The organism is Mycolicibacterium tusciae, from assembly GCF_002086795.1.
GTDB lineage: Bacteria > Actinomycetota > Actinomycetes > Mycobacteriales > Mycobacteriaceae > Mycobacterium > Mycobacterium tusciae.
On the sequence record NZ_MVIM01000006.1, the window covers coordinates 1 to 56,879 of the forward strand.

Here is a 56,879-nt window from a genome sequence, read left to right on the forward strand (position 1 = left end):
CCGCCTCGTCGACAAAGACGGCGGCTGGACCACCACCATCAACGACCAGGGCGACGCCGAATGGCACCCACCACCCGGACTCGACACCGGCCAAACCCGCATCAACCACTACCACCGCCCCGAACTACTCCTGCGCCCACCAGACCAGGACGACGGCAACACCGAACGCGGACCCTAGGGGTCAATCCCGTTCGGCGATAAGGCCTTCCTGTGCCAGCGTCGCCGCGATGACACCATCGGCGCGGATCAGGCTGCCGGTCACGACGCCACGTCCCCGTGCGGCGGCGGGCGAGCGTGTCTCAAGCAGGTTCCACTCGTCGGCGCGCACCGGCCGGTGAAACCAGATCGACGAGTCGGTGGTACCGCTGCGATGCGTACGCGCTTTCATCGAATGTCCGTGCACCTGCAGAGCCGGATCGATCATGTACACGTCGGTGACGAACACCCCGACCAAGGTATGCACCGCTTGATCGTCGGGCAGCGCCGCCGTTGTCCGCCACCAGAATCGGCGTACGAAATCTTCACCGGTGCCCTCGTCGGAGATCCTGATGTCGAGTTCGTCCAACGGCATCGACGGCGCCGGCCCCGCTGGACCGCTCGGTGCGAGAGAGTCGGGGTCGTGCGGCATCGAGGACCGTGTGCCGTGTTCAGGACCGGGCAACTCGATGGCGAAAGACACCGTGGCCGTCGTCAACAGCCGGCCGTTCTGTCGGGCGTCGACACGACGCGCGGCTGCGGTCCGTCCGTCGAAAACCCTTGTCACGGCGTACTCGACGGGATCGCCGGCGTCGCCGCCGCGCAGGAACTGCAAATGCATGTTGGTCGGCGACCGGTCCGTGTCGACGGTCCGCCAGGCCGCGGCGAGGCTCTGTGCCATGAACTGGCCGCCGTAGGAACGCTTTCCCTCCGGACCGCTGGCCGGGCCGACCCAGGTGTCCTCGCTGTCACCCTGGTTCAGATCGAACAGCCCCAGCAGTGTGCTCATTCCACCGTCCCCGCATCAGTCAGGCGCGTGATGTCGTCCGCGCTCATTCCCAACCACTCCGCGAGCACCGCCGCGGTGTCGTCTCCGAGCGCAGGGGCGACGGCCGCGGCCGGGTAGACGCCGCCGATCGCCATCGGCAACCCTGGCGCCAAATACTCGCCGATGCGAGGCTGGTCGAGCGGGGTGAACATCGGATTGGCGGTCACACGCTCGCCGCGCGCCGCTTCGTCGAACGTTTGGTACCGGTCCCACAACACAGACGTCGTCGACAGGGCGTCGGTGACCTCCTGCGCGGTGTGGTGCGAAAACCATTCGTTGAAGAGCCCGAACAGCGCGCCGCGGTGTTCGTACCGCTGTCCCTCGTCGGTGAAGTCCGCCTCCAGCGATTCTGCCAGCGCGGCAACGGCTTTCGTCGTCTCGGTCAGCTCGGTCAGATCGCGGAAGTGCCTGCCGGTCAGGGCGACGATCATGAACGACGCGCCGTCGGCGCTGGTGAAGTCCTGGCCGTATTGGCCGTACACCGAGTTGCCGATCCGCTGGCGGGCGGTGCCGTTGATCATGACCTCGGTGAAGAATCCCAGGTTGCCCGCCGTCGCCAGGGCGACGTTCTCCAACGGAATGCTGATCCCCTGGCCCTGTCCGGTGGCGTCGCGGTGGCGCAGCGCGGTAACGACGGCAAGCGCGGTGTAGATACCGCAGCTGACGTCCCATGCGGGCAGGACATGGTTGACCGGAGTGGCGAGCTCGGCAGGACCGGTCACCATCGGAAATCCGATCGCGGCATTCACGGTGTAATCGACCCCCGTGCCGCCGTCCGCGCGCCCCGACACCTCGACGTGGATCAAATCAGGCCGCAGCGCCGTCAGGGTCTCGTAGGAATGCCATTGCCGCCCAGCAACATTAGTGATCAGCACCCCACTGTCCGCGATCAGCCGCTGCACCAGCTCCTGCCCGTCAGCCGAACGCATATCGGCGGCGACCGAACGCTTGCCCTTGTTGAGCCCCGCCCAGTAGATGCTCTCGCCGTCGTCGGTGAGCGGCCAGCGCCGGTAGTCCGCCGCTCCCCCGATCGGATCGACGCGGATCACCTCGGCGCCCAGTTGGGCCAGCGTCATCCCGGCCAACGGCACCGCGACGAAGCTGGAGATCTCGACGATGCGCACGCCGGCCAGCGGCCGGATGGGGTCCGAACTCACCCGGTCAAGCTATCAAGCGTCCAATCCATGCCTCAGGAGCGCGCGAGTTTGATCGCGGCTGCCTCGATGGTGTCCTCTGACAGCAGGACGTGCAGCGCCGCGTCGCCGAGGGGGATGAAGCTGTCGTTGCTGGCGACGCGATCGAGCCGGCCCGCGAAACCGTGCTTCATCAACGTGGCCAGCACACCCTCGCCGACCCCTCCGGTCTCGCGGGTTTCGTCCACGATCAGCACTCGCCCGGTGGCGTCGGCCTCGCGCAGCATGTCATCCACAGGCAGCGGCGCCAACCATCTCAGGTCGACGACGCGAGCGTCGACACCGGCCGACGCGAGCCTGTGCGCGACCCGCAGGCTCATTCGCAGTCCGTTGCCGAAGGTGAGCATCGTGAGATCCCTGCCCTCGCCGTACGTTCGTGCCCGGCCGACTGCCACGCCGGACTCCGGGTAGCACGCGAGCCAGCCGTCGTCGTTGTCCTCGTGGAGATCTCGTGCGTGATACAGCGCGATGGGCTCGAGGAACAGGCACACAGCGCCCGCTTGGGCCGCCGCCGCAGCGCACGTGTGCAACATCGCCGCGGCGTCATCCGGACGCGCGGGCGACGCGATGACGACACCCGGGATGTCACGCATCGCGGCGATCGAGTTGTCGTTGTGAAAGTGCCCGCCGAAACCCTTCTGGTAGCCGTAGGCGGCGACCCGCACGACCATCGGATTGCGGTACTGGCGGTTGGAGAAGAACTGCAAGGTCGCCGCCTCGCCACGAATTTGATCGGCGGCGTTGTGAAAGTAAGCGAGGTACTGGATTTCGGGAATCGGCAGCAGGCCCGAGACGCCGGCCCCGAGCGCGAGACCGAGGATGGCCTGCTCGTCGAGCAGCGTGTCGAATACGCGGGCCGAACTGGTCGCCGCCAGCAGTCCGCGTGTGACGCCGTACACCCCGCCCTTCCGGGCGACGTCCTCGCCGAAGATCATCGCCTCCGGGTAGCGGTCCAGAATGTCGTGCAGCGCACGGTTGATCGCCGTCGCCACCGTCATCGGCGCATCCGTCTCGCCGGACTTGACCGAGGCGACCAGCGATGCGGGCACGGCGTCGCGGATGGCCTGGCTCGCGGCACGCAGCGGCTCCATCACCGCATGCGCACTGTCGAGCTGCGCACGTTCGCTGATCTGGTCGGCGAGTTCGATGACGTTGGCGCGCTTGGCTTCGTAACGGTCTAGCGCCTCCGCAGGTGTCAGCACGCCGGTGTCGATCAACAATTTCGCGATGCACAGCACCGGATCCCGGGCATAGTCCGAGGCGATCTCCTCCGGACGCCGATATGCCGGCTCGTAATCCGAGCCGGCGTGACCCATCAACCGCACCGTACGCAGGTGCAGGAATGCCGGTCGCCGCCGAGTCCGCACCCAGTCTGCGGCCGCGGTCGCCGCATCGAAGGTCGCCGCGAGATCCGCGCCGTCCGCGGCGAAGTACGCCAAGTCGTCACGCCCGCCGTACGTCCGCTCGATCCAGCCGCGCGGCGTCTGAACGCTGATGCCGATTCCGTTGTCCTCGCAGACGAACAGCAACGGCATCGGCACACCTTGATACGCGGAGTGCAGTGCCGTGTTGATCGCCCCGACCGCGGTCGAGTGGTTCACCGACGCGTCGCCGAAGCTGCACACCGCGACCGCGTCGTCGGGCCACGCGCACGACACTCCCAGCTTCTTGGCCCGCGAGATCGAGAACGCCACGCCCACCGCGCGCGGTAGGTGCGATGCAATGGTCGACGTCTGCGGAATGATGTGCAGGTCGTGGCGGCCGAACACCTTGTGCCGCCCGCCTGCGATCGGCTCATCGGTGGCCGCGACACATCCGAGCAGCACATCGCGCAGCGCCTCGCGACCCTCGACCAGAGCGGCGCGAGCCAGATAGAAAGCGCCGGACCGATAGTGCAGCAGCGCAGGATCGGTTGGCCGAAGCGCGGCTGCCACCGCGCAATTGCTCTCATGGCCCGATGAACCGATGGTGTAGTAGCCCTTGCCCCGCGACCTCAAATAGCGCGCGGCCAAGTCGAGATGGCGGCTGCCCAACGCGACGTCGAACAGCGTCAAACAGACGCGCGCCGACAGCACCGAACCGGCCCGGATGGGTTCGTCATCCGCGGGTCGCCGCTCGGTCGCGGCCATCGCCGAGATCGTCGCCGTGAAGTAGTCATCGATGGGGTCTGCCACGAAGCTCCTGCGCTAGGGACTCAATGTCGTGCGAGCCAATGCGTTTCGAACGAACTGAACGATCTTCGCCGCGTCGGTTCGGTCGTGGTCCTGATCCGGATCGTAGATTGCCAAGCTGGCGCCCACACAGTGCGCCCGCGACCCGAACAGCGAAACGACCAGATCGGTGAGCTGATCCCAGGTGAGGCCGCCGGGTTCGTCCGCGACATCGGGTAATCCCTGCGCGGGAAAGTCGACGGGGTCGAGCACGTCCAGATCGATGTGCAGCCACCACCTGTCGACGTGAGCGGCGAGTTCGGTCATCGCGGCGCGTCCCGCACCCGCCGGATCGTCAGCCACCTCCGCGAGCGGGGCAAGCCACACGCCGCTGTCCGCGAGGGTGCCGACATTGAATCGCCGCCTCCACGCATCGTCACGGGGGCCGAGCACGATCAGGTGTTCGGGCCGCAGTGCCGGCAGTCGATCGCCCAGGCCGCCGGCGAGCAGCCGACCGGTCAAGCCGAGCAACAGGCCGATCTCGGTGTTGGCCGCCTCCCCGTCCTCCGATACGTCGAGCGGCATGGTGTCTTCGTGCCCGTCGACGAATACCAGCCCGACATCGCCGACATGATCACGCAGACCGGTCACGATGCCGAACAGTGACGAACAATCGCCGCCGTAGACGACAGGGAAACGTCCGGCCACGACTGCCTCACCGACACGGATGTTCAGCGCGTCGGTCATGGCGAGCAGCGCGGTTTCGTTGATGAATCCGGTCGATGCGCCGCGTCCTCGATCGGGCTCGGGCAACTCCAGATCATCGGTCGTGACGTAGTGATGGTCGAAGGCATCTGCCAGTCCGGCGTTGTGCAGCACCTCGGCGGCCCTCGCTTGGTTCCCGGGACGGCCGTAGCCATCGAAGGGCACCCCGATCAGTTCGATGTCGGCCATCGCCGTCACACCAGTTCGATCGCCTCGGCGATGGACGGCAAGATGCGGCTCGGGCGGAACGGATACCGCTCGATGTCTTCGACGGAGGTCGAGCCCGTCAGCACCAGGATGGTTTCCAGCCCGGCCTCGATGCCGGCGACGACGTCGGTATCCATCCGGTCGCCGACCATCACGGTGTTCTCCGAGTGCGCCTCGATCCGGTTGAGCGCGCTACGGAACATCATGGGGTTGGGCTTGCCCACGAAGTACGGTTCACGGCCGGTGGCCTTGGTGATCATCGCCGCCACCGAGCCCGTCGCGGGCAGCGGGCCTTCCGCCGACGGCCCGGTCACGTCGGGATTGGTAGCGATGAAGCGGGCGCCGCCGAGAATCAGGCGGACGGCCTTGGTGATCGCCTCGAAGGAATACGTCCGGGTCTCTCCCAGCACAACGAAGTCGGGGTCCACGTCCGTGAGTGTGTAGCCCACGGCGTGCAGCGCGGTCGTCAGGCCGGCCTCGCCAATCGTGTAGGCCGACCCGCCGGGCAACTGGTCGGCCAGAAACGTCGCGGTGGCCAGAGCGGAGGTCCAGATCGATGCCTCGGGCACGGTCAGGCCGGAGCGCAGGAGACGGGCGGACAGATCCCGCGGCGTGAAGATCGAGTTGTTGGTCAGGACCAGGAAGGGACGCTGCTTATCGACCAGCCGTTGCAGAAACTCGGCGGCGCCAGGCAGCGCGTGTTCCTCGCGGACGAGCACGCCGTCCATATCGGTGAGCCAGCATTGCGGTTCTGAGCGCACGGGTCCAGTGTGTCAGGCCGCGCGCCGTCCGTAGGGATTCCGGACTCAGCCCATCGGCAGGTCGGGCATCGGAGCGTTACAACGGTCACGGAAATCCGCCGCGGCCTGCCGCACGGCGCGCAGCTCGTTGCTCACCTGAGGGTTCGCGTCGAAGTACGCCTGGATGTCGGCGGTCATCTGATCGCGGGGCTTGCCCTTGAGACTGGTGAAGAACGCATTCACCTCCGGATGCGTGAACAGGTAAGACGACGTCCCTGCGGATACGCCCGCCATCACACCGGCAAGATCGGCGGCGGTGCAGTTGGGCGGATCGGCGGCGGCTGTTGCCGCGCTGCCGAAGAGCATTGCACCAGCCATCATGCCGGCGCCTAGAACGCTGCGAGAGAACATATGAAGCTCCTTACTCGAATGGACAATCGGATCTTGGTGCTGCTCGATCAGCGTGGGCCGACGCCAGGGCGCCCCCCACCGCCGCCGCCGCCGGGACCACCACCGGGGCGGTTTGGACGTCCGGGATCCCAGATGATGTCGACACCCCAGTCGTCGCTGCAATACCAGGGGTCGGCGCAGTAGCCCGGATAAGCCGGACCCGCTTGGGGGGCAGTCGGACCCCCGCCGCGCACGGTGCCCTGAGCGCACACGGTGGCGCCGCCGGCGTTTGTGCAATCCGCCAAGGCCTCGGGTGCCCCAGCTAGGGCGATGGGTACTGACGCAAAAGCCAACCCCACGATCAGATACCGCACAAATTGATTCACGGCTCCCCCTTTCGACAAGTGAAAGGACCCGTCTGCCCGCAGAATACGGTCAAGTTCGCATCAGACGACGGTATTCGCAATAATGACCTGCAACGAGGGCGAGACGCGGGAATCAGCGTTGGCAAACCTCGGCCGTCCGAACAATAAAGCGCCTGAGCCCAGCTAACTTTCAGCACTCCCGTACCAATATGCACGGCCGCGCAATTGCCGGGCGTCAAGCCCACTGACTCCGCGAAAAGTCATGCGGCCCAATTGCCCAGTGCTAATGTCCGACCTATCTGGTTTGAGAAATGGGGCGGAAATGTCATCATCAGACGCCGTGTGGTCGAAGCCCGCCGCAATGGCCATCCCCAAAGAGGGTTACTTCGAACTCGAGCGGGGCCGCTACGGTCCGGTCTTTCCCAGGACGCCTGCCTGCTACGGCTTCTCAATCATTGCGAAAGTGAAAGAAGGCCGCGAGGACGCGATCCGGGAACACGGTAAGACCATCCAAGCAGCCATCACCGAAACGCCGGAGTTCCTCGCTCCACTGCGACTGCACTACCTTCGCTGGGTCCTGTTTGATATCGGCGACGGCCTGACCTTCCAGTACCAGGGGATCTTCGACACCGACTTCGACAAGTACACCGAGGACGCCGTGCGGCTGTTCGGCCAGAGCGGGATCAACACGGTGTTCACCAACCTCGAGGGGTTCCCCGAGGATTGGAAGGAGAACCCGGACTCGTTCGTGAAGTTCGTCCGCGAGCATCACTACCCGAGCTTCCTGGAGTACGGGGAGTACCCCTACGTCTCAGCCGACGAAATCAAGAAGGCGCTGCGCCTGAAGTCCGCCTTCTCGGACATGCTCGACCAGATGCAATAGCCGTCGGGCGCCACAAATGCTCGAACTTGACGACATTCAGCACATCCTGCTGACGAGAACGCCGGCAATCACCGGGCGCTATGAATTCTTGACGTTCGACACCCAGGCCGGTGGCCGGGCCTGGCTGTCGGAACTGCTCGGCCTCGTGCAGTCCGCGGCGGACGCCACCGAAACCATGGACGAAAGCCGGCGGTGGATCACGTTGGCGTTCACATGGACCGGCCTGCGCGCACTCGGCGTGCCCGAGGAGTCGCTGTCCACCTTTCCCGATGAGTTCCGCGAAGGGATGGCGTCCCGCGCCGACATTCTCGGAGACACCGGACCGAATCACCCTGAGAACTGGGTGGGCGGCCTCGCTGGCGACGATGTGCACGCCATCGCGATCCTGTTCGCCCGCGACGACGAGCAGTCCCGGATATCCATCGAGAACCACGACAACCTGCTCGCCCGCACAGAAGGCGTCCGCAGCCTGTCGTTCCTCGACTTGAACGCGACGCCTCCGTTCAACTACGCCCACGACCATTTCGGTTTCCGCGACAGGCTGTCGCAACCCGTCATGGAGGGCTCGGGCGAGGAACCCACGCCGGGTTCGGGCGCACCGCTGAAACCGGGCGAATTCATCCTGGGGTATCCGGACGAGGATGGACCGGTCGCGAATCTGCCGCAGCCCGACACACTCTCTCGCAACGGAAGCTTCATGGCGTACCGGCGCCTTCGGGAACACGTGGCCGAGTTCCGCGACTACCTACGGGAGAACTCCGAGACGCCGGAAGGCGAGGAGTTGCTCGCGGCCAAGTTCATGGGTCGCTGGCGCAGCGGGGCCCCGCTGGTGCTGGCACCCGACAAGGACGACCCCGAGCTGGGCGCAGACCCGATGCGTAACAACGACTACAACTACAAGGAGATGGACCCGTTCGGCTATGCGTGTCCGTTGGGTTCCCATGCGCGACGACTCAACCCTCGTGACACCGCACACAATATGAACCGTCGCAGGATGATCCGGCGCGGGGCCACCTACGGACCCGCGCTCCCCGACGGCGCGCCCGACGACGGCGTCGACCGCGGCATCGCCGCATTCATCATCTGCGCAGACCTCGTTCGCCAGTTCGAGTTCGCACAAAACGTCTGGATCAATGACAAGGCGTTCCATGAGCTCGGCAACGAACACGACCCCATCTGCGGCACCCAGGACGGTACGCTCGATTTCACCGTTCCCAAGCGGCCAATCCGCAAGGTGCACAAAGGTATACCGGCCTTCACCACCCTCACCGGTGGTGCCTACTTCTTCCTTCCCGGCGTCAATGCCCTGCGCTACCTGACGACATTGGGCAGGCAGGACATGTCATGACCGCGGCCCGCACCTACAACCAAACTCACGTCGCGCGGAAACAGAACGGTCGCCGAAGGATCGGCATCTACTGGACGTGGAGCTATCCGTGGGAAGCGCAACGCGATCCTGGCGAGATGTACAACCGCTTCTCGACCATGACCGAAGTCCGAAACGCGTTGTGGCCCAGCTACGAAACCACCGAGTACGAGAAGTCCCACTTTCTACAGGGCATCGCCGGAACGCTGGAACTGTTCCACCGTTCGACGCTGGCCTTCCAGGAACTCGCGGGTGAGGTAACCGGCCACCCGGTCGCCGTGTTCCAACGCATCGACCAGGCCGGCTACCAGCTGCCGATCGATGAGCGGGTTCTCGCCGACACCGATACCTTGATGGTTTTCGGACTCGACCACATCCTCTCCGAGCAGGAGGCGGCACCGGAGGAGATCGCGGCCATCAAGGAGTGGTTGAAACGCGAGGGCACCTGTCTGCTGCTGGCGCCGCACCACGATGTGGGTTTCACCGACGACTTCACGCAACGGCAGATGGAGTTTCAGCACCACGGCGACCCATTGGTGCCCCGCCAACAGCGGTTCGGTCAGTACACGAGGTCACTCATGAGGGCCCTCGATGTGCCTGTTCACAACACGTGGGGGCTGCGCCCCGCAGTGGTGGAGGGCACCAAGGAGATCGCCCCCCTGACGGGCCTCCGTGATCTGGATGGCGCTCAGTTGCTCGACAACGTAACGACCTTCAACTTCCACCCGCATCTCCCCCACTACGAACTGACCGCACCCGAGAGCGACTCCCTGCGCGTGCTCGGACGCCAGCGCGTGGACCCGAACCGCCCGCATCCGTTCACCGCTGCGGGCAATACCGAGTTCAACGCGCTCATCTGGATGCCCCCGCATGGCGAGCGGGCCGGCGACATCGTGCTCATCGACTCCACGCACTTCACCACACTGTTCGGCGGCACCGACAGCCTGCGCAATCTCTGGCACAACCTGGCCACCATGAAATAGCACCCGCCGTTCAGGTACTGCATCACGCACTATCTCGGTTGGTTGGGTACTCCGGGGAACAACTGCACATCCGGGCCGGAGGTCACGTAACCCATCTGTTTGGTGATCAGATGCGGCGCGAAAACAGCGCCGTAGAGCACGTTTCCAACAACACTGACGGCGACGACGGAAACGATCGCCGACTGCACACGCGTCTTGGACAGCTTGTCCGACCACATCTCGACGACATTCCGCCCCTCCGCATCCCGCCGACCGAGCAGGTAGGTGAAGACCATCATCTGGATGCCCATCGCGATGGCGTCGTAGATCGGGTACTGATGCAGCGTGCCCTCGAACAGGCCGAGACCCGGAATCACATAGGCGTAGTAGAAGACTCCCAGCCGCGCGCCGAGGCCCGCGTTGAAGATCAGGGCCCAGCAGAAACCGACGACGAGGCCGACGATCAACAAGGTTTGCGGCTGTCGCCAGTCGAATCGTGTGGACAACCGCCGTCCGATGGCCGCGCCCGTGACCGCGGGAATGCAGAAATAGCCGATGTACCCCAGCGGCACCGACGACGGCAGCCCACCCCAGGTCATGTTCAACGGCCACCATGAGGGCATGCGTGGCAGCGCCGGCGGGAATTGGGCGTACATCGCCCAGTCATAGGGCGCCTCGATCCACGAGAACGAGATCGCCGAAATGCACAGCAGAAGCAGCGGGTGTAACCGGCCGCGCCGGACACTCAAATAGATGCCGGCGATCACGAACAGGATGCCGCTGCCCCAGCCGAAGGCGTTGGACGCGATCAGCAGCGGCGTCATCTCGGTGTTCATCGGTTGGCCTCGTCGACGGTCTGCTTTTCGCGCGAGCGCTCATCGTCGCGCGGGCGGCGCGCGTCGGGGTCGAAGTAGATCACCGCACCGAATATGAGGATGATCAGCCCGAACAGAGTGCCCAGCATGATGAGTTGGCCCACGAGCATCCCTTCACAGCGATCGATCAATAAATAATAGTGGATACTATTACTGGGCTCCGGTCAAGGACAGCTATCGTGAAGGGCCACCGACCGCGCAGTGCGGGGAGAGTGAGAAGCCGTGCCGCAGCGACGTTCATCGGGAAGGCAGACCCCCCCGACGCCACGTCGCCCACGCGGAGAGGCACGCAGGCTACTGCTCGACGCCGCCCGCGATCTGTTCGCCCGCCAGGATTATCGCGCCACGACGACGCGGGAGATCGCCGAAGCCGCCGGGGTCACCGAGTACTTGTTGTTCCGCCACTTCGGTTCGAAGGCCGGGTTGTTCCGCGAAGCACTCGTCCTGCCGTTCACGAACTTCGTCGACGACTTCGGCAAGACTTGGCAGGCCGTCGTCCCCGAGGAAACCGACGAGGAAGAATTGACTCGGCAGTTCGTCGGCCACCTCTACGACGTGCTCGTCGAACACAAAGGCCTGCTGCTGACCCTTGTCACCTCGGACGGGCTCAGCGACGAGGAGATCGAAAGCGCCGGGATCACCGATATCCGGCAAGCGCTCACCCTGCTCGGCCAGATCAGCGGCGAAGGCATGCGCCTCCGTGGGCTGCATTCAGGTCACCCGGATCTGCCCGCACACTCCACGGTGGCCATGATCGTCGGCATGGTGGCGTTGCGGTCGACGTTCTTCGGCAACCGTCCGCCGTCGCGAGAGGCGATCGTCAACGAACTCGTCCAGTCGACGCTTCACGGATTCCTCCACCGCCCGTAATTCGCGCCTATCCCCCAGGTCCGTTGGGCCACTTGAGCAATGAGCCCGCATCGACCCGGATCTGCTGACCGGTGATATAACGACTGTCATCGCTGGCCAGGAAAGCGCCCAGCTTCGCCATGTCCACGGGTTCGATATACGGGATCGGCATGGCTTGGAAGATGGTGAACAACGGCTCGGCGTCCTCGCGGGTCGCCTGCTTACCCTCCATGGTCAGGTCCGGTCGGAACATGCTGTACATGCCGTCGTTCTGCAACAGATGGGTGTTGCAGTTGGTCGGATGAATGGCATTGACGCGGATCATCTTGTCCGCCAGAGCCATCGACATCTCTTCCACATACTCGATCAACACGCGCTTGCTCCAGCCGTAGCCCCTGCCGCCGGGACCCATGTTCGGGTTGTCGGTGGTGCCGCGGATCATCCCGGCGGTGGATCCCGTGATGATCACCGAGGAACCATTGGGCAGATGCGGGAGGGTGACGGCAACGGTGTTCATCACACCGAGCAGGTCGACGTCGCTGGCGTCGACAAACGACATCGCGTCGAAGGCTCTCCCCATGGCCATCGGCAGGATGCCGGCGTTTGCGACGACGATGTCGATCTTGCCGAGGTCGGCGACCCCCGCGTCGACAGCGTCGCGCAACTCGTGACGCTCCCGGACATCGGCGACGCGGGCGACGATGCGGCGTCCGATTTCCTTGACCGACCGCTCGGTCTCCGCGAGATCGTCGGGAGTCGCCAACGGATAGGGGTTGGATGGGATGTCGCGGCAGATGTCGACTGCGATGATGTCGGCACCCTCCTTGGCCATCTCGATCGCATGTGCTCGACCCTGCCCGCGGGCCGCACCGGTGATGAAGGCGACCTTGCCGTCAAGTCTTCCGGTCATGTCGTACTCCTCGAGTGCTGTCGAAGCTAGGGGTTCGCGGTGTATTCCACGTGCAGTGCCGTCAGCCCGCGCATGATGAATGTCGGCTCGTACCCGTACTTTCGATCGTCGGCCGGCCCGTGCATCTCCTCGGAGATGCGGATGTCGGCCATCCGGTCGAGGATCCGATTGATCGCGATGCGCGCCTCTGACCGCGCCAACGGCGAGCCGGGGCACGAATGCGGACCGCGTCCGAAAGCGACGTGCTCACGCACGTTGGACCGGTCGTGCCTGAACTCGTTCGGATCTTCGAACTTGCGCGGATCGCGGTTGCTGGCGCCGGGCAGCATCATTAGGATCGTCCCGGCGGGAACGTCGTAGTCCCCGATGGTGGTCGACGTGCGCGCCAGCCGGAAGTGGCTCTTGACGGGGCTTTCCATCCGCAGGCACTCCTCGAGGAACGCCGGGATCTGCGAGCGGTCGTCGCGAAGAGACTTCTGGACGTCAGCGCGCTCGCCGAGCACCCGCATCGCCGTGCTCACGAGTTTCGTCGTCGTATCCGTACCCGCTGCGAACAGGAACGTCGCGAGCTTGACGACCTCGTCGACCGGCGGCACCGACCCGTCCGGGTATGTGGCGGCGGCGAGTTCGGTCAGCACGTCCTGTCGAGGCTCTCGACGCCGGTCGGTGATGTACTCCGTGAACTTCTCATCGAGCCACATCAGCGGGTTGTGTGCGACGGTCTCGCCTTGGTTGCCGTCGACCTCACCGAGGGGCTCGGCCCCCATCATCTGCTTGAACTCCTGATGGTCTTCCGCCGGGACGCCCAGCAGATCGGCGATCACCAACAGCGCCAACGGTTTCGCGAAGTCCTCCATGAACTCGCACGAGCCGCGGTCGATGATCTTCTCGAGCTGCTGGTCGACCAGACGCCACATGAACTCTTCGTTTTCACTGAGCCGCTTCGGTGTGATCAGCCTGCTCAGTAGCCCACGCGTCTTCTGATGTTCGTCGGCGTCCATGGTGACCACGTGCTCCGCCATCGGAATCGCGGCGCGGTGTTCTTCGATGAGGGCGCCGATGTCGTCGCCTTCCGGGGTGAACGGCAACGGCGGGAACGGACCTGCCACCGCGACACACGACGACATCGCCGGATCCTTGTAGGCGGCGAGCGCTTCTTGGTGCCCCGTCACCGCCACCACGCCGTATGGTGTCGCCCGCTGCACTGGACACTTTGAACGCAGCTGGTCGTAGTACGTGTACGGGTCGGGAATCAGCGACATGTCGGTGAAATAGTCGATCGACTCGAGATCGCTCATCGCGCGGGCTCACTTCCTGCCGGCTGCGGATCGAACAGCACCGGTACCGATGTCGGCGACCGGAACACCTGTCCCCGCACGTGCGGATCGTCACCGTCGGGATCGAGCCTCAGGTTCGGCAGCCGGTCGAGAAGCAGATTGATGGCCGTTCGCATCTCCAACCGGGCGAGGTGCATGCCAAGGCATACATGGACACCGTGGCCCCACGCCAGATTGCTCTTCTGCTGACGGAAGATGTCGAACTTGTTTGGCTCGGGAAAACGCTCGTCCTGGTGTGTGGCCGAGCCCAACATCGGCATCACGGTCGCGCCCTTGGGAATCTCCACGCCACCGAGGACCGTGTCCTTGGTCGCCACCCGTGTGATGGTCAGCAGCGGCGGTTCCCACCGCACACCCTCCTCGATGGCTTGTGGAAGCAACGAGCGGTCGGCGCGGATGGCCTCGAGTTGATCCGGATTCGACAGCAGAGCCAAGAGCAGGCTGCCGAGCGAGCGGTAGGTCGTCTCGACACCGGCGGGCAGCAGAAGCCGAAGGAACGAGAAGATCTCCTCGTCACTGAGCTTCTCCCCGTCGATCTCCGCGGCCGCCAGTGCGCTGATCAGATCAGCGCGCGGCTCGGCCCGGCGTGCTTCGAGAATCGGTGCGAAGTAATCACACAGTGCAGCCGAAGCCGCCAGTCCCCGTTCGGGATTCATGAGCCAGCTCAACAGGGATATCGACCAGCGCTGGAACTGCGGATAGTCCTCCTCCGGCAATCCGAGCAGGCCGGCGATGATCTGGCTCGGATAGTCGAAGGTGAACTCCTTGACCAGATCCGCTTTGCCGTTGGGAGCGAACTTGTCGATCAGACCGTTGGCCACTCGGCCGACGAGCTCGTCTTCCCACCGCGCCAAGGACTTCTGCGCGAATGCCTTCGACACGAGGCCGCGAAGCCGACCGTGGATCGGCTCGTCCATGCCGAGCATCACCCCTTCGCCAAGCACCGGGCCGAAGGCGGCGATGACCGCGGCCGACGAGAAGGTCTCGTTGTCGCGCAGCATCTGCTGGACGTCTTCGTGGCGATACACGATGAACATCGGTAGCGACTCTTCGTGCGGAAGCGCCCCGGATGTTTCGAGCCGCTGCACCGGCTCCTCGCGGCGGATCCGCGCCAACTCCGTGTACGGGTCACGAACGTCGCCCGAGATGGCGTCGTCGAAGGCCCCGAAGTCCTCGAGATCGTCGAATAGATCTGACAAGTCCGCTCCTCCTACTGGGCTGGGTAGGCCACCGATTTCACCTCGGTGTACTGGCTGAATCCGGCGACGCCGTTCTGACGGCCGACGCCGCTGTCCTTGTAGCCGCCGAAGGGGGTGTCCGCCCCGTATCCGGCGGTTCCGTTTAGTCCGATGAAGCCGGCCCGCAGCCGGCGCGCGACGGCAAGGGATCGATCGAGTGAACTCGACATCACGTTCCCCGCGAGCCCGTAGACGCTGTCGTTGGCGATGCGGATGGCATCCTCTTCGTCCTCGTAGGGGATGACGACGAGGACGGGGCCGAAGATCTCTTCCCGGGCGATGGTCATCGAGTTGTCGACATCGGTGAAAAGGGTTGGCGTGACCCAGAATCCCCTGTCGAATTCTTTGGGCGCCTCAGGGCTTCCGACGAGCATCGTCGCGCCCTCGTCGACGCCCTTTCGGATGTAGCCGAGGATGCGCTCCTGCTGCTTGGCGGAAATCACCGGCCCGCAGATGGTGCCGGGATCCTGCGGGTCTCCGGCCTTGATGTTTTCGTAGATGCCCCGCAGGATGGCCACGCCCTCGTCGTAGCGCGACCGCGGCAGCAGCATCCGGGTCGGTGCCGCGCACCCCTGGCCCGCGTGCATCAGGGGGCCGATTCCGATCAGACACGCCGTGTTGAAGTCCGCGTCCTCGAGCACGATGGTCGCGGACTTCCCGCCGAGTTCGAGGAACAGGCGCTTCATCGTCCCGGCGCCCTTCTCCATGATCCGCTTGCCCACCACCGTCGATCCGGTGAACGAGATCATGTCGACCTTCGGCGACAGGGTGAGTTCCTCGCCGACGAAGTGATCGGACGCGGTGACGACGCTGACGACACCCGCTGGGATATCGGTCTTCTCGGCGATGAGCCGCCCGAGCCGGGTCGCGTTGAACGGGGTGTTTGGTGCGGGTTTGAGCACGACGGTGTTGCCGGTCGCCAGGGCCTGCCCGAGCTTGTTGATCGTGACCTCGAACGGGAAGTTCCACGGCACGATGGCGCCGACCACGCCGACGGGTTCGTGCCACACCTTCCGTCGGGTGTTGACTCCGGTCACCGATACGACTTTGTCGCCGAGGTCGGCTTCCCATTCGAAGGTGTCGATCAGCCTGGCGGGATACTTCAGACCGTCCTCCAGCGGCGCATCGAGGTGCGGGCCGTGCGTCACCGCTCGCGGCGCCCCGACCTCGAGGATGAGCTCTTCTCGCACCTCCTCGAGCTCGCTCTCGATCGCGTCGTGCAACTGCAGCAGGCAACGCTTCCGAAGCTCCCGGTTGGTCGACCAATCGGTGTCGTCGAAAGCCCTTCTGGCAGCGTCGATCGCGCGGCTCATATCGGCGTTAGACGCGTCGGCGACCTCACCGAGGACGTCTTCGTTGGCGGGATTGATATTGGTGAAGGTGCCTGCTTCACCGTGGACGAGCTCGCCGTCGATCAACATCCTCGACTCGAATTTCACGGCCGTGGCTTCAGTCATTGGGCCTCACTCCTGTCGGGTGCCGGCTTTGCAGGCGAAAGCCGCATCGCCAGCGACGCTAACCGGGTCAGCACCGGCTGCGGAAGGACCTTGGCGGCGAAGACCATCGCCCGCTGCGCAGTGGTAAGCGGGTAGGCCCCTTCCCGCATCGAGCCCTGCCGGGGGATGCCCAACACCAGTCGCGACATGTGGTGCATTCCCGGGGCAGGCATCAGTCTGTTGGACGCCAACAACATTGACGCGTCGGGGCCCACGCCGTGGCGACGGAAGGCTCCGCGGTCCGCCAGCGCCTTCACCAGGCCGTCGGCGAACCGCTCGGGCGAGCGGGCGAACTTCATGGCGAACCGGCCACGACTGTTCATCGACTGGTGCAGTCGGGCGTAGGGACCATTGAAGTCGCGGTCGTCGGTGGTGCCCGCATCGGTGATGATGTCGGTGTCGTAGGTCCCTGTGACCAGAACCGTCACGCCGAGCCCGAACGGGGCGATCTCGCATGCCAACGATTCACCCCACCGTTCCATCGCGCCCTTGCTGGCCGAGTACGGTGCGGTGCCCGGCTGACCTCGCACCCCTGCCGTGCTGCCGACGAGCACGATTCGGCCCTCGCCCGCCGCGCGCATCGACGGCAGTAATGCCTGCGTCAGCGCGACCGGACCCATCACGTGAGTGGCGAACATCCGTTGCCACAGTTCGATATCCGTCTCCTCCATCATTCCGGCGGAGGAGATGCCCGCGTTGTGCACCAATGCATACGGCGTCCCGACACGCTCTTCGATTGCCTTGGCGGCGGCGCAGATCGAAGCCGAATCAAGCAAGTCGAGCTGGACGCCGATCAGCCGATCGTCGCCTTCGCTCGCTCCCGTTGCCGCAAGCAGCAGCGGCATTCCCCTGTCGGGCGTCCGCATGGCGGCGACCACCCTCCAGCCTTCCCGGTAGAGCCGCGCGGCCGAGGCGAGCCCCAGACCGCGGGCCGCGCCGGTGATGACGACAGTGCGAGGTTCAGTCATTTGCGTTCTCAGAGGCACAACGGTTGCTCTTCGACCCCAACTCGACGTCGGTGTTGCGGGATGGCCCCTGCTGCCAGGTGGCCCACTTACCGACCGAGTACGGTCCTTCGGCTCCGTTCGCCCGGTAATACCCTTGCGGGTCATAAATTTTCGCCTCGGGGTACGGCCACGGACACGCGACCGACGTGGCCAGGCCACTGGCCTTGATGGCCCAGAACCAGCCGCCGTAGGCGAAGTACGACACGTTGATGATCGCGAACATCACGATGAACATGCCGAGTACTGGTTTCTTCGGGAACAGCTTGGCCTTCGCAGCCAGCTTCTCCGCCACCGACTTCCCCGTGTCGTCGCGGTACACCAGGATGGCTGCCGGGATCATCACGAAGGTCACCGACAGCGACTCCCAGATCAGCGGGAACTGGAAAGTGCTGCCTGGAAACAACGTGCCGAATGGAATCGCCTGCGAGTAGATGTACAGCCCCGTGCGGACCAGGCTGATCTCCAGGATTGCGTCGAAGATGAAGCCGATCACCAGCACCAGCCCACCCAGGCTGATCAGTGGATGCCGGCTCACGAACGCTTCTGGTCCGTACTTGGCCTGCCACTTGCGCAGGATCCAGATCGCCGGGAAGTAGGGCCCGAAGTAGAAGGTCACGTACCCGAACACGATGAACGGTTCGACGGTCGGCGACATCATGATCAGCGGCCAGGACTCCGGCCAGTGCATCAACGCCGGGTTGTACACCGCGTACGGCGACCAGTTCATGATCGGGTCCTGCCACACGATCAGCGTGGTCACGAGGACCATCATCAGCACCGGGCTGCCGGGGTTCTTTCGCCAACCTCGGATGAAGACGATGGTCAGCACCACGACCATGATCAGGGCGCCGATCTGCGGGATGACCTGCCAGTGATCGAATCCGGTCAGAAACCCGACCGGACGGGGCCGCCCCTCGACATTCGGGTTGGCCACCCGCGGGTCGACGGCGACACGGCCGACGGCGAGAAACAACCCGAGGAAGCCGAGCCACGCGAGCAGAGCGATCACTCGGCCCCAATTCGGGCCGGTGCGTGCCGATTTCGGCGAGTCGTCCGTAGTGTCGGGCGGGATGGATTCCTGGGTGGTCATCGATCAGCCTTCCTCTCCAAAGCGGTCGACCAAGTGCGAGTTCACGCCGTCGGCGTCCAGGGTTCGGGCCACCAGGTAGCCGGCCCCCATCCACGCGCGGCGGGTCCACTTCCCGAACGACACGCGAGTGCCGGGGGCCCCGGACGCTGCGGGCATCATCTTCACGCGTTCAAGCGCTTCCTTGACTCCCCGCGGGGAGAGAGGATGAGCGTCGGTGAAGGCACGCACCAACGTCGAGGCGGCATCGTGGTTCACGACCGTCACACAGAACTCGGGGCGACTTCCGTTGTATCTCTTGGCGTAGCGATCCAAGAAATCCTGACCGACCTTGTTTCCCTCGTCGTACTGATCGACGCCGATCCAGCCCATGAACCCCTGCCACATCACCGGGTTCACCCATGCGTTCTGGAACGCCGTGGTGGTGAAGCGCGGTGGGTCCCAATTCAATTCTTCCAATGCGGGATTGACGAAGATGATTCCGAAGCCGAAGCCGAGATGCACGATCGCCTCGGCCTTTGCATCATGCAGACTGCGCACCGCATCGGTGACGTCCTGAGCGGTCTGGGCGATCGCGGCCTCGGCGACGATGCGAATACCCTTGCGGCGGCAAGCACTCCGCAGATTCGTCAGATAACTCTCGCCGATGAGGTTCTGTTCGACCAACACACCGATCTCGCTCAGTCCACGTTTCGCAATCAGGTCAGCCACGAAGATCGGTTCGTCCGTCATCGATCCCTGAGGAAACGCGAACGTCCACTCGCCCAGCCAGTCGTCGGTTCCGGTAACGCTGAGTGCCGGCACCTTGAAGCGCTCTTCGATGGCCTCGCGCACCGCCACGCAATTGTCGGTGATATTGGGTCCGAATACGACAAGGCAACCCTCGTCGACCAGTTCGCCGTAGGCGTCGATCACAGCCTTGACCGAGCCTTTCGGCAGGCCTTCGACCTCGCGGTAGATCATCTGCACCGGCCGGTCCATCAACCCCTGCTCGACCGCCTCCTCGAAGACCAGGTCGAAAGTCTGGGTGAACGAGGCGAACAAGTCCTCGGGGAAGCCCGGTGGCAGCGTGAAGTCCATGAGGTACCCGACCTTGATGGGTTCCGCGGTGCTCTCGTAGGACATTCGAACCCCCTCTGACACTCGACCTAATATTTGTTCAGACACTAGCGGGGAGGCTGAGCAGCGTCAATCACCGCTGCGGGCTGCGGCCTCGCCCAGGTACACATCGATCATCTCGTTGAGCCCCCGGGTCACAGTGGGATCGTCGGTGAGCGGTCCCGCGATCGCGGCCCTGGCCGCCTCGTTGATCGGCAGGCCCTCGGCGATCAGCCGGCCGGCCGCGATGAGCACCCGCGTCGACGCGACCTCGCGCAATCCACCAGTCTCCAGGCGGCGGATCGCCTGGCCGAACTTCACCAACTCAGCCGCGGTCGGCGCGTCGACCCCCGACTCGTGAACGACAATCCCCTCCTCCACTTCGGGAACGGGGAATCCGAACTCGATGGCCACCATGCGTTGCCTGGTCGAGTCCTTGAGATCCTTCAGAACGCTCTGGTAGCCGGGGTTGTACGACACGACGAGACCAAAGCCGGGTGCCGCGTCGAGGGTGATGCCGAGCCGCTCGATCGGCAATTGACGGCGGTAATCTCCGAGCGGGTGCAACACGACGGTCGTGTCCTGCCGCGCCTCGACCACCTCGTCGAGGTAGCAGATCGCGCCCTCCCGCACGGCACGCGTCAGCGGCCCGTCGGTCCAGACTGTTTCGTCGCCCCGCAGCAAATACCGGCCCACCAGGTCGGCCGTGGTCAGGTCGTCGTGGCAGGAGACCGTGATCAGAGGCCGGCCCAGATCGTGCGCCATCGCCTCGACGAAACGTGTCTTACCGCAGCCAGTCGGGCCCTTGAGCACCAGCGACAGGCCCTGGCGGTAGGCCGCTTTGAACACGGTCTCCTCGTTGCTGACGGCCTGGTAATACGGGCGCGTCGCACCGGTCTGCGGCATGGCGCCATTCTGAGACGCCAGCCCTGCCTCGTTTCCCATAGCGACCTTCCGTGTCACCCGCATCGTTGCGGTTACTGCAGACTAACCGGAACAGATGTTTGTTTCAAGCATGGGTCGGCTAACATCACCAGGACCCGCTGACTTATGAACTTCATTGCCGGACAACGTATCTCCGATGCCACCGACGAATTTCACGACACCCGCCTTCGCACCTCGGCGGCCCGCACCGCCGACCTGAACAGCGGACCGATGACGCCCGCGAGTTGCTCAGGCCGGCCGATGGTGGCATGTGCGGTACTGCCGAACACCTTTTTCAGAGATCGCACGTCGGTGCCCGCCCCCACCGTCAAGCAGACGCAGCCGATCCCCCTGCGGCGCGCCTCGTTGAGCGCTCGGCGAGAGTCTGCGGCGCCGTAGTCACGCTCGTAGCCGTGGTCGTACGCCAGCCCGTCGGACAGCACGACTAGCAACCGCCGTGACGTACCTCCGCGCCGCTCGAGGACTGTCGATCCGTGCCGGATCGCCGCGCCGAGTCGCGAGTACGCCCCCGGTTCGAGGCTGTTGAGACGTCTGAATATGCCCGCATCGAGGTGGTCGTCGAAACGTTTGACCGGCACCATGCTCACCGCCGCTCGGCCCTGTGAGTAGTAGGCGTACAACGACACTCGGTCGCCCAGATCGTGCAGTGCGACCGCGAGGTCGGCGACAGCGGTTCGCTGTTGCTGATGCACGGTGCGTCCGAGCGTTCCCGGCTCGGCGGTCGAACCCGAGATGTCCAGCAGGAGCAGAACCGACAGGTCGCGCCGCCTTCGAAGGCTGTCGAGGTAGACGGCCTCGTCGGGCATCGATCCCGCTTTCACCTCGACACGCGCCTCCACCGCCGCGTCGATATCGATGTCGTCACCCTGCGGCTGACGATGCCTCCGGTGCAGGCCCATGCCGAGCCGGGCGAGCGGCCGCCGCACTCCGATCGCACTCTCGATGGCCTGCGTCGCAGACGGCTTGATCTTCGCCTCGACTTCGCGCACCGTGCACCAGTCAGACCGGTACAAACCCTTTGCGGCGTCCCACTCGGGGTACTTCAATCCGTCTTGCTTGACGTCTGCGCCATCCTCTGCCGAGGCGGATGCGCTCGACGACACCGCGTAGGCACCGCGATTGGCCGAGTTCGTGCGATGCGTCGGCGTGTCCGCGCCGGGCGGACCGCCACCGTCGCTTCCTGTCTTGCGCGCCGATGACAGCATCTTCTTCAGCCATTTGCCGATGAAGCCGCCACCGCCGACGGGGCTGGAGAACAAGTCGGGGTCATCGGTGTCGTCGACCGCGTCCTCGTCGAGCTCCTCCAGCTCGCCCTTGGCCTCTTTACGCGCGACGTGACCAGCCTTGGTGTCATCGGCCTCGGCACGCTTGATGGCAGCCGCCAACTTCTTCGCGCGAATCACACCGAAACCCGCCGGAGGATCGACGAGTTCGCCCTTGGTCGCCGCGATCGACAGGGACGACGCCGCCGAGTCGCTGCGCGCCGCGACCTCGCGGTCGGTCAGCGATGTCAGTACCCCGGGCAGCAGGTCATCGTTGGCCACCAGCGCCCGGTGTCCCTCGACGGCCAGGTAGCGCTTGGCCAGCTTGGGGTGCCGTATCAGCCGGTCGACGACATCGGGCGTCAGGCTGTCGGCGGCGATAAGCGACGCGTGCACGGCCACCGACTCGAGGTTGGTGCGGGCTCGTGCCGAGGGATCAACGAACACCGTCTGCCCGTCGGTCCATGACGGTTCGCCCGCGCCGCCGGCGGCCACAGCCAGCGCGCGGCCCGCGAGTGCTGACGCCAACATACCGAGTAGCTGCAGTCGGTCACTGTCGACGTCGGCTTTCACCCGGCGACCTCCTCACACGTGGTTTCGATGTTGACCTAATAATTGTTCCACCGTAGAGTCCGCTGGAAGTGGAGTCAATCAACCGTCGAATCAGATGAGGTCGTCCGGAACGCGTGGATTTCTCGTACCCGCAAGAGGCTGAACAGTTTCGCAAGGAGTTGCAGGCATGGTTGTCGGCGCAACTCACCGACGCCGTGATCGACGCGAGCGCACGCCGCGGCCATGACGACGAGGCGTTCGAGACGCTGCGCGCTTGGAATGCGACGATCGCCGACGCCGGATGGGCAGCGGTGTCGTGGCCACAGGAGTATGGCGGGCGCGGGGCGAGCGCGATCGAACAGTTGGTGTATGCGGAGGAGGCGACACGAGCCCGAGTCCCCAACCCGCTGAACACCATCGGGATCAACAACATCGCACCGGCGATCATGCAATACGGCACAAAAGATCAGAAGGCCGCGCTGCTGCCCCGGATGCTGCGCGCCGATGACATCTGGTGTCAGGGCATGTCGGAGCCCGAAGCCGGCTCCGACCTGGCCTCGTTGCGCACCAGGGCCGTCCGCGACGGCGACGACTTCGTGGTGTCCGGACAGAAGATCTGGACATCCCTTGGCCACCGCGCCGACTGGTGCCAGTTGTACGTCCGAACTGATCCGGAAGCACCCAAGCACAAGGGCATTTCGTGCCTGATCGTCGATATGTCGCTGCCCGGGATCGAGGCGCGTCCACTGGTGACCCTGTCCGGCGATGCCGACTTCGCCGAAGTCTTCTTTAACGACGTCCGCATACCTGCCGACGCCATGCTCGGTCCGCTCAACAAGGGATGGCAGGTCGCCACCACCACCCTGAGCCATGAGCGTGCAGGTGCAGCGCGGCTCTACGCCGAAATGCAGGTTCGCCTGAGGGATCTCGTCACCGATCTGATCGCCCACGCCCGCAACGGCAGCTCGGCCGTCGACGACCCCTCGACCGTGCGTCGTCTGGGCGAACTCGATACGCGAATCAAGAATCTCGAGATCCTGTGCCAGCGCTCCATATCCTCCGGCATGCATGGCGGCGACGCATTCGCCACAGCCAGTCTCGCCAAGTCGGCGTGGGGCGAGATCGGGAAGGATCTCGCGGCGCTGGCGTTCGACACGCTCGGTCCCGGCGCTGCCGACGGTCGATGGGATGAGTTCCGCCTGACCTCACATGCGTTGACCATCGCGGGCGGTACGACACAGATCACCAAGAACATCACGGCCCAGCGCGTACTGGGACTCCCCCGCTCATGAACCTGGAGTTGACCCCCGAGCAGCTCGCGCTGCGCGATACGGTCCGCGAGTTTCTCTCCGAGAAGGCGAGTATCGGCGAGCACGTGCGCCCGATGCTCGATGACCCCGTCGGCACCGCCGACGAGGTATGGCGCGGTCTGGCCGATCTCGGAACGACCGGTCTGTTGGTTCCCGTCGAGCACGGCGGCGAGGGTATGTCGATGGTCGAGGCCGCAATCGTGAGCGAGGAACTCGGCGCGGCGCTTCATCCGGGTCCGTGGCTGTCGAGCGCGGTCGCCGCACCGCGGGCGCTCATTCGATTCGGGGCCGGCCCGCGGTCGTTCTCGGGGCTTGCCGACGGCTCGACGGTCGCGGCGGTCGCATTGCCCACCAGCAGCGGCATCACGCTCGATGATGATGCGGTGCTGCAGGGCGAACTGGAGCTGGTCCCCGACGCCGCCGCGGCACAGATACTGTTCGTCCCCGTCGGTGACGAGCAACCAGTACTCGTCGCCGTGCCGACGTCGGCCCCGGGTCTGCGTATCACCGAGATCCGGGGAATCGACCAGTCCCGCAAGCTTTTCCGTGTCTCGCTCGACACTGTTGCGGGCACAGTGGTGGCCACCGCAACCAGTGAAGCACTCGAGTCGCTGCGCGACGACATGATCGTCGCCTGGGCGGCCGACGCCGTGGGTGCCGCGCGTCAGGTGCTCCATATGACCGTCGCGTACGCCAAGGTCCGTCGCCAGTTTGGCGCGCCGATCGGCAGCTTCCAGGCCGTCGCCCACCTCTGCGCGGACATGTATCAAACGGTGGAGTTGGCCCGCAGCGGCGTGCAATACGCGGTGTGGGCCGCCGACAGTGCCGATCAGGCTGAGCGGCACCTGGCCGCATTGCGAGTCAAGGCGTTCGCCGGGCAGCTCGCCGGAGTCGGCGACAGCGCGATCCAGGTGTTCGGCGGAATCGGTTTCACCTGGGAGCACGACGCGCAGCTTTACCTCAAGCGGCTGCTCAGCTTCAGCAGGTTTCTCGGCAGCCCGGGTGACTATCTCCAGCAGGTCGGTGACCTCTTGATAAGGAGTGCAAGTTGATCGAATTTGACGGCAAGGTGGCGATTGTGACGGGCGCCGGACGCGGGCTCGGCAGGCTCTACGCGCTCGATCTGGCTCGACGAGGCGCTGCGGTCGTGGTTAACGACCTGGGTGGCACCATGCGCGGACAGGGCGCCGACACGGGCGTCGCCAACCAGGTGGTCGAGGAGATCACCAGCGCCGGCGGGCGCGCGGTCGCATCGCACGACTCGGTCGACAGCCCCGAGGGCGGGCAGGCGATCGTCGATACCGCGGTCGATAGCTTCGGGCGGCTCGATGCCGTGGTCAGCAATGCCGGCATCTTCAACAGCATTCCGTTCGAAGAGATCTCCCCCGACGACTGGCGCCAGATGTTGCAGGTCCACCTGGACGGTGGTTTCTACCTGAGCCAGCCCGCGTACAAGGTGATGGCTGAACAGAAGTATGGACGTTTTGTCTTCATCTCGTCGTCGGCGGGTAACTTCGGCCAGCCGATGGAAGCGCACTACGCGGCCGCGAAGACCGGCCTCGTCGGGCTGTCCAATGTCATCGCCATCGAGGGTGCGGCACACGGAATTCTCTCCAATACCGTTCTTCCCACCGGCTTTTCGCGGATGGTTACCGAAACCGTCGGCGACGAGAAGTTTCTGGCCGAATCGGGCTTCATGCGCGCCATCCGGCCCGAACTGGTGGTACCGCTCGTCGTCTTCCTCGCCAGCACTGAGTGCGACTTCACTCATCGCAACTACTCGGCATGTGCCGGGCGCTACGCACGTGTGTTCATGGGGCTCGCCAATGGTTGGCTGGCGGACGCGGAAAGCGAGCCCACCGCTGATGATGTCCTCTCACACATCGACGAGATATCGGCGACAGAGAAGTTCATCGTGCCCGACTCCATCGTCGACGAAGTCCTCGAGGTGTGCGATCGCCGCGGCATCAGCGCGATGCCCGAGAACGCCGACGTCTCATTCCCGGAACCCACAAAGAAGTAAGGAGCGTGCCCATGGACATGAACGATATGGTCCTCGTCTCGGTGGACGATCATATGGTCGAGCCTCCTGGCCTGTTCGACAAGCACATACCGCCCAGGTACAAGGATGACGTTCCCAAGCTGATCCGACGCGAGGATGGCACCGACGCATGGGTTTTCGAGGGCGCGGAGGCCACCAACGTCGGCCTCAATGCTGTCGCAGGGCGTCCTCCAGACGAGTACGGCGCCGAGCCGACGAAACTTTCCGAGATCCGCGAAGGCTGTTACAACATCGACGAGCGCATCCGGGACATGAACGCCAACGGGGTGGCCGCAGCACTAAACTTTCCGTCATTTCCGCAGTTCTGTGGTCAGTACTTCGCCCGCGCCAAAGACAAGGATCTCGGGCTCGCAGTGTTGCGCGCGTACAACGACTGGCATATCGACGAATGGTGCGGAGCATATCCAGGGCGAATGATTCCTCAAGCGCTGCCGCCGATCTGGGATCCGCAGCTGATGGCCGAGGAGGTGCGGCGCGCTGCGAGGAAGGGTTGCCACGCCGTTTCGTTCTCGGAGAACCCAACCAAGATCGACTACCCGTCTCTGCACGATCCGCATTGGGATCCGTTCTGGCGGGCCTGCAGCGACGAGGGCACCATCGTCAATCTGCACATCGGTTCCTCCTCCAGCGTGGTGATCACATCAATCGATGCGCCGGTGGACACCATGATCACGCTTCAACCGATGAGCATCGTGCAAGCCGCGGCGGATCTGGTCTGGTCGCCGATGCTGCGCAGGTTCCCAGATCTGCGGTTCGCGCTGTCGGAGGGCGGGATCGGCTGGGTACCGTACTTCTTGGAGCGCATCGACCGTGTCTACAAGACGCACCGCGCGTGGACGCACCAGGACTTCGGGGACAAGACACCCAGCCAGGTCTTCCTGGAGCGGGTCGCGCTCTGTTTCATCGACGACGAGTTCGGGGTCGCCAACCGCGACAAGCTGAACATGGACATGGTGACGTGGGAGTGCGACTACCCGCATTCGGACTCCACCTGGCCGCTGGCCCCGGAGACTCTCGACATCTACCTCGACGGCGTTCCCGATGACGACATCGACAAGATTACCCATGAGAATGCCTTGCGGCTGTACAACTTCGACATGTTCAATCACATTCCGAAGGAGCAGCTGACCGTGGGCGCCCTGCGCGCCCAAGCCGAGGACGTCGATCTCGGCTTCCGGTCCTCGGAGCGGCTGAAGAAGGCAGGCACCGGCACCGTGACCGTGCTCGACCTTGCCTCGAAGATCGCGACGTAGTCGAGGCGTTCGTGGACATCGACCAACTCCTCACGACGACGAGGTCCGCACGCAAGGCACTGGATCTCCAGACTCCTGTCGACCTGGACGAGATTCGCGAGTGCCTGCGGATCGCGTTGCATGCACCGAATGGTTCGAACCAGCAGGCGTGGCGGTGGATGGTTGTGACCGAACCCTCGCTTCGGGCGCGAATCGCCGAGCTGTATCGCGAGACCTACCTCGGCAAGGTTGGTGGGCAGCTGATCGCCGAGTTGATGCCCTCGGGCACCTCCGAAGCCAGATTGATGTCATCGACGGAGTTCCTGGTCGAGAATCTGCACGAGGTGCCGGTGCTGGTCATCCCGTGCTACGAGCCCAGCTACCCGCGAACCGACGGTGATGAATCCTTCTACCTGGCCACCCTTTACGGATCGATCTTCCCCGCCGTGTGGAACTTCCAGCTCGCACTGCACTCGCGTGGGTACGGCACCTGCATCACGACGATGCACCTCGAGTACGAGCGGGAAGTAGGCGAACTGCTGGGGATACCCGCGACGTTCGTCCAGGGCTGCCTGCTTCCCGTCGCGAAGTTGCACACCGGACGCACGTTCGCACCAACGCCTCGTCGCGATCTGGACGAGGTCATCTCCGTCGACGAATGGGGTAGCCAATGACGAGCGACGTCGATCTGCGGGAACGGATCACTCGTCTCGAGGACCGTGCCGCGATCCAGGACTGCATGCAGAGGTATGCCCGGGGTATGGACCGGCGCGATCGCGAGTTACTTCGATCGGCGTATCACGACGGCGCCGTCGACGACCACGTCGGATTCATCGGCGAGGTCGACGACTTCATCGATTGGGCCTTCGCGTACCACTCCACTCAAACTCGCTACCAGCACTACCTGCTCAACCACACCGTCGAACTCAACGGAGACGAAGCACATTCCGAGACCTACTACCTCTTCGTGGGGACCGACCGCGAGCCCGCCAACCATGTGACTGTCTCGGGCGGACGCTACGTGGATCGCCTCCAGCGACGCGACGGACGGTGGGCGATCGTCGACCGGGTATGTGTCGTCGAGTGGAACGCGGAGTCGACGTCGTTCATCACCGACGAGGTGATTGCCATGATGGCGGACTCCATGAAAGTGGCCACGCACGATAAGACGGACCCCTCCTATGACCGACCGTTGGTCGCGTCGCGGGCGGCCGCACCCTCGTGAGCGCCCCTTCCGAATTGCGGCATCCCCGCAGTTCGAGCGGTAGTCGGTAGGATCTCGTACCAGTTGTCGGAGCCGACGACGCCAGGAAGGGTACAGAGTTAGCGATGGCCAATGCCGACGCCGTGAAGCGGAGTTCCAAACGGAGCGGGCCCCCGGTTAAGAAGGGTCAGCGCGCCGCGAAACTCACCGCCGTCACCGACCAGCCAACAGTCGATGCGACGCGGCGTACGGAAATCCTCAAGACCGCGAATTCTGTCATCGCCACAACGGGTCTTCGGACCTCGCTGCAGCAGATCGCCGACGCTGCGGGCATCCTCGCGGGCAGCCTCTACCACCACTTCGACTCCAAGGAAGCCATCCTCGTCGAGCTGATCAGGCGCTATCACGCAGACCTGGACCGCGTCGGCGAGTCGGCATTGGCACGTCTCGATGCGCCGGACCCCCGCCCCGTCGCCGAGCAGATCACCGAGCTCGGATGTGAGATCGCCCGCTGCGCAGTCGAGCATCGGGCGGCGCTGCAGATGTCGTTCTACGAGGGTCCCAGCTCGGACCCCGAACTCATGGAATTGACGAAGCGCCCGCCGTCAACGATCCAGGCCGCGATGTTGCAGGCGCTTCGGGCCGGTCGCTGGAGCGGATACATCCGATCCGACCTTGACCTTCCCACCCTGGCCGACCGGGTGTGCCAGAGCATGTTGCATGTTGGCCTGGACGTCATCCGGCACAAGGCATCGGCAGACGAACTCGCCAGGCTGAAAAGCCACATCACTCTCGAGGGTCTGGCAGTCGACATGCCCCTCGACACGGACCTGGACAAGTCGAAGGCGTTCGCGGCCGCTGAAGAAGTGATCAAGAGTTGGGTTGACACCGAAGACGACAGCGATCTCAAGGCGGCCCACGTGCGGGCCGTTGCCCGCTCCGAGTTCGGCCGCCGCGGGTACGAGATGACGACCATTCGCGACATCGCGTCCGCCGCGGGGCTGGGGACCGGCACGGTGTACCGCGTCATCGGCTCGAAAGACGAGCTGCTGATGTCGATCATGCTGGAGTTCGGACACAAGGTCGGCGGCGCGTGGACGGAGATCGTGCGAACAGATGCCACCACGGTCGAGAAGCTTGATGCGTTGAGCTGGTTGAACATCAACGCGCTCGATCAGTTCCCTGACGAGTTTCGGATCCAGCTGGCGTGGCTGCGTCATACGCCTCCGGATACCTCCAATCCCGCGTGGTCGTTCACCACCCGGATTCGGCAGATGAAAGCCCTACTCTCCGAAGGAATTCGCGCCGGCGAGATACGTAACGGCAGTCCGGCTGCCGAAGTGCTGGCCCGGTGCATCATCGGTGAGCAGTGGATTCCGGAGAACATCCTTCAACAGATCGGTACGCGGAACGCGTTGATCCTCGCCCGTGACACCACCTTGCGGGGCATCAGCGTCCGCGAGTCGTGACGCCGACGGCGTCGGCCGCAGGCGCCCTGCAGACCGAATCGCTCGTTAGGCTGTCCGGACTGCGATGAGACGAAAACCAAACGTCGAGGCTCGCCGGCGCGAACTCTGCGACGCGGCGATAGAACTGTTGGCGCAAGACGGCGCACGCGGGCTGACCCATCTGCGGGTCGACCGACGCGCCGGGGTCGCCGACGGTACGACGTCCTTCTACTACCAAACTCGTTCGGCGCTGCTTCGTGGCGCGGTCGACCGTGTGGTGTCACAGGACGTCGCCGACTTCACCGCCGCGATGACCGCCGCCAAAGAAGCGGAAGACGATCAAGCCGAGACCCTGTTGTCGAGACTCGCATCGCAGGCGATGCGGACGGGTATCGAACCCGAAAGATCCCGAGCACGAGCGCGATTCGAACTCATGATGATCGCGGCCCGCGACCAGGAACTGGGTGCGGTGTTTGAGGGATTGATGGATACGTTCCGAGCGATCGGTGAAGAAGCGGTGGCGCAGGTGCAGCCCGCGGGTGAACCGCTCGATCGTGAACTGATCCGCGAACAGGCGGTTGCGGTCATCAACTTCCTGGGCGGCTTTCTGTTCCGGCTCGCCAGCGGCATCGCCGAAATCGAGACGGCAGATGAACTCGAGGCGTACCTCTACGCGGTGATCGCCGGTGTCGCCGCCGAACACCCGCGGCTTCGCTCGGCCGGCGCCGCCGCTAAGCGCTCCCGCCGGGGTTGACCAAGACGCGTCCATGTACGCCGGCGGCACGCACGAGGTCGAATGCGTCCCCGATCCTGTCGAGACTCAGTATCGGACCGATCATCGGTGTCGGGTCGATCGCGCCGCCGGCGAAGGCAGCGATGGTCTCCCGGAATTCATCCGGCCGGTAGCAGACCGAGAATCTGATGGTCAGCTCTTTGAGCAGTGCGGTTATGGGTTCGATCGGCATGGGTTGGTCGCACGCTCCGGTTATCACAATGCGCCCGAACGCGCGCAGCGCAGCCTGACAAACCTGCAGCAATTCGGGGCGCCCGACGCACTCGATCGCGACGTCGTAGGCGCCGGTTTCGACATCGGAGGCGGACGCTGCCACATCGGTTGCGCCCATCGCGACGGCCGAATCTCGTCGGCGCGCATCGGGATCCACGACCGTTATGCGCTGCGCTCCCGTCTCGCGCGCCCACGCCGTGGTCGTCAGGCCGACGCCTCCGGCGCCGACCACCAGCACGGACTCGCCCTCAGCCAGTTCGGCGGTGTGCACACCGTGCAAGCCGACCGCGAATGGTTCCACGAGCGCCGCATAAGTGCCGGGGAGGTCGTCGGGCAGTCTGAACGAGTGGCGCGCAGGCGCAGCGGCGAACTCGGCGAACCCACCCCGGTCGGGTCCCATCCCCAAGTACCGGGTCGCAGCGCAGTGCGCAACGGTCCCCGCAGCGCAGGCCGCACACGATCCGCATGAGATCACCGGCAGCACGGCGACGTTGGATCCCACTTGATGTCCCTTGACCCCGGCCCCGACCGCCACCACCTCGCCGCCGAGTTCGTGGCCCATCACCATGCCTGCAGGCATATAGGGCTGCGCTTTGATATCCGAGCCGCAGACACCGCAGGCGGCGACTCGAATGATCAACTCCTGCGGGCCCGGTGTCGGGTCGGGTACCTCCACGATGTCGAAGCCGTGTCGCTCATTCGTCACCGCGATCTTCACGCGTCCTCCAGTTCCACATCGAAGGTCGAGAGGTACTCGTCGAAGATGGGCTCCAGGTCGCCACGCGTCACGCCGGAGCCCTCGAGCGAGTAGGGCTGCGCACCGTGGCGGTCCTGCGGATTCCGTTGCAGCCAGCCGACGATCGCCTGCTCGGTCGACGGGGTCAGCTCGTCGCCGGCCCAGTCGTAGAGCGAGCGCATCACGCCGACCGGATCACGCATCAGTTCGGAGTAGTGCAGGTCGAAGAATCGGTGGTCGCCAATGCGCTTCCTGGTCAGCATCGGCCGTTCGACGTGCGCACGGAGCTGACGCAGCACGTTCGGCACCACATCGCAGGCGTCGGCGCCGAGCACGGCGCGCGAGAGGTAGTTCAGACGGAGGAACGACGCGGTGGACTTGAAGGGGTCACGGTGTGCCCACACCAGGCGCGCATCGGGAAACTCCTTCAACAGTGCCTCGATGTGAACCGCGTGCGACGGCATCTTGAGCGACCAACAACCGGACGCTCGCGACTGCAACAACTGCAGCACCGCCCTCTCGTATGCGTAGGCGCTGGTCATGTCGGCCTCGAGTAGCCAGTCGGCGTACACGGCGTTCGGCATGAAGGCCTCCCACAGGTAGGCTTTGAAGTCCTGCCCCTGAACGAAAATGCACTCAGTCGGGCCGTCGGCCTCGTCCCAGTGCACGAGCGGGATGTTTGCCGCCTTAAGCCCCTCGGCAAGGACCTTGAGCTCGGCCTTCTTCTTCAGGCACCGCGGATCGGTGTACAGCGTGTCCGCCGTCGAGGGTGGCACCGAATCTTCGGCCTCCCACGTCAACAACGATCGCCGCATCGGATCCTGGTCGAGCAGATAGCTGGCCAGCGAGGTACCGGTACGCGGAAGTCCCAGCACGACAAGCGGACGTTCGACACACTCGTCGGTGACCTCGGGGTGCGCCTTCAGGTAGTCGACGATGCGCAGCCGGTTCCACAAAGCGTCGACGAACTGGCCGTACACGTAGCCGCGTCCGCCCTCGGTTGCGGCAGGTGCCGACTCCACCGATGCGACAAGCACCTCCAGTCCCTCACGCCATCCGTCGGCGCCGAAGTCGTCGAGACCGGCACGCTCGCACGCCGCGGTGACGAGTCGCTCGACATCGTCGTTGTGCTGACCAATCTTCGCTGCCGTCATGCCCGCAGAGACTATACGACCATAGAGAACAAATGTTAGGTTGTTGTGAAACTCGTTCCGGAGGGGCAACTGTGGCGCAATCGCTGGACTCGCTGGTGAAGCAGGGAGAGGGCGACCAACACGCCGTCGATCTCGGCGATGGCATCTTCATGTCGCGCAATATCGCCAACAGCTATCTCGTCACCTCGCCGGAGGGCGACGTCCTGATCAACACCGGCACGCACTTCGAGGCCGATGGCATCAAGGAGCGTTTCGCGAAGGTCTCAAGCGGTCCCCTGCGCGTGGTCACCTTCACCCAGGGGCACCCCGACCATGTCGGCGGCTGGGATTGGTTCAACGACCCTGGGGTTGAGACGATCGCACAGGCCAACCACGGCGACGTGCGTGAATACTGGCGCAATCTGCATCCGTTCTACGTCCGGCGCATCATGAAACTCTGGGGCGCATTCATGGATGTCGCGTCGAGCGCAGCAGACATGCCTCCCGAACCGGTCCTCACCTCGTCCTTCATCGACAACCACGCATTCGAAGTGGGGGGACGCCGATTCGAGCTCTACTCAACCCCCGGCGGCGAGACCACGGACGCGCTCGCCGTCTGGATGCCCGAACACCGCACCGCCTTTATCGGCAACCTGATGGGGCCCTTCTTCGGACACGTGCCGAACCTTTACACGTTGCGCGGGGACAAGATCCGCAGCGCAATGGCGTTCATTCATTCGGTCGACCGCATCATCGCGCTGCGCCCGCAGATCCTCGTCAACGGGCACGAAGCGTTCCGTGGTGCCGACGAGATCGAAGCCACGATGACCAAGGTCCGGGACGCCACGAAGTACCTCCGCGACCGCACTATCGACGGAATGAACAACGGCCACGATCTATGGACCCTGATGGGCGATGTGGCACTGCCCTCGGATCTTTCGATTCCCCAGGTACACGGGAAGGTGCCCTGGATCGTTCGATCGATCTGGGAGGAACACGTCGGGTGGTTCCGTTACGAATCGACGACCGAACTCTACGACGTGCCCGCGTCTGCGGTGTGGCCCGACGTCGTCGAATTGGCCGGCGGTACTACCGCTTTGCTTGAACGCGCGAAGGCCCACGTTGACGGCGGCCGCCCGCTTCGTGCGCTGCACCTCACGGACATCATTCTGTCGCAGGCGCCAGATGACAGAGCCGCATCAACTGTGAAACGGGACGCGCTGCAGCAGCTGCTCGCCGCCGCAGACGGCGAGAAGAACCACAGCGAGTTGCAATGGCTTCAGCAGGAGCTGAACGCCGCCAAGGCCGACGAGGAGAAGAAGTGAAACCCGAGAACCTCTACCACAGTGGGATCATCGTCGACGACTTCGACAAAACCCTCGAATGGTTCACCGCGGTGGCGGGTTACGAGTGGACCGATGTGGTCTCGGTCGACCAGGTCGCCGTGACTCCCGAGGGTGAGATCACGATTCCGATGCGGATGGCGTACTCAAAGTCCGAACCCCGGCTGGAGATCATTCAGACGATCCCCGGCACCATATGGGAGCCGGCCGACTCCGGTGTCCACCACATCGGCTACTGGTCTGACGACGTCGAGGCAGACGTCGAGACGCTCGAGGCGAACGGATGGGCGGTGGAGGTCAAATCGTATATTCCCGATGATTCGCGCAAGCTGCTGTGGGCGTACTGCAAAGGGCCCGGAGGTCCACGCATCGAGCTGGTCGGCCAAGCGATGAAACCGTTTATGGACTACTGGTTTTCGCTGGTCGATGGCGAACCCCAGTGACGCGGCGATGACGAGGCCGATGCGGTTCGGACTCATCGCCTCGGCGAACAACGCATCGGAGCTCGTCGAGCTCGGTCGAGAGGCCGAACTCGCCGGTTACTCGACCATCGCGCTGAACGACCACTTCAACTCCCCCGTCGCCCCGCTACTCGGCCTGCAGGCCATCGCCTCTGCGACATCGAATGTGCGACTCTCGACCGCGGTGCTCAACCAGGACCTCCGCCATCCGGCGGTCCTCGCGAAGGAGCTGGCGACCCTTGACGTGCTGTCGGGAGGCCGGCTCGAAGTCGGCCTTGGGGCGGGCTGGGTACAGGCCGACTATGCACAGTCCGGCATATCGTTTGATGACGCGCCGAAGCGAATCGCCCGATTGCGGGAGACTATCGAGATTGTCAAGAGCTTGTTCTCCACGCGCGCATGTACTTTCGTGGGTGAGCACTTCACCATCACTGAATTGGAGGGGACGCCCGCCACGATCCAGCCCGGCGGGGCGCCGATCATGATCGGCGGCGGCGGGGCCAAGATTCTGTCGATGGCTGCCCGGCACGCCGACATCATCCAGGTGCTCGGGGCAAGTTTCGGCACCGGCGGAGCCGTCGTGGACGACATGTCGAGCTTCCGTATCGATGCATTCGAGGAGCGCGTCGGGTGGATCTCCACGGCCGCTGGTGACCGGTTCGCCGACATCGAGCTGTCCTTGATGCTGGTGTTCGCGGTGATTACTGACGACGCCGAGGCAGCGGCGCGCGGATTCCTGGACGTCTTGAGCGCAACGGTGTCGCGCTACGGTGGTGAGGTGGGGGACGTCGACGTGCGCCTGCAAACGCTCCTCGACTCGCCCGTCGTTGCGATCGGCACCCTCGACGAGATCAGCGACAAGCTCCGCACGCTGCGGGACACGTTGGGATTCAACTACTTCGTGATGCCGTATGGCGCCAGACCAGCAGACTTCTCAGCCATCGTCGAACGCCTCACGGGCACATAGCCGGGCATGGAACACGAACGGGTCTACGTGGCCGTTGCCGCCGAGCGGCGCAAGATCGCCGACCTGATTGACACCCTCGACGGAGGATGCGCTAAGCACCCCGGGGCTGTGCGCGGGTCACAGAGGCGGCTCCCGGTCATGCCTCGCCGAAACGAGCGACCAGACGGGAGTTGACTCCGTCGGGTTCCAACTCACGGGCCACCAGATATCCCGAACCCATCCAGTCCCTGCGGGTCCAGTTCCCGAATGGAATCCTGGTGCCGGGCGCGTAGGACGCTGCCGGTACGGACTTCACGCGCTCGAGCGCCTCCTTGACTCCACGCGGACTCAGTGGGTGCGCGTCGACGACGGCGTGTAGAATCGTCAGCGCGACATCGCGATTCACCACCGGCACACACCATTCCGGAGGCCTGCCGGTTCTCTCCTTGAATTCGTCGACGAAGCGCTGTCCTACCTGATTGCCCTCGTCGTATTGATCGATCCCCGTCCAGCCCATGAACGCATTCCACATGACCGGTTGATCCACGCGTTCTCGAACGCAGTTCCAGCGAATCTAGGCGGATCCCAGTCGAGTTCTGCCAGGGCGGGATTGACGAACACGATTCCAAACCCGAACCCCGCGTGCACGATCGCCTGCACCTTCGCGTCATAGAGCGACTGTACGGCCTTGCTCACGTCCTGGGCAGGCTGAGCGATCGAGGCTTCGGCGACGATCCTGATACCGCGCTGCCGGCAAGCCTTCCGGAAGTTCGCAACGTACGCCTCCCCTACCAGCGACTGCTCCATCCGCACGCCCACGTCGGTGTGGCCACCCTTGACCAGCAGGTGGGCCCTGAATATCGGCTCGTCGAAGTGGGATCCCATCGGAAACGCGAAGAACCACTATCCCAGCGCCTCATCCGAGCCGGTGACACTGATCTCAGGCACCCGGAATCGCTCGTTCAGCGCGTCTTTGATCGCGACCGCGTTGTCGCCGACATGCGGACCGAAGATCGCCATGCAGCCATCGCCGACGAGCTCGGAGTAGGCGTCGATGACTGCCTTCACAGTGCCCTTCGATAGCCCTTCGGACCTCGCCGTAAACGATCTCGACGGGCCGGTCGATGATGCCCTTGGCCATGGCGTCGTCGAAACCATGTCGAACGGAATGGTGAGATCGTCGCGGTAGTGCTGTGGAAAGTCTTCGGACAACTTGAAGTCCATCAGGTAACCGATCCTGATCGGCTCAGCTGTGCTCTCGTATGACATGACTCCCCTGACGTCGATTCTGGATGGGCTAAGCCGTGACGATGGGGAGCTTGCCCCATCCGCGAACACTGGAGGTGTGCGCCATCTCGGCATTGTCGAAGTCGACGTCCCATTCGGGCCAACGGGTCAGCATCTCTTCGAGCGCCACCCTCGCCTGCATACGCGCCAGCGACGAGCCGAGGCAGAAGTGCAATCCCTGACCGAACGACAGATGCGATCCGGTGCGGTGGATGTCGAAACTCTCCCCGTCGGGGTAATGCCGCTCATCCCGGTTGGCTGAACCGTTGAGCAGCAACATGATCGAACCCTCCGCGATCGGCTGCCCATGCGCCTCGGTGTCCCGGGCGACGGTGCGGGCCTGCACCGGCGACGGCGACTCGTAGCGCAGCACCTCCTCGATTGCCTGGGGAATCAACGAGAAGTCCCCGGCGAGTTCACGGCGCTGCTCGGGATGCTGGGCGAGCAGCTGGCCGATGAAGCCGATCAGCCGGGTGGTCGTCTCGTTGCCCGCCCCCGCAATCATGCTCGTATAGGTCAGCACCTCGATGCGGGTCAACGGCCGCAACGTCCCGTCCTCTTCGATTTCGGCGTTGAGTAGTTGCGTCATCACGTCATCGGAAGGGTGCTCGGCTCGCCATTCGATGTAGTCGGCGAACAGTTGGTAGGCATTCTCGAAGGTGGCGCTTGACACGGACCGGAAGCTTGCGTCTTTCAGACCGATCGACGCGTCGGTGTTGTCCCGAATCTGTTGTTGCCCCTCCTCGGGGATGCCCAGCAGATAGCCGATGGTCCGCATCGGGATGAGCGCGCCGAAGTCTGCGATCAAGTCGAAGCGCGAGGAACCCGCAAGGGCGTCAAGCGCACGAACGCAATACTGACGAGTCAGGGGCTCGATGGCCTCCATCCGGCGCGGTGTGAAAACCCTTGACAGCACGCGTCGATGGAGGTCATGGAGGGGCGGGTCCTCGAAGAGGATCACGCCGGGCGGCACCTCGACGCCGCTCATTATGATGTCCATCGTCGTGCCCTTGCCCGACCGGTAGGTGTCCCAGTTGTGCAGTTCGCGCGCGACATCGTCGTAGCGGCTCAGCGCATAGAACCCGTACTTCTCGTTGTGGTAGAGCGGCGCCTCATCCCGCATCCGCCGCCAGATCGGATAGGGGTTGTCATCGATGTCGAAGTCGAAGGGGTCGTAGTACAGATCTGCGATACTCGCGCTGGTCATCTGCTGCTCTCCTCAAGTCGGTCAACTAAATGCGTGTCGCGGCAACGTAATCGGCAGGTCGAGCGAGCTCAACAGCCCTGCCGGGGCTGATACCACATAGGGGATGGCGTTGACCACCCGCATCGCGGTGGCTGCCATCGCTGCGTGGCCCGCGGCATGGCCCTCCGCGGCACCGACGTTCATGGCACAGTGGATGTCCGGATCGCCGTCGATGTCGACGCGATACGTCGCGTCGAATTCCGATGTCAGCCAGTCCGGCGCCACGTCACGCGCCATCCGGATGATGTGCTCGACGACGATCGCTTCCCTGCCGTTGACCACCCCCGCAGCCCTGGTGCTCACCGCGCCGCAGGTGCCCGCCTTGATGGTGCCGAATGCGACCTCGATGTCTCGGTCGGTCACCCTGCGGTCGAGTGTCCCGCGGACCTCTTCGACTTCGACGCCCAGTCCAGCCGCCATCAGATGAACCGGTGCTCGCCAAGCCATTTCGATGAAACCGGGTGTTTTCAAAAGAGGTTCGAAGTCGAGCGGATGGCCGAAGCCCATGCCGTTCATCATCACGTCGGCAACCGGGTAGTGGTCGTTGAGTGCGACTTCGGTGACCTTGAGACATCGGATCGTCCTGGACTGCGTCGCCAGCAGCAGTGCCAGTTGGTCCGAACCGAACCCGGGGAAGATTCCGGATGCGTAGAACGACGCGTCTCCCGACTTGGCCGCACTCTCCATCTGCTCACGCCACTGCGGTGAGTAGTAGGCCGGCGGATACACCAGGCTGGTCGACGACGTCGACACGACGTTGATACCGGCTTCGAGGAGTTTCAGATAGTCCGGCACCGCCCCAGCGTCACGGTCGGGTCCGCTGGCGGCATACACCACGCAGTCAGGCTGCAGCGCGATGAGCGCGTCGGCATCGTCGGTCGCCGTGACCCCGATCGGGTCGATGCCGGCGAGTGAGCCCGCGTCTTTGCCGACCTTCTCCGGCGAGTGCACCCATACTCCGACGAGGTCGAGGTCGGGTCTGCCTTCAATCGCTTCTATCGCAATGGATCCGACGCCCCCGGTCGACCAAACCACGGTTCTCAATGTCATGGTCTCCTCCTGACGGTCACGCTTGTTCGGACGCCATGACGGCGCGTTCCAGATAGGGCCACGCGATGTCGGGCGGAACACCGCCGCACAGTGGGAGGAGCGGCAGCGGCGTACCGCGACGGATGCTTGCAGCGGCCTCGTCGAGGGTGAAGATTCGATAGGGTCCGGGTGTCTCACGAAGCGCGGCAACAGTTTCGGCTCGAGAGATGCTGGCGACCGACTCGTCACCGTGTCGGTAGGAGGCCGCCGTCATCGCATCGTGCAGGAGGTACGGTCCGAGCTCGTCCCAGGCTGCGTCGAGGTCGTCGGCGACGAACACCGCCGTGGGCGCGCCGGGTACCGGGAACTGGAGCACGCCCGGCTCATGGCCGTTGGCGCGACATTCGGCCTCGTAGAAGTCCTTGAGTGCGGGCGAGTCCGTCTGCGCGATGAAGCCGAGCCCGAACTTCGCCGCGCGCCGCGCCGCCGCCGTACTTCCTCCCGCGATGAGCATGTATGGCCCACCGGCCGTCGCGGGAGCCGGGGTGACACGGATACGTCTGCCTTCGTGTTCCACAGGTTCGCCCGCGAGCAGCCTGCGCACCAATGCGAGCGATTCGTCGGCCAACTTGCCGCGCCCCGCGACGGCTACCCCGAAGTGTTCGTATTCCTCTGTGCGGTGCCCGATTCCGAAGGCATAGGACACCCGTCCTTTACTGATGATGTCCAGGATGCTGATCTCCTCTGCCAGCCGGACCGGATCCCAGAAGGTGATCGGCACGGCGGCCAGCAGAATCGCGAGCTGATTGGTGCGTGCCGCGATCGCGGAAGCGAGGAGGTGCGGGGCCGGCAGATGGCCGTCGTCGGTGCCGTGATGCTCGGACAACACCGCGACCAGCGCGCCGCGCGTCTCCGCCCACGAGCACATGTCGATGGCCGCCGCGTAGAGCTCCGTCGCGGATGCGCCGCCCCCGGGGGCGCGCATGTCGAACCGCAGGGTGAACATCAGCGTCGCGTCCAAGCTGGGGTAGTCACGTCGTCCGACTCTAACCTAAATTTTGTTCCGTTCAGGTGTAATAGTGATTACTATTCTAATTGATCGGATCGTCGCTCTCCAAGAGGAGGAAACATGGCTGAAGGTACGCACCGCGTCGTGGTGTGGTCGACGGGCGGGATCGGTTCGATCGCGATCCGCGCCATCCACCAGCGACCGAATCTCGACCTCGCCGGGGTGTGGGTGCACTCACCCGAAAAGGACGGGATGGACGCGGGCGAACTCGCCAATGGGGAGCCGATCGGGCTGGCGGTCACCACCGACGCGGACGCGCTGATCGCTCTGGCGCCCGACTGTGTCATCTACGCGGCCAGCGGACCGGAACGCGATGCGCTGGCGATACCCGACTACGTCACGTTGCTCAGTGCCGGCATCAACGTGGTGACGACGAGTACGACGCGGCTGGTCAATCCGCACGCCTACGAACCCGCCGAGTGGCGCGATCAGCTCGTCACCGCGGCGAAGGCCGGCCAGGCGTCGCTGTACGCATCGGGCATCGAACCCGGATTCGCCGCCGACTACCTTCCGCTGGTGCTGGCCACCCAGTCGTCACAGATCGAGAAGATCCATTGCTACGAGATCGGGTTGTACGACGACTACGGCGTACCCGACATCATGAGTGACGCAATGGGATTCGGCCGTCCGCTCGAATACGAGCCGTGGATCGCCATGCCGGGTGCCATCGAAGGCGAATGGCAAGGACAGATCAGGATGGTCGCCGACGCGCTCGGCGTCGAAGTTCACGAGATGCGATCGACGTTCGATCGCGCGGTGACCGAACGGCCTCTCGAGGTCGCCATGGGCACCGTGGAAGCCGGCACCTGTGGCGCGTTGCGCATGCAGGCGATCGGTGTCGTCGACGGCCGTGAGGCCATCGTCATCGAACACGTCACCCGGCTGGCTCCCGACGTCGCACCGCACTGGCCCACACTGCCGAACGCCCTCGGCTATCGCGTGGTCATCACCGGCACACCGGACATCGACTGCACATTCGACGTGACACTTCGCGACCGCAAGAAGGCCGGTATCGAGACCATGACCTCCGGGGCGGGAGCAATGGTCGCCACGGCCATGCGTGTGGTCAACGCAGTGCCCTACGTGGTCGATGCACCGCCGGGCCTGGTGAGCTCCGTCGACCTGCCTCTCACCATTCCCAAGGGAGCGTTCAGCGCCCAGGGCTGACGGCGCCTACTCAGGCAACCGCAGCTCGGGCTTTTCCACCTCTTCGATGTTGACGTCCTTGAAGGTGATGACCCGAACCTGTTTGACGAAGCGCGCCGGACGGTACATGTCCCACACCCAGGCGTCGCCGAGCCGCAGCTCGAAGTACACCTCGCCCTCCGTATTACGGGGCACCAGTTCGACGCTGTTGGCGAGGTAGAAGCGCCGCTCGGTCTCCACGACGTAGCTGAACTGCCCGACGATGTCCTTGTATTCGCGGTAGAGCGAGAGCTCCATCTCGGTTTCGTACTTTTCGAGATCCTCGGCACTCATCGGCTCAGTTCCTTCATATACGCGTTCATCGCGACTCCAATCCTCCCCTACCCGAATCGGCTCTGCTGTTCGGGTTCGGCGTCGAATTCTGTGTCGAGCCCGATGTCGGGTACCAACACCGGGCCCATCTCACTCTCGACCGTCACCAGCCGTCGCACGTTGATGAACGAATACCGATGCTCGCCGCACGGGCCCAACTCGGCAAGCGCTGCGCTGTGCGCCGGGGTGCTGTAACCCTTGTGCTCGGCGAAGCCATAGCCCGGATGCTCGGCCTCCATCTTGACCATCAGCCTGTCACGACTCACCTTCGCCAGCACACTGGCCGCGGCGATACACGCCGCGGCCGCGTCACCGCCGACCACGGGCAGCGATGGGACCGACAGACCCGGCACCCGGAAGCCGTCGGACAGTACGTACCCCGGGCGTACCGACAGGCCCGCCACGGCACGTCGCATGCCCTCGATGTTCGCCACGTGGACCCCGCGACGATCGACCTCGGCCGTCGGGATGAAGACCACGTGATAGGCCAACGCGTACCTGCGGATCAGCGGAAACAGCCGCTCACGCTCTTTGGCGTTGAGCTTCTTCGAGTCATCGAGGGCCGCCAGGCTCTCGAGCCGGTTCGGCCCGAGGACGCATGCCGCCACCACGAGTGGGCCCGCGCAGGCCCCGCGCCCAACCTCGTCGACACCCGCCACCGGTCCTAGCCCACTTCGATACAGCGCGGACTCCAACGTACGCAGGCCGGCGGATTTCCGGATCACCGTCCGTGGAGGCCATGTCGCAGGCAACTCAGGCCCTCTGTCCCCCTGCCTTCGGCGGGCGGTGCCCCCACTTCGCCCTGAGCGGCTCATCGCGAAACTCCTATTGGGTCTGCGGGTTCACACTTCCCACGCCACCCCATCGCGAGGGTGGCCAGGCGATGAACTGTGCTTTTCCAATCACATTGTCGATCGGCACGGTGCCCGCCTCCGGGTCACCCGTACACAGCACGCCGCGTTGCGCGTCCTCGGGCGTGTTGGTGCAGTGCGCGCGCGAATCCGCGGAATGCGTGCGGTTGTCGCCCATCACCCAGACCTTGTCCTCGGGAACCGTCACCGGTCCGAACTCATTGCCAAGGCACGCGGCATAGGGGTTGGAGGGCGCGACATTCATCGTGGTGTAGTCGAGATACGGCTCGTCGAGGCGCTTGCCGTCGACCGTCAGCCCTGTGTTCGTTCGGCACTCGACGGTCTGCCCTCCCACCGCGATCACGCGTTTCACCAGGTCGTTCTCGTCGGGCGGGACGAAGCCGATGAACGAAAGCGCGTTCTGTACCCAGCGCACCGCGGTGTTGTCGGAACGAATCGACTTATAGCCGATGTTCCAGTTCGGTGGACCCTTGAAGACGATGACGTCACCCGGCTCCGGCGAGGAGAACCGATATGTCAGCTTGTCGACCATGATGCGGTCGCCTGTGCAGCCGGCGCAGCCGTGCAAGGTGGGCTCCATCGACTCCGACGGGATGAGGTACGGGCGCGCGACGAACGTCAGCATGACGTAGTACAGGACAAGCGCGATCGAGATCAGAATCGCGAATTCGCGCAGGGCGCCGTGCTTCTTCTTGGGCTCGTCGGCGTCGTCTTCCGGAGCCTCCCCGGCGGCGACATCGTTTTCGGAATCGGAGTCCTCGGACGTGAGGTCGGTGGGCTGATCGGGGTCGGTGGATCCACTCACCGCATCAGGGTAGCCACCGCGGCGCTCGTCGCCGCGATCATCGGCTGCCACGCGTCAGAACCTGGCGTGTCGGCCGACGACCCCGGTCAGCGCTTCTCCTTGATCTTCGCCTTCTTGCCACGCAGTTCGCGCAGGTAGTAGAGCTTGGCGCGGCGCACATCGCCACGTGTGACGACGTCGATGTGGTCGATGTTGGGCGAATGCACCGGGAAGGTCCGCTCGACACCCACGCCGTAGCTTTCCTTGCGCACGGTGAAGGTTTCGCGGATGCCGCCACCCTGCCGGCGCAGGACGACGCCCTTGAACACCTGGATACGTTCCTTGGAGCCCTCGATGACCTTGACGTGCACGTTCACAGTGTCGCCGGGGCTGAAGTCCGGGATGTCGTCGCGCAGCGACGCCTGATCGACGAAGTCCAGCGTGTTCATCGGTGACACATCCTTGCTGTCGGCGGCCGCGGGCATGGTCGCGAAATCAATCGCGTCGCCGAGCCGATCTTTCGGGTTTCGGGGTGTATCTCGCAGCGGACGGAGAGGCTCAAGGTCCCCGACCGGCACAGACAACTTTTCAATTGTGCCAGATGGGCCCCCGTCCGGTGAAATCCGGTGATGAACCGCTCCCAAACGCGCCCGCGGTCTGACCAAGCGTCGGCTACCAGAGACGGTTAGGCTGGTTAAAGGCTACGGCGGAGTAGTTAGCCCGACACCGATTCCAGGACAGCGTCAAGGAGGGTCATGCGACGCGGGCCGTCGAAACTGGTCACGTCACTCGCCATCGCAGGCGTAGCGGTGCTGTCCGCGAGCGGGTGCGAAGCCCGGGTGTACGGAACTCCCCCGGAATCCGCGCTGACGGTCGTCGTACCGCAGGGCAGGATGGCGCCGCTGCCCGAAGCTCCACCCGACGAACCCGCCGCCACCTTCAACGGACTGGGTGACCGCACCCGCCAAGCCATCGCCAACGCCGCCAAGACCGGTGCCGAGATCTCCGTCGTGGTGCTGGATCGCAACACCGGCCAACAGGTGTCGGGCGGGGACGGTGCGTCGTTCCCCATCGCATCCGTGGTGAAGCTGTTCATCGCCGACGACCTGTTACTGCAGGAATCCAAGGGTGAAACGGAGCTGTCACCCGCCGAACGCAGCGCGCTCGACGTCATGCTCAGATCGTCGGACGACAGTGCGGCCGAGAACTTCTGGAACCGCAGCGGCGGAAGCGACATCGTCAACCGCGTGGTGGCACGGTACGGCCTGGCGAACACGAAGCAGCCGTACAACGGCAAATGGGACCTCACGACAAGCACCGCGGGCGACCTGGTCCGGTACTACGACAAATTGCTGGCGGGCACCGGCGGATTGCCACAGGAGCAGGCCAACGTCATCCTGGCCAATCTCGCGCAGTCGACGCCGAGGGGAATCGACGGCTACCCGCAGCGGTTCGGCATTCCCGACGGGCTCTACGCCGAGCCTGTCGCCGTCAAACAGGGGTGGTTCTGCTGTTGGAGCGGCGCCAACCAATTACACGTGTCCACCGGCGTCATCGGCCCAGAGCGACGCTACGTCATGGCCGTCGGATCGCTGGATCCCACCGGCGAAGCGGCCGCACGCGATCACGTCACCCAACTCGTCAAGACGATGTTCCCCGGCGGCCGCATCTAGCTCTGGCCGAGCCGGGCCACACCAGCATGCGTGCCGCAGAGGACGGCGGTCAGTCCAGCAGGTCGGGCCGACGCTCACGGGTGCGTTGCAGCCCCTGTTCGCGTCGCCACGCTGCGATCTTGGCGTGGTCGCCGGACAGCAGGATCTCGGGCACGTCGAGCCCGCGCCAGCTCGGCGGCCGAGTGTAGCTCGGCCCTTCCAGAATCCCGTCAGAATGCGAATCATCTTGGTGGGAAGCGGGATTGCCGAGCACATCCGGCAGCAGACGCGCGACCGCTTCGATCATGACCAACGTCGCGGACTCACCGCCCGGCAGCACGTAGTCGCCGATCGACACTTCTTCGACGCGCATCCGGCGGGCCGCATCGTCGGCAACCCGCTGGTCGATGCCTTCGTACCGTCCACACGCGAACACCAGGTGCTTTTCGGTGCTCCACCGCCGGGCGTCGGCTTGGGTGAACAGCCTGCCGGCGGGCGTCGGGACCACCAAAAGGGTGTCCTCGGAACAAATTTCGTCGAGCGCCTCACCCCAGACCGGAGCCTTCATGACCATCCCCGGCCCACCGCCGTAGGGCGAGTCGTCGACCGAGCGGTGCACATCATGGGTCCAGCGGCGCAGATCATGCACCGCCACCGAGAAGATTCCGGCCTCGATCGCCCTGCCCGGCAACGACTGTCGCAGCGGATCGAGATATGCCGGGAACACGGTCACCACATCGATTTTCAGACCGCTGCTCATCGTCATTCCAGTTCCAGCAGACCATCGGGCGGGTCGATCTCGATCACCTGATCCGCCAACGACACCGACGTCACAATGGCGCCGACGAACGGCACGAGCACCTCACGCTCGCCGGTTCGTACCGAAAGCAACTCGCCCGCAGCGGTATGCAGCACCTCCGCGACCGCGCCGACGTCGGCTCCGGCGGTGGTCCGGACCCGCATCCCCTCCAGTTGATGGTCGTAGAACTCGTCGGGATCGTCGATCGGCGGCAGGTCCGCGGAATCGACGAGGAACAGCGTGCCCCGCAACGCGTCAGCGCCGTTGCGGTCTGCGATTCCTTCGAGCCGGACCAACAGCCGGCCACTGTGCGGACGCGAGGTATCGACGACAAAGCGGCGTTCGGTTCCGCCTTTGGCGCGAGCGCGGAGGCTGGTGCCCGGCGCGAAGCGGGTTTCGGGGTCGTCGGTACGAACATCGACGACGAGTTCTCCGGTGACCCCGTGCGCCTTGACGACCCGCCCGACAACCAGGTCCATAACTGCCCCGATCCCTCGCCGTCCCCCTGCCCTCCGGGCGGGAGGTGCCCCCATCGCTCCAGCCCGCCGGACCTACTGGTCGGTGTCCACCACGTCGACGCGGATCCCGCGGCCTCCGATGCCGGCCACCAGCGTGCGCAGCGCGGTCGCGGTGCGTCCGCCGCGGCCGATGACCTTGCCGAGGTCGTCGGGATGGACGTGTACCTCGACGGTGCGCCCGCGGCGGCTCGTGACCATGTCGACCCGGACATCGTCGGGGTTGTCCACGATTCCGCGAACCAGGTGCTCGACGGCGTCGACGACGACTGAGCTCACAGCGGCGCCCTCAGCTCTCGGCTGACGAGGACTCGTCCGAGGAGCCAGCGGCCGGCGACTCGGGTGCGGCCTCGGCCGGCGTGGCCTCGGCCGGCGTGGCCTCGGCACGCTCGGCGGGCGCCTCGTCAGCCGTCTCGGCCTTCTCGGCGGCCTTCTTGGCAGGCGCCTTCTTCTTCTTGGGCTGCGTCGCCTCGCCCGACGGTGCGCCCTCGGCTTCGGCCAATGCCGCGTTGAAAAGGTCCAGCTTGCTGGGCTTGGGCTCCTTGACCTTCAGCGTGCCCTCGGCACCGGGCAGACCCTTGAACTTCTGCCAGTCGCCGGTGATCTTCAGCAGCTGCAGCACGGGCTCGGTGGGCTGGGCGCCCACACCGAGCCAGTACTGGGCCCGCTCGGAGTCGATCTCGATCAGGCTCGGATCTTCCTTCGGGTGGTACCGGCCGATGACCTCGATCGACCGGCCGTCACGGCGGGTGCGCGCGTCAGCGACGGCGATGCGGTACTGGGGATTGCGGATCTTGCCAAGCCGAGTCAGCTTGATCTTGACAGCCATGATTAAAGAACTTCTCCTGTGATTGCCACGCTGCAATTCAGCGATGCCTGCGGATTGCCTGCACCCGGTTTTGCCTTACGTGTGTGACCGCCACACAGCCGGAGTTGCGTGGCAGACAGCCGCCCATTCTGCCAGAACAGCCCCTACCGGTGGAAATCCGGTCGCTACCCTCTCGGATGTGGACGCCGCCGACACCCTGCTCGAGATCGAAGCCATCAAGCAATTGAAGGCACGCTACTGCCGCTTCCTGGACACCAAGGACTGGCAGGGCTGGCGCGGCGTCTTCGCCGACGACTTTCACAGCGACACGACGCCGTCGGGCGGCAAGGTGATCGACGGTGCCGACGAGTTCGTCGCCTTCGTGCGAAAGACCCTGAACACGCAGCCCACCGTGCACCAGGTGCACGCGCCGGAGATCGAACTGACCTCGCCGACCACCGCGCGCGGAATCTGGGCGCTCAACGACATCGTGCGCTTGGCGCCCGGCCTGAACCTCGACGGCTGGGGGCACTATCACGAGACGTACGAGAAGATCGACGGTCAGTGGCGCATCACGAGCTCGACGTTGACCCGTCTGCGCACGGACTTCTTCAATCCGCTGTTCTCCGTGCGCATTTCGGACCGGCTCACCCGGGCGGCGGCCAAGCTGGCACGCCGCTGAACGCTACAACAGCTTGTCGAAGCACTTCTCCTCGACGCGCTTGCTCATTCGCCAGCCCTCTGCGGTGCGGACGAACTCGTCGACGTACCAGATGCCGACGAACAGGATCTGCTTCTCTTCGGCGTTGAACACCATCGGGTTGAAGCAGATGGTTTTCGATGACGCGGTGTCGCCGTCTATGCGGACATCGAAATTGCCGAGCATGTGGTAGTAGGCCGGGAAGTTCGGAAGCACTTCCTTGAGCCACGTCTTGACGTCCGGAAAACGCCCGTCGATCCCACCGGTGACGCGGTAGTCGATGTAGGCGTCCGGGGTGAAGACGCGATCAAGGTCGTCGAATTGCTTCTGATCGATCGCGTTCGAGTAGTCGATCATCAGCTGCTGTATCTCGAAACGATCCGATATCTCTTCCAGGCTCAACATGAGTCGATTGAACACGATCACTCTGCGGGGATAGGCTCACCCGTCATGCGGAAGATTCTCGTCTGCATTGCGACCGCGCTGTGCCTGGTCGCCGGGGGGACCGCCGTCGCGTCGGCGGTGCCCGCCGGCGTCATCCAGCCATCGGGTTCGGTGCCGATCCCCGAAGGCCCCGCCCAGGCGTGGATCGTCGCCGACATGGACAGCGGCGCCGTGCTGGCGGCCCGCGACGAGTACGGCCAGTTCGCACCGGCGAGCACCATCAAGGTGCTGCTTGCGCTGACGGTGCTCGACGAACTCCCGCTCGACGCGACAATCGTGGCCAGCGAGGCCGACACCAAGGTCGAATGCAACTGCGCAGGCGTGGCTCCCGGCATCGTCTACACCACCCGCCAGCTGCTCGAGGCGCTACTGCTCGTGTCGGGCAACGACGCCGCCAACACCCTGGCGAGCATGCTCGGCGGTCAAGACGTCGCCGTGATGAAGATGAACGGTAAGGCGGCGCTGCTCGGTGCGTACGGCACCAATGCCGGCTCACCGTCGGGTCTCGATGGTCCAGGTATCGACATGTGGTCCTCACCGCATGACCTCGCAGTGATTTTCCGCGCCGCCATGGCCAACCCGGTGTTCGCGCAGATCACCGCACAGCCGACCGCCGTCTTCCCCACCAAGACCGGCGACAAGGTGCTGGTCAACCAGGACGAGCTGCTCAAGCGCTATCCCGGCACGCTCGGCGGCAAAACCGGCTTCACCGACCTTGCGCAGAAGACGTTCGTCGGCGCAGCGGGGCGCAACGGCAGACGCCTGGTCATCGCGATGATGTTCGGTATGGACAAGCCCGGGCAGCCGACCTACTGGGACCAGGCCGCCAGCCTGCTGGACTGGGGCTTTGCACTTGATCGAAATGCGACGATCGGCAGTCTTTAGCCGACGCAAAGTTGCTGAATCGCAACGCGTTCGAGACCGCGAAGGGGAACGCGCCGGTTACGCTCGGCGTTCGTGCGAAAGTTGTTGGCCGCGTTGGTGATCACAATGTTCTCTCTGTGTGCGACCTACGCGGTGGCGACGCCTGCCGCGGCCCAGCCTCCCATAGAGCCGTCGGGGGCAGTCGCGTTGCCGGAAGGACCGGCGCAGGCGTGGCTGCTCGCCGATCTGGACACCGGCGCAATTCTGGCCTCCCGCAACCCAAATGAGCCGCATGCGCCCGCAAGCACCATCAAACCGCTGCTGGCGATGGTGGTGCTGGACCACCTGCGGCCGGACAACTTCGCCCGCGCCAACTCGTCGCACACCGAGGTCGAATGCTCGTGCGTGGGATTGAAACCCGGACAGCCCTATACGGTCCTCCAGCTGCTGTCGGCGCTGTTGATGGTGTCGGGCAACGACGCCGCCAACATGCTGGCCGACATGCTCGGCGGGCAGGGTGTCGCGATCCCGGCGATGAATCGCAAGGCGGCCGGCCTCGGTGCCCGTTCCACCAGGGCCTCGTCGCCGTCGGGGCTGGACGGCCCCGGATGGGAATCCACCACCACGCCATTCGACCTGGCGTTGATCTATCGCGCGGCCCTGAAATATCCGCTCATCGCGCAGATCATGCGGTCGCAATCGGCACCATTCCCCGGCAAGACGCTGAGCAACCAGAACGAGCTCCTGACCCGCTACCCCGGCACGTTCGCGGGCAAGACCGGGTTCACCAACCTCGCCCGCGAGACCTTCGTCGCCGCCGCCCAGCGAGGCAACCGTCGTCTCGTGGTGGTGGAGATGTACGGCACCGGCGATCTGTATGGCCAGGCGATGCGCTTGTTCGACTGGGGATTCGGCCAACCGCGCTGAAGCGAATCCGGCGCGCTAACCGACCCTCAGGGTTGATGAGCGCGCCGAATTCACTCGGGATCATCGCCCGCAGTGGCGGAATGGATGCGAATGCGGCGCACCAGTACGTCAACGACCTCATCAAGTCGCACCGGTATCTGCGCGACGTCTACTAGCGGTAGACCCTGCCCTGCAGGATCACCACGTCGGGCACACTGACGACGGCGGCGCCCTGCCGCGGATCGTCCTGGTAGCAGATGAGATCGGCCGAGGCCCCGTGCTCGATGCCAGGGCGGCCCAGCCATTCGCGGGCGGTCCAACAGGCCGCGCCCAGCGCCTCGGTCGGGCTCATCCCGATGCCCTTGAGCGCGTCGATCTCGTCCGCGATGCGGCCGTGAGCCACCATGCTGCCCGCGTCGGTGCCCGCATAGATCGGCACCCCCGCCTCCCGCGCGGCGGCGATACGCGACGGGCACTTCTCGTAAAGATCTTGCATGTGTCGGGCATAGGTCGGGAATTTCGTTGCGTTTTCGGCGATTCCGGGAAAGTTCTCGATATTGATCAGCGTCGGCACCAGCGCCGTGCCGTGTTCGACCATCAGCTCGATGGTCTCGTCGGTCAGGCCGGTACCGTGCTCGATGCAGTCGATGCCTGCCCTGATGAGCCCGGGCAGCGCGTCCTCGCTGAACACGTGCGCCGTGACGCGGGCGCCGCTCTGGTGGGCCGCGTCGATTGCCGCCTTCAGCACATCGTCGGACCACAGCGGAGCCAGATCGCCGACCTCGCGGTCGATCCAGTCGCCGACCAGCTTCACCCAGCCGTCGCCGAACCGCGCCTGTTCGGCGACGGCGACCGGCAGCTGGGACTGGTCGTCCAATTCGATGGCGAACCCGCGCTGGTAGCGCTTCGGTCTGGCGAGGTGGCGGCCGGCCCGGATGATCCGCGGAAGGTCGTCGTGGTCGTCGAGGCTACGGGTGTCGATGGGCGACCCGCAGTCGCGCAGGAGCAAAGCGCCCGCGTCGCGCTCCGTCTCGGCCTGGGTGATGCACTCGTCGATGGTCTCGACAGGGCCGTGCTCGCCCAATCCGACGTGGCAATGCGCATCGACGAGGCCGGGCAGGATCCAGCCGTCAGCCCCGTCAGCACCGAAGACGGTCTCGGCGTCCTGCACCGGCTCGGCGCTGAGCGTGCCGTCGACGATCCACCACTCGACAGGTTGTTCATCGGGCAGCCCGCGACCGCGTACGTGCAGTGGTGGCTGAGGCATGCCTAGTTCTGGCCCGGGAACTTGAACTTCGACAGGTCGATGTTGGCGAGACCGGGAGGAAGTTCGTCCAGTCCCTTGGGCATGTCGGAGAGGTCTGGGAATCCGGCAGGCATTCCCTGACCCAGCGGATTGCGCACCTTGGGTGGCGTCGGCCCGCGACCGCCCTTCTTGCCCTTCTTCTTGTTCTTCGCCGCCTTACGAGACGATCCCTTGCGGCCGAAGGGCATACCCATCTGACCGGCCATCGACGACATCATCTTGCGCGCCTCGAAGAACCGGTCCACAAGCTGGTTGACCTCACCGACCGTGACGCCGGATCCGTTGGCGATGCGCAACCGACGCGAACCGTTGATGATCTTGGGGTCCGCACGCTCGGCGGGCGTCATGCCACGGATGATCGCCTGCAACCGGTCGAGCGACTTGTCGTCGACGGCTGCCAGCGCGTCCTTCATCTGGCCCGCACCGGGCAGCATGCCCAGCAGATTGCCGATCGGGCCCATTTTGCGGATCGCCAGCATCTGCTCGAGGAAGTCCTCCAGCGTGAGTTCGCCGCTGCCGATCTTCGCGGCGGCTTCCTCGGCCTGTTGCGCGTCGAAGACCTGTTCGGCCTGCTCGATGAGCGTGAGCACGTCGCCCATACCCAGGATCCGGCTGGCCATCCGGTCGGGGTGAAAGACATCGAAATCCTCGAGCTTCTCGCCAGCGGACGCGAAGAGGATCGGCACACCGGTGATCTCGCGCACCGACAGCGCGGCACCGCCGCGCGCGTCGCCATCGAGCTTGGTCAGCACCACGCCCGTGAAGCCGACCCCTTCGCGGAACGCCTCGGCGGTGTTGACGGCGTCCTGACCGATCATCGCGTCGAGCACGAAGATCACTTCGTCGGGGTTGACGGCGTCGCGAATGGCGCCGGCCTGCCGCATGAGCTCCTCGTCGATGCCGAGGCGGCCCGCGGTGTCGACGATGACGACGTCGTGGTGCCTGGCGTTGGCCTCGGCGATACCTGCCGATGCCACCGCGACCGGATCGCCGGGCGCCGAATCGTCGGATCCCTCGGCGGTGCCGGGGTGCGGGGCGAACACGTCGACGCCGGCTCGCTGGCCGACGATCTGGAGCTGGTTGACGGCACCGGGCCGCTGCAGGTCACACGCCACGAGAAGCGGCGTATTCCCTTGGTCTTTAAGCCATTTGGCAAGCTTGCCGGCCAGCGTGGTCTTACCGGAACCCTGCAGACCCGCCAGCATGATCACCGTCGGCGGGGTCTTCGAGAACGCCAGCCGGCGCGTCTCCCCGCCGAGGATGGCGATGAGTTCCTCGTTGACGATCTTGACGACCTGCTGGGCGGGGTTCAGCGCCCCCGACACCTCGGCGCCCTTGGCGCGCTCCTTGATGCGTGCGACGAAGTCGCGCACCACCGGCAGCGACACATCCGCTTCGAGCAGGGCCAACCGAATCTCGCGGGTCGTCGCGTCGATGTCGGCGTCGGACAACCGCCCCTTGCCGCGCAGCCCCTGGAGGGCGCCGGTCAATCGGTCGGAAAGCGATTCAAACACGCGGTCCAGCCTAACTGGCCTCGGATACCGGCTTCGCAGGCGCAGGTGCGGGCAGGATCGCATAGAGGTCCCGTTCGAGTTCGTCACGCACAGCGCCGACGTCACCTGGGACCACGATTCCGAACAGGTCGACCACCGACGAGCCGAGGGTGGTGACCTTCGCCCATGCGATGTCGACGCCGTCACGTTCGAACACCGCCGTCAGCCTCGCCAACAGGCCGGTGCGGTCGGCGCTCCGGATCTGTACCACCAGCTCGCCCGGGGCAGCACCTTCGGACCACAGGATCCGCGGCGGGGCGACCACATGGTTGATCGGCACCGCATCCGGCACTTCTCCCGCACGCGCCGTTCCGTACTGCGCGGCGTCGCGATCACGCTTGTCCAACGATGCGAGCGCATCGAGGTCCCCGTCGAGGGCCAGGATCCACTGCTGTCGCAACAGTTCGGCCGCCGGCGGAGCACCGAAATGCGGCGACACGACGAAGGTGTTGATCGCCGAACCCGCGTGTCCGTTGACCGAGGCCGAATGCACCCGCAGCGAGTTGAGTGCCAGCACACCCGCGGCCTTGGACAACAGTCCACGACGGTCCGGCGCGATCATCGTGATGTTGTAGATGTGGGGGCTGTCGGCAGGCGTGATCTCAACGTGCACGCCGACCTCGGCGGCCAGCGAAAGATACCGGGGATCAATGGGATCGGGCTGCGGCAGCGGGTCACCGGCCATCACCAATCGGCAGCGGTGGACGAGATCGCCGATGAGCGAGGCCTTCCAATCGCCCCACACCCCGGGTCCGGTGGCCAGTGAGTCCGCCTCGGCAAGTGCGTGCAGTAGTTCGAGCAAGACGTGGTCGCCGTCGAGTGCGTTGACCACCGACGCAATGGTGTTGGGGTCCTGCAGATCGCGCCTCGTGGCGGTGTGCGGCAACAGCAGGTGGTGGCGCACCACCTTGGACAAGATCTGCACATCGGACGGCCACAGGCCGAGTCGGGTGCCGATCTGAACCGCGAGCTCGGCACCGATGATGCTGTGGTCGCCGCCGCGGCCCTTCCCGATGTCATGGCACAGCGCACCAAGAACCAGCAGATCCGGCCGCGACACCCTGGTGGTGAATGCGCTTGCTCGCGAAACGGTCTCGACGAGATGACGGTCAACCGTCCAGATGTGAACGACGTCGCGCGGCGGGAGGTCGCGCACGGCGCCCCATTCCGGAAAAAGCCTGCCCCACAGACCGGTTCGGTCAAGCGCCTCGATGGTGGCCACAGCCGCTGGACCCGCGCCGAGCATGACTAGCAGGTCTTTGAGCGCCTGGCGAGGCCACGGGGTACGCAGCTCGGGCGCGGTTTCGGCGAGACGCGCCAGTGTGGAAGCCGCCATCGGCAAGCCGGTGTTGGCCGAGGCGGCCGCCACGCGCAGGATCAGACCCGGATCTCGTTCGGGACGGGCGTCGCGGGCGAGGATGACTTCACCCGCGAACTCGATCACGCCTTCGTCGAGGGGTCGGCGCGCGGGCCTGCGGAACGCCGAGAGTCCGCGTCTGGGAAGCGCGTTGCCCGCGGTGCGAATTCCGGCGTCGACGTAGAAGCTGATGGTGCGGGCGGCGTCGGAAAGCATGCGCGCCAGCTCGAACCGGTCACCGATCTGCAGCGCGGCGCCGATCTCGTCGGCGTGCTGGGCGAGCAACAACTCCCGGCCGCGCCCAGCCACCCGATGCAATTCGGTGCGTACGTTCAGCAGCGTCATGTGCGCCTCACCCAGAGTTTCGGTGGGCGACGCCAGGGATCTGCTGGGATAGACATCGGCGAGCTGGGCGATCGCCAACGCGTTGAGCAGTTGAACGTCGCGCAGGCCACCGCGTCCGCATTTGAGGTCGGGCTCGGCGCGGTGGGCGATCTCGCCGCTGCGCTGCCACCGCGCCCGGGTGTGCTCGACGAGTTCGTCGAAACGCGAAGCGACGCCGGTACGCCACTGCCGCCGCGCTCCCCCGATCAGCAGGTTCGACAGATCCGCATCGCCCGCGATGTGCCGCGCTTCGAGCATGGCCAGCCCCGCGGAGATGTCTTCGCTGGCAACGGTCAACGCCTCTGGTACCGTGCGCACACTGTGGTCGATGCGAATATTCGCGTCCCACAACGGATACCACAGTAACTCGGCGACCTGGCCGACCACATCACGCGGCATGTTGTCGTGCAGCAGTGTCAGGTCCAGATCCGAATAGGGCACCAGCTCGCCGCGGCCCAACCCACCGGTCGCGACGAGGGCGAATCCGCTGGTGGGCGTGATGCCGATCTCAGTGGCCTTTGTGGTGAGCCAGAATTCGTGCAAATCGAGCAGCGCGTCGCGTAACGCAGCCGAATCCAATTGCCGGGGACCGTTGGTCAGTAGCTGTTCGGCGGCGGCGGAAAGGTCGGTCGCGGGTCGTAACGAACCCGCCGCCGGGGGTTCCCATCGAGGGGCCCCGGCGGCGGAATCTGGTTTCTGCTCAGTCATTTCGTGTCCTCCCCCGGCCCTTACCTTCAAACATTCACGGTGCAACGGCCGGGCGACGACGTCTTATTTCGTCAGGCTGGTCAAAGGGCGTCCGTTCCACGTTCACCGGTGCGCACCCGCACGACCGTGTCAACGGGACTGACCCACACCTTGCCGTCGCCGATCTTTCCGGTGCGTGCGGCCTGGACGATCACGTCCACGACCTTGTCCACGGCGGAATCATCGACCACGACCTCGACCCGAACCTTCGGAACGAAGTCGACGGAGTACTCGGCGCCGCGATACACCTCGGTGTGGCCCTTTTGGCGACCGTAGCCCTGAACCTCGCTGACGGTCATTCCGAGAATTCCGGTCTGCTCGAGTCCGGTCTTGACGTCTTCGAGCGTGAACGGCTTGATGATCGCAGTAATCAGCTTCATATCCCCTTATTCCTCTCCGCCGTGACGTCCGAGGACCGAACCGCCACCGACAGCTGCAAAGTCGTAACCGCTTTCCGCGTGTTCGCTCTCGTCGGCACCAGCAGCCTCTTCTTCGTCGCTGAGTCGCAGCCCAATCGTGAATTTCACGATGTAGGCCAAGATAGCTGTCACGATCGCACTGTAGAGCAGAACCGCCCCGGCGCCGACTGCCTGCCGCCACAGTTGGTCGACTCCGCCGCCATAGAACAGACCGGCGACTCCCGCACCGGCCTCTGGCGCCGCGACCAATCCGATCAGCAACGTGCCGACGATGCCGCCCACCAGGTGAACACCGACCACGTCGAGCGAGTCGTCATAGCCCAGTTTGTATTTCAGGCCGACCGCCAAAGCGCACAAGGCCCCTGCGACCACACCGATGACGAGTGCACCGAGGACATTGACCGCTGAACACGACGGAGTGATGGCGACCAGACCGGCCACCACACCCGAGGCCGCACCCAGCGATGTCGCCTTACCGTCGCGAATGCGCTCAGTGAGCAACCACGCCAGCATCGCCGCCGCCGTGGCCACCGTCGTGGTGACGAAGGTCGAACCGGCAAGGCCGCCGGAGGCGCCGGCCGAGCCCGCGTTGAAGCCGTACCAGCCGAACCACAGCAGACCGGCGCCGAGCATCACGAACGGCAGATTGTGCGGCCGCATCGGGGTGTTCGGCCATCCCTTGCGCTTTCCGAGGATCAGCACGAGGACCAGTGCGGCGGTGCCTGCGTTGATATGGACCGCTGTGCCGCCTGCGAAGTCGATGGCCGCCAGTTTGTTGGCGATCCAGCCACCGGTCTCCGCGGTGCCACCGTCGAACGAGAACACCCAGTGCGCGACCGGGAAGTACACGAAGGTGACCCAGAGGCCTGCGAAGAGCAACCATGCGCCGAACTTGATGCGATCGGCCACCGCACCCGAGATGAGGGCGACGGTGATGATCGCGAACATCAACTGAAACGCGACGAACACCGAGGCCGGCATCGTGAAGACCAGCGGAATGAGGGTCTCCGGCACCGCCTCGACAGCCTCCACGCCCGG

At 64.8% G+C, this 56,879-nt stretch carries 57 protein-coding genes and 2 pseudogenes (1 of these 59 running past the window's edge); 21 read left to right on the top strand and 38 right to left on the bottom strand.

The annotated features are described in order from the left end of the window. Positions 1-178: pseudogene (locus BST47_RS31755) on the top strand (HNH endonuclease signature motif containing protein); the annotation flags it as partial. Between the two features lie 3 nt (positions 179-181). On the opposite strand, the gene BST47_RS12595 reads toward BST47_RS31755, so the two are convergent. From BST47_RS12595 to BST47_RS12625, 7 genes are read right to left on the bottom strand one after another with little or no spacing between them, the layout of a single operon-like run. Next, complete coding sequence (locus BST47_RS12595) at positions 182-985, bottom strand: acyl-CoA thioesterase (RefSeq protein WP_083125879.1); 804 nt, start codon at positions 983-985, stop codon at positions 182-184. Continuing rightward, positions 982-2,181 (bottom strand): CoA transferase, encoded by a 1,200-nt coding sequence (locus BST47_RS12600; RefSeq protein ID WP_083125880.1) that lies wholly within the window; start codon positions 2,179-2,181, stop codon positions 982-984. The genes BST47_RS12595 and BST47_RS12600 overlap by 4 nt, the downstream gene beginning before the upstream one ends. Before the next feature lie 32 nt (positions 2,182-2,213). Then, the gene (locus BST47_RS12605; protein ID WP_207568594.1) at positions 2,214-4,391 is read right to left on the bottom strand and encodes a thiamine pyrophosphate-dependent enzyme; all 2,178 of its coding nucleotides are present in this window, start codon (positions 4,389-4,391) and stop codon (positions 2,214-2,216) included. 12 nt (positions 4,392-4,403) lie between these two features. Then, entirely contained in the window at positions 4,404-5,321 is a 918-nt protein-coding gene (locus BST47_RS12610; RefSeq protein WP_083126148.1) for an arginase family protein, read from the bottom strand. Positions 5,322-5,326: 5 nt separating this feature from the next. After that, positions 5,327-6,100 (bottom strand): HAD-IIA family hydrolase, encoded by a 774-nt coding sequence (locus BST47_RS12615; protein ID WP_083125881.1) that lies wholly within the window; start codon positions 6,098-6,100, stop codon positions 5,327-5,329. A gap of 45 nt (positions 6,101-6,145) precedes the next feature. Next, a complete protein-coding gene (locus tag BST47_RS12620) occupies positions 6,146-6,490 on the bottom strand; it encodes a heme-binding protein (RefSeq protein WP_083125882.1) in 345 nt (114 codons plus the stop codon). Positions 6,491-6,537: 47 nt separating this feature from the next. Next, positions 6,538-6,855 carry a hypothetical protein gene (locus BST47_RS12625; RefSeq protein WP_083125883.1) on the bottom strand — a complete coding sequence of 106 codons (318 nt, stop codon included), beginning with the start codon at positions 6,853-6,855 and terminating at the stop codon, positions 6,538-6,540. 301 nt (positions 6,856-7,156) lie between these two features. On the opposite strand from BST47_RS12625, the gene BST47_RS12630 reads away from it, so the two are divergent. Genes BST47_RS12630 through BST47_RS12640 form a run of 3 tightly spaced genes read left to right on the top strand, consistent with a single transcriptional unit; the run spans position 7,157 to position 10,066 of the window. Continuing rightward, positions 7,157-7,717 carry a hypothetical protein gene (locus BST47_RS12630; RefSeq protein ID WP_083125884.1) on the top strand — a complete coding sequence of 187 codons (561 nt, stop codon included), beginning with the start codon at positions 7,157-7,159 and terminating at the stop codon, positions 7,715-7,717. 16 nt (positions 7,718-7,733) lie between these two features. Next, positions 7,734-9,065, top strand: a complete 1,332-nt coding sequence (locus BST47_RS12635; protein WP_083125885.1) for a Dyp-type peroxidase — start codon at positions 7,734-7,736, stop codon at positions 9,063-9,065. Continuing rightward, positions 9,062-10,066 (top strand): hypothetical protein, encoded by a 1,005-nt coding sequence (locus BST47_RS12640; RefSeq protein ID WP_083125886.1) that lies wholly within the window; start codon positions 9,062-9,064, stop codon positions 10,064-10,066. Before BST47_RS12635 ends, BST47_RS12640 begins: the two co-directional genes overlap by 4 nt. 29 nt (positions 10,067-10,095) lie before the next feature. On the opposite strand, the gene BST47_RS12645 is transcribed toward BST47_RS12640, so the two are convergent. Both BST47_RS12645 and BST47_RS30675 read right to left on the bottom strand, forming a co-directional pair. Then, positions 10,096-10,881: a spirocyclase AveC family protein gene (locus BST47_RS12645; RefSeq protein ID WP_083125887.1), complete on the bottom strand. Its 786-nt coding sequence runs from the start codon at positions 10,879-10,881 to the stop codon at positions 10,096-10,098. Next, a complete protein-coding gene (locus tag BST47_RS30675; RefSeq protein ID WP_165799784.1) occupies positions 10,878-11,024 on the bottom strand; it encodes a hypothetical protein in 147 nt (48 codons plus the stop codon). The genes BST47_RS12645 and BST47_RS30675 overlap by 4 nt, the downstream gene beginning before the upstream one ends. Positions 11,025-11,142: 118 nt before the next feature. Here BST47_RS30675 and BST47_RS12650 point away from each other — a divergent pair, with 118 nt between their 5' ends. Next, positions 11,143-11,790 carry a TetR/AcrR family transcriptional regulator gene (locus tag BST47_RS12650; protein WP_083125888.1) on the top strand — a complete coding sequence of 216 codons (648 nt, stop codon included), beginning with the start codon at positions 11,143-11,145 and terminating at the stop codon, positions 11,788-11,790. Between the two features lie 7 nt (positions 11,791-11,797). Here the strand turns inward: BST47_RS12650 and BST47_RS12655 are convergent, their stop codons facing one another. The 9 genes from BST47_RS12655 to BST47_RS12695 all read right to left on the bottom strand — a co-directional run bounded on the left by BST47_RS12655 (position 11,798) and on the right by BST47_RS12695 (position 22,680). Continuing rightward, complete coding sequence (locus BST47_RS12655) at positions 11,798-12,679, bottom strand: mycofactocin-coupled SDR family oxidoreductase (protein ID WP_083125889.1); 882 nt, start codon at positions 12,677-12,679, stop codon at positions 11,798-11,800. 26 nt (positions 12,680-12,705) lie between these two features. Beyond that, entirely contained in the window at positions 12,706-13,977 is a 1,272-nt protein-coding gene (locus BST47_RS12660) for a cytochrome P450 (protein WP_083125890.1), read from the bottom strand. Continuing rightward, positions 13,974-15,215: a cytochrome P450 gene (locus BST47_RS12665; protein ID WP_083125891.1), complete on the bottom strand. Its 1,242-nt coding sequence runs from the start codon at positions 15,213-15,215 to the stop codon at positions 13,974-13,976. The genes BST47_RS12660 and BST47_RS12665 overlap by 4 nt, the downstream gene beginning before the upstream one ends. A gap of 11 nt (positions 15,216-15,226) precedes the next feature. Next, complete coding sequence (locus BST47_RS12670; protein ID WP_083125892.1) at positions 15,227-16,711, bottom strand: aldehyde dehydrogenase family protein; 1,485 nt, start codon at positions 16,709-16,711, stop codon at positions 15,227-15,229. Beyond that, positions 16,708-17,718, bottom strand: a complete 1,011-nt coding sequence (locus tag BST47_RS12675; protein WP_083125893.1) for an SDR family oxidoreductase — start codon at positions 17,716-17,718, stop codon at positions 16,708-16,710. The genes BST47_RS12670 and BST47_RS12675 overlap by 4 nt, the downstream gene beginning before the upstream one ends. Continuing rightward, entirely contained in the window at positions 17,711-18,847 is a 1,137-nt protein-coding gene (locus tag BST47_RS12680; RefSeq protein ID WP_083125894.1) for a spirocyclase AveC family protein, read from the bottom strand. The genes BST47_RS12675 and BST47_RS12680 overlap by 8 nt, the downstream gene beginning before the upstream one ends. Positions 18,848-18,850: 3 nt before the next feature. Next, positions 18,851-19,969, bottom strand: coding sequence for an ABC transporter substrate-binding protein (locus BST47_RS12685; RefSeq protein ID WP_083125895.1), 1,119 nt, complete (start codon positions 19,967-19,969; stop codon positions 18,851-18,853). Between the two features lie 63 nt (positions 19,970-20,032). Continuing rightward, the gene (locus BST47_RS12690) at positions 20,033-20,887 is read right to left on the bottom strand and encodes a CbbQ/NirQ/NorQ/GpvN family protein (protein WP_083125896.1); all 855 of its coding nucleotides are present in this window, start codon (positions 20,885-20,887) and stop codon (positions 20,033-20,035) included. 152 nt (positions 20,888-21,039) lie between these two features. Then, positions 21,040-22,680 carry a nitric oxide reductase activation protein NorD gene (locus tag BST47_RS12695; protein ID WP_207568605.1) on the bottom strand — a complete coding sequence of 547 codons (1,641 nt, stop codon included), beginning with the start codon at positions 22,678-22,680 and terminating at the stop codon, positions 21,040-21,042. 155 nt (positions 22,681-22,835) lie between these two features. On the opposite strand from BST47_RS12695, the gene BST47_RS12700 reads away from it, so the two are divergent. From BST47_RS12700 to BST47_RS12735, 8 genes are all read left to right on the top strand, one after another. Continuing rightward, positions 22,836-23,993 carry an acyl-CoA dehydrogenase family protein gene (locus BST47_RS12700; RefSeq protein WP_083125898.1) on the top strand — a complete coding sequence of 386 codons (1,158 nt, stop codon included), beginning with the start codon at positions 22,836-22,838 and terminating at the stop codon, positions 23,991-23,993. After that, complete coding sequence (locus BST47_RS12705) at positions 23,990-25,063, top strand: acyl-CoA dehydrogenase family protein (RefSeq protein WP_083125899.1); 1,074 nt, start codon at positions 23,990-23,992, stop codon at positions 25,061-25,063. The genes BST47_RS12700 and BST47_RS12705 overlap by 4 nt, the downstream gene beginning before the upstream one ends. Further along, entirely contained in the window at positions 25,060-26,034 is a 975-nt protein-coding gene (locus BST47_RS12710) for an SDR family NAD(P)-dependent oxidoreductase (protein WP_083125900.1), read from the top strand. Before BST47_RS12705 ends, BST47_RS12710 begins: the two co-directional genes overlap by 4 nt. Before the next feature lie 11 nt (positions 26,035-26,045). After that, positions 26,046-27,326, top strand: a complete 1,281-nt coding sequence (locus BST47_RS12715) for an amidohydrolase family protein (RefSeq protein ID WP_083125901.1) — start codon at positions 26,046-26,048, stop codon at positions 27,324-27,326. Positions 27,327-27,337: 11 nt separating this feature from the next. Then, positions 27,338-27,979 (top strand): nitroreductase family protein, encoded by a 642-nt coding sequence (locus tag BST47_RS12720; protein ID WP_083125902.1) that lies wholly within the window; start codon positions 27,338-27,340, stop codon positions 27,977-27,979. Beyond that, complete coding sequence (locus BST47_RS12725) at positions 27,976-28,530, top strand: nuclear transport factor 2 family protein (RefSeq protein ID WP_083125903.1); 555 nt, start codon at positions 27,976-27,978, stop codon at positions 28,528-28,530. The genes BST47_RS12720 and BST47_RS12725 overlap by 4 nt, the downstream gene beginning before the upstream one ends. A 104-nt stretch (positions 28,531-28,634) precedes the next feature. Then, positions 28,635-29,978, top strand: a complete 1,344-nt coding sequence (locus BST47_RS12730; RefSeq protein ID WP_083125904.1) for a TetR/AcrR family transcriptional regulator — start codon at positions 28,635-28,637, stop codon at positions 29,976-29,978. A gap of 64 nt (positions 29,979-30,042) precedes the next feature. Continuing rightward, positions 30,043-30,711 (top strand): TetR/AcrR family transcriptional regulator, encoded by a 669-nt coding sequence (locus BST47_RS12735; RefSeq protein WP_083125905.1) that lies wholly within the window; start codon positions 30,043-30,045, stop codon positions 30,709-30,711. On the opposite strand, the gene BST47_RS12740 is transcribed toward BST47_RS12735, so the two are convergent. Beyond that, positions 30,689-31,681, bottom strand: a complete 993-nt coding sequence (locus tag BST47_RS12740; RefSeq protein ID WP_083125906.1) for a zinc-dependent alcohol dehydrogenase — start codon at positions 31,679-31,681, stop codon at positions 30,689-30,691. The two genes, BST47_RS12735 and BST47_RS12740, sit on opposite strands and share 23 nt — an antisense overlap. Beyond that, positions 31,678-32,853, bottom strand: a complete 1,176-nt coding sequence (locus BST47_RS12745; RefSeq protein WP_083125907.1) for a sulfotransferase family protein — start codon at positions 32,851-32,853, stop codon at positions 31,678-31,680. The genes BST47_RS12740 and BST47_RS12745 overlap by 4 nt, the downstream gene beginning before the upstream one ends. Positions 32,854-32,924: 71 nt before the next feature. On the opposite strand from BST47_RS12745, the gene BST47_RS12750 reads away from it, so the two are divergent. The 3 genes from BST47_RS12750 to BST47_RS12760 are packed head-to-tail and all read left to right on the top strand — an operon-like array spanning position 32,925 to position 35,603. Further along, positions 32,925-34,157: an alkyl sulfatase dimerization domain-containing protein gene (locus tag BST47_RS12750; protein WP_083125908.1), complete on the top strand. Its 1,233-nt coding sequence runs from the start codon at positions 32,925-32,927 to the stop codon at positions 34,155-34,157. Next, a complete protein-coding gene (locus BST47_RS12755) occupies positions 34,154-34,618 on the top strand; it encodes a VOC family protein (RefSeq protein WP_083125909.1) in 465 nt (154 codons plus the stop codon). The genes BST47_RS12750 and BST47_RS12755 overlap by 4 nt, the downstream gene beginning before the upstream one ends. A 7-nt stretch (positions 34,619-34,625) precedes the next feature. Beyond that, positions 34,626-35,603, top strand: a complete 978-nt coding sequence (locus BST47_RS12760) for a TIGR03621 family F420-dependent LLM class oxidoreductase (RefSeq protein ID WP_207568595.1) — start codon at positions 34,626-34,628, stop codon at positions 35,601-35,603. A 136-nt stretch (positions 35,604-35,739) separates the two neighbouring features. On the opposite strand, the pseudogene BST47_RS12765 reads toward BST47_RS12760, so the two are convergent. The 4 genes and pseudogenes from BST47_RS12765 to BST47_RS12780 form a co-directional block, all read right to left on the bottom strand. After that, positions 35,740-36,851 (bottom strand): annotated as a pseudogene (locus BST47_RS12765) (ABC transporter substrate-binding protein). Positions 36,852-36,879: 28 nt separating this feature from the next. After that, positions 36,880-38,076 carry a cytochrome P450 gene (locus BST47_RS12770; protein WP_083125911.1) on the bottom strand — a complete coding sequence of 399 codons (1,197 nt, stop codon included), beginning with the start codon at positions 38,074-38,076 and terminating at the stop codon, positions 36,880-36,882. Between the two features lie 21 nt (positions 38,077-38,097). After that, a complete protein-coding gene (locus BST47_RS12775; RefSeq protein WP_083125912.1) occupies positions 38,098-39,165 on the bottom strand; it encodes an NAD(P)H-dependent amine dehydrogenase family protein in 1,068 nt (355 codons plus the stop codon). A 16-nt stretch (positions 39,166-39,181) separates the two neighbouring features. Next, a complete protein-coding gene (locus tag BST47_RS12780) occupies positions 39,182-40,150 on the bottom strand; it encodes an LLM class flavin-dependent oxidoreductase (RefSeq protein WP_083126149.1) in 969 nt (322 codons plus the stop codon). Between the two features lie 123 nt (positions 40,151-40,273). Here BST47_RS12780 and BST47_RS12785 point away from each other — a divergent pair, with 123 nt between their 5' ends. After that, positions 40,274-41,380 (top strand): NAD(P)H-dependent amine dehydrogenase family protein, encoded by a 1,107-nt coding sequence (locus BST47_RS12785; RefSeq protein ID WP_083125913.1) that lies wholly within the window; start codon positions 40,274-40,276, stop codon positions 41,378-41,380. 6 nt (positions 41,381-41,386) lie between these two features. On the opposite strand, the gene BST47_RS12790 is transcribed toward BST47_RS12785, so the two are convergent. From BST47_RS12790 to rplS, 4 genes are all read right to left on the bottom strand, one after another. Next, positions 41,387-41,692 (bottom strand): DUF2469 domain-containing protein, encoded by a 306-nt coding sequence (locus BST47_RS12790; protein ID WP_083125914.1) that lies wholly within the window; start codon positions 41,690-41,692, stop codon positions 41,387-41,389. 47 nt (positions 41,693-41,739) lie between these two features. After that, on the bottom strand, positions 41,740-42,483 hold the full coding sequence (locus BST47_RS12795) for a ribonuclease HII (RefSeq protein ID WP_083125915.1): 744 nt from the start codon (positions 42,481-42,483) through the stop codon (positions 41,740-41,742). Between the two features lie 73 nt (positions 42,484-42,556). Then, positions 42,557-43,459 (bottom strand): signal peptidase I, encoded by a 903-nt coding sequence (lepB, locus tag BST47_RS12800; protein ID WP_234809687.1) that lies wholly within the window; start codon positions 43,457-43,459, stop codon positions 42,557-42,559. 35 nt (positions 43,460-43,494) lie between these two features. After that, positions 43,495-43,836: a 50S ribosomal protein L19 gene (gene rplS, locus BST47_RS12805; protein ID WP_006242158.1), complete on the bottom strand. Its 342-nt coding sequence runs from the start codon at positions 43,834-43,836 to the stop codon at positions 43,495-43,497. Positions 43,837-44,142: 306 nt separating this feature from the next. On the opposite strand from rplS, the gene BST47_RS12810 reads away from it, so the two are divergent. Beyond that, positions 44,143-45,060, top strand: a complete 918-nt coding sequence (locus BST47_RS12810; protein WP_083125916.1) for a serine hydrolase — start codon at positions 44,143-44,145, stop codon at positions 45,058-45,060. Between the two features lie 49 nt (positions 45,061-45,109). Here the strand turns inward: BST47_RS12810 and trmD are convergent, their stop codons facing one another. The 4 genes from trmD to rpsP all read right to left on the bottom strand — a co-directional run bounded on the left by trmD (position 45,110) and on the right by rpsP (position 47,182). Beyond that, positions 45,110-45,787: a tRNA (guanosine(37)-N1)-methyltransferase TrmD gene (trmD, locus tag BST47_RS12815; RefSeq protein ID WP_107528962.1), complete on the bottom strand. Its 678-nt coding sequence runs from the start codon at positions 45,785-45,787 to the stop codon at positions 45,110-45,112. A 14-nt stretch (positions 45,788-45,801) separates the two neighbouring features. Next, positions 45,802-46,317, bottom strand: a complete 516-nt coding sequence (gene rimM / locus BST47_RS12820; RefSeq protein ID WP_083125918.1) for a ribosome maturation factor RimM — start codon at positions 46,315-46,317, stop codon at positions 45,802-45,804. 72 nt (positions 46,318-46,389) lie between these two features. Next, complete coding sequence (locus BST47_RS12825) at positions 46,390-46,632, bottom strand: RNA-binding protein (RefSeq protein WP_003881089.1); 243 nt, start codon at positions 46,630-46,632, stop codon at positions 46,390-46,392. A 10-nt stretch (positions 46,633-46,642) separates the two neighbouring features. Continuing rightward, positions 46,643-47,182 (bottom strand): 30S ribosomal protein S16, encoded by a 540-nt coding sequence (gene rpsP / locus BST47_RS12830; protein WP_083125919.1) that lies wholly within the window; start codon positions 47,180-47,182, stop codon positions 46,643-46,645. A gap of 178 nt (positions 47,183-47,360) precedes the next feature. On the opposite strand from rpsP, the gene BST47_RS12835 reads away from it, so the two are divergent. Beyond that, the gene (locus tag BST47_RS12835) at positions 47,361-47,843 is read left to right on the top strand and encodes a nuclear transport factor 2 family protein (protein ID WP_083125920.1); all 483 of its coding nucleotides are present in this window, start codon (positions 47,361-47,363) and stop codon (positions 47,841-47,843) included. A gap of 3 nt (positions 47,844-47,846) precedes the next feature. Here the strand turns inward: BST47_RS12835 and BST47_RS12840 are convergent, their stop codons facing one another. Then, the gene (locus BST47_RS12840; protein ID WP_207568606.1) at positions 47,847-48,266 is read right to left on the bottom strand and encodes a nuclear transport factor 2 family protein; all 420 of its coding nucleotides are present in this window, start codon (positions 48,264-48,266) and stop codon (positions 47,847-47,849) included. Positions 48,267-48,311: 45 nt separating this feature from the next. Between BST47_RS12840 and BST47_RS12845 the strand changes: the two genes are divergently transcribed. Together BST47_RS12845 and BST47_RS12850 are read left to right on the top strand one after the other, a co-directional pair. Then, complete coding sequence (locus tag BST47_RS12845; protein WP_083125921.1) at positions 48,312-49,190, top strand: D-alanyl-D-alanine carboxypeptidase family protein; 879 nt, start codon at positions 48,312-48,314, stop codon at positions 49,188-49,190. A 105-nt stretch (positions 49,191-49,295) separates the two neighbouring features. Further along, complete coding sequence (locus BST47_RS12850) at positions 49,296-50,096, top strand: D-alanyl-D-alanine carboxypeptidase family protein (protein WP_083125922.1); 801 nt, start codon at positions 49,296-49,298, stop codon at positions 50,094-50,096. A gap of 151 nt (positions 50,097-50,247) precedes the next feature. Here BST47_RS12850 and BST47_RS12860 read toward each other — a convergent pair whose 3' ends face one another. From BST47_RS12860 to BST47_RS12880, 5 genes are all read right to left on the bottom strand, one after another. Then, entirely contained in the window at positions 50,248-51,342 is a 1,095-nt protein-coding gene (locus BST47_RS12860; RefSeq protein WP_083125923.1) for a metal-dependent hydrolase family protein, read from the bottom strand. Between the two features lie 2 nt (positions 51,343-51,344). Continuing rightward, positions 51,345-52,895 carry a signal recognition particle protein gene (gene ffh / locus BST47_RS12865; protein ID WP_083125924.1) on the bottom strand — a complete coding sequence of 517 codons (1,551 nt, stop codon included), beginning with the start codon at positions 52,893-52,895 and terminating at the stop codon, positions 51,345-51,347. 10 nt (positions 52,896-52,905) lie between these two features. After that, entirely contained in the window at positions 52,906-55,383 is a 2,478-nt protein-coding gene (locus tag BST47_RS12870; RefSeq protein WP_083125925.1) for a [protein-PII] uridylyltransferase, read from the bottom strand. 80 nt (positions 55,384-55,463) lie between these two features. Then, the gene (locus tag BST47_RS12875; RefSeq protein WP_006242172.1) at positions 55,464-55,802 is read right to left on the bottom strand and encodes a P-II family nitrogen regulator; all 339 of its coding nucleotides are present in this window, start codon (positions 55,800-55,802) and stop codon (positions 55,464-55,466) included. Between the two features lie 6 nt (positions 55,803-55,808). After that, a protein-coding gene (locus tag BST47_RS12880; protein ID WP_234809688.1) for an ammonium transporter crosses the window boundary here: on the bottom strand, positions 55,809-56,879 show its 3' portion. 321 nt of this gene lie beyond the right edge of the window; only the last 1,071 of its 1,392 coding nucleotides appear in the window; the start codon falls outside the window, past its right edge; its stop codon occupies positions 55,809-55,811.

Bases quoted from the DNA above. Each gene is read 5' to 3' on its own strand.
- BST47_RS12595 (WP_083125879.1), bottom strand. From the start codon at position 985: ATGAGCACACTGCTGGGGCTGTTCGATCTGAACCAGGGTGACAGCGAG.
- BST47_RS12610 (WP_083126148.1), bottom strand. From the start codon at position 5,321: ATGGCCGACATCGAACTGATCGGGGTGCCCTTCGATGGCTACGGCCGT.
- BST47_RS12620 (WP_083125882.1), bottom strand. From the start codon at position 6,490: ATGTTCTCTCGCAGCGTTCTAGGCGCCGGCATGATGGCTGGTGCAATG.
- BST47_RS12630 (WP_083125884.1), top strand. From the start codon at position 7,157: ATGTCATCATCAGACGCCGTGTGGTCGAAGCCCGCCGCAATGGCCATC.
- BST47_RS12635 (WP_083125885.1), top strand. From the start codon at position 7,734: ATGCTCGAACTTGACGACATTCAGCACATCCTGCTGACGAGAACGCCG.
- BST47_RS12640 (WP_083125886.1), top strand. From the start codon at position 9,062: ATGACCGCGGCCCGCACCTACAACCAAACTCACGTCGCGCGGAAACAG.
- BST47_RS12645 (WP_083125887.1), bottom strand. From the start codon at position 10,881: ATGAACACCGAGATGACGCCGCTGCTGATCGCGTCCAACGCCTTCGGC.
- BST47_RS12655 (WP_083125889.1), bottom strand. From the start codon at position 12,679: ATGACCGGAAGACTTGACGGCAAGGTCGCCTTCATCACCGGTGCGGCC.
- BST47_RS12660 (WP_083125890.1), bottom strand. From the start codon at position 13,977: ATGAGCGATCTCGAGTCGATCGACTATTTCACCGACATGTCGCTGATT.
- BST47_RS12670 (WP_083125892.1), bottom strand. From the start codon at position 16,711: ATGACTGAAGCCACGGCCGTGAAATTCGAGTCGAGGATGTTGATCGAC.
- BST47_RS12675 (WP_083125893.1), bottom strand. From the start codon at position 17,718: ATGACTGAACCTCGCACTGTCGTCATCACCGGCGCGGCCCGCGGTCTG.
- BST47_RS12680 (WP_083125894.1), bottom strand. From the start codon at position 18,847: ATGACCACCCAGGAATCCATCCCGCCCGACACTACGGACGACTCGCCG.
- BST47_RS12685 (WP_083125895.1), bottom strand. From the start codon at position 19,969: ATGTCCTACGAGAGCACCGCGGAACCCATCAAGGTCGGGTACCTCATG.
- BST47_RS12690 (WP_083125896.1), bottom strand. From the start codon at position 20,887: ATGGGAAACGAGGCAGGGCTGGCGTCTCAGAATGGCGCCATGCCGCAG.
- BST47_RS12695 (WP_207568605.1), bottom strand. From the start codon at position 22,680: ATGTTGGCGTCAGCACTCGCGGGCCGCGCGCTGGCTGTGGCCGCCGGC.
- BST47_RS12705 (WP_083125899.1), top strand. From the start codon at position 23,990: ATGAACCTGGAGTTGACCCCCGAGCAGCTCGCGCTGCGCGATACGGTC.
- BST47_RS12715 (WP_083125901.1), top strand. From the start codon at position 26,046: ATGGACATGAACGATATGGTCCTCGTCTCGGTGGACGATCATATGGTC.
- BST47_RS12725 (WP_083125903.1), top strand. From the start codon at position 27,976: ATGACGAGCGACGTCGATCTGCGGGAACGGATCACTCGTCTCGAGGAC.
- BST47_RS12730 (WP_083125904.1), top strand. From the start codon at position 28,635: ATGGCCAATGCCGACGCCGTGAAGCGGAGTTCCAAACGGAGCGGGCCC.
- BST47_RS12735 (WP_083125905.1), top strand. From the start codon at position 30,043: ATGAGACGAAAACCAAACGTCGAGGCTCGCCGGCGCGAACTCTGCGAC.
- BST47_RS12745 (WP_083125907.1), bottom strand. From the start codon at position 32,853: ATGACGGCAGCGAAGATTGGTCAGCACAACGACGATGTCGAGCGACTC.
- BST47_RS12760 (WP_207568595.1), top strand. From the start codon at position 34,626: ATGACGAGGCCGATGCGGTTCGGACTCATCGCCTCGGCGAACAACGCA.
- BST47_RS12770 (WP_083125911.1), bottom strand. From the start codon at position 38,076: ATGACCAGCGCGAGTATCGCAGATCTGTACTACGACCCCTTCGACTTC.
- BST47_RS12775 (WP_083125912.1), bottom strand. From the start codon at position 39,165: ATGACATTGAGAACCGTGGTTTGGTCGACCGGGGGCGTCGGATCCATT.
- BST47_RS12780 (WP_083126149.1), bottom strand. From the start codon at position 40,150: ATGTTCACCCTGCGGTTCGACATGCGCGCCCCCGGGGGCGGCGCATCC.
- BST47_RS12785 (WP_083125913.1), top strand. From the start codon at position 40,274: ATGGCTGAAGGTACGCACCGCGTCGTGGTGTGGTCGACGGGCGGGATC.
- BST47_RS12790 (WP_083125914.1), bottom strand. From the start codon at position 41,692: ATGAGTGCCGAGGATCTCGAAAAGTACGAAACCGAGATGGAGCTCTCG.
- rplS (WP_006242158.1), bottom strand. From the start codon at position 43,836: ATGAACACGCTGGACTTCGTCGATCAGGCGTCGCTGCGCGACGACATC.
- BST47_RS12810 (WP_083125916.1), top strand. From the start codon at position 44,143: ATGCGACGCGGGCCGTCGAAACTGGTCACGTCACTCGCCATCGCAGGC.
- rimM (WP_083125918.1), bottom strand. From the start codon at position 46,317: ATGGACCTGGTTGTCGGGCGGGTCGTCAAGGCGCACGGGGTCACCGGA.
- rpsP (WP_083125919.1), bottom strand. From the start codon at position 47,182: ATGGCTGTCAAGATCAAGCTGACTCGGCTTGGCAAGATCCGCAATCCC.
- BST47_RS12840 (WP_207568606.1), bottom strand. From the start codon at position 48,266: ATGTTGAGCCTGGAAGAGATATCGGATCGTTTCGAGATACAGCAGCTG.
- BST47_RS12845 (WP_083125921.1), top strand. From the start codon at position 48,312: ATGCGGAAGATTCTCGTCTGCATTGCGACCGCGCTGTGCCTGGTCGCC.
- BST47_RS12850 (WP_083125922.1), top strand. From the start codon at position 49,296: ATGTTCTCTCTGTGTGCGACCTACGCGGTGGCGACGCCTGCCGCGGCC.
- BST47_RS12860 (WP_083125923.1), bottom strand. From the start codon at position 51,342: ATGCCTCAGCCACCACTGCACGTACGCGGTCGCGGGCTGCCCGATGAA.
- BST47_RS12870 (WP_083125925.1), bottom strand. From the start codon at position 55,383: ATGACTGAGCAGAAACCAGATTCCGCCGCCGGGGCCCCTCGATGGGAA.
- BST47_RS12875 (WP_006242172.1), bottom strand. From the start codon at position 55,802: ATGAAGCTGATTACTGCGATCATCAAGCCGTTCACGCTCGAAGACGTC.